Here is a 56,342-nt window from a genome sequence, read left to right on the forward strand (position 1 = left end):
ACCTCACCAACTAGCTAATGCGCCGCGGGCCCATCTGTAAGTGATAGCAAGAAGCCATCTTTCAACTTTCCTTCATGCGAAAGAAAGTATTACCCGGCATTAGCCCCGGTTTCCCGGGGTTATTCCGATCTTACAGGCAGGTTGCCCACGTGTTACTCACCCGTCCGCCGCTCGTTCCACGAGCTTCACCCCGAAGGGATCCACTCGCTTCCCGCGCTCGACTTGCATGTATTAGGCACGCCGCCAGCGTTCGTCCTGAGCCAGGATCAAACTCTCCATAAAAGTTAAGTTTGACTTGCTCATTTGCACACCGAATGTGCTTTGTTTCAAATTTCTTCTATAAAGAAGAAATGTTTTGACGTACTGGTTGGTTCGTTCAGTTTTCAAAGATCAAATGTTTTGTTTGCCGCTTTGTCAGCGACTTTATCAGTTTATCACTTTCGGTTGTTTGTGTCAACAACTTTTTTGTGATATTTTTTTGCTGTCGTTTTGGCGACAAGTAATAATTTATCATGTCTGCCCCGCAGTGTCAACAACTTTTTTTAAATGACATTCGTTCGTTTCCGCTGCGTTGTGTTGCTTTCCGACAACGATTAATAATATATCACAGACTAAAAAAGAAAAGCAATGCTTTTTTAGAAATTCATTAAAAAAATTATTTCAATGAGCAACGATGCATAGGAAAAGCCCTGATCTACATCCAGGGCTTAGTTTTTGACCATTAGCATTATTGATAAGCTGAAATGATTATAGCATTAATTTTGTTTCTTTTTCCTTGGCATATACTGTAGACATTCTTCTCTAGTTGCAAACCTTCGGAAGATCTGAAAAAGAACTTCATACCTTTCTTCCATCGCTCTTTTCAGTCCTTGGTCTATTCTGTGGTCTCCTAGGTCAAACGTGATTTCTTCCATCTCTCTCTTTAACAAGTATTCAATTTCACGACGTTCCTGTTCATTAATCATTAAACCATGCACCTTAAAGGACCTCCCTTGAACAACTCTCTATATTTTTACCCTAAATCTTGTGTTTTTAGCATAGGTTGTCCTTTTTTTCATATGTATAGAACATATTGGAAGGAAGGTGAATCGTGCAATGAGTTTCTACACTTGGAAAGCTGAGCGGATGAAACGCTATGGAGTTGTGGTGGCTTTGGCATTTTTTTGTGCCCTTTTCTTGTGGATCGGACAGTGGAGTCAACTCCCCGTCTTTTCTAATGAAGGTGAGCCCCGTGCTTTGACACAAGGAAGCGATAAAAATTCGAACGTTGCACTGACATTTAATATAAGCTGGGGAACAGAGAAGGTCCACGACGTGTTGAAGCAGTTAGAAGCGAACAAGGCCCAGGCAACTTTTTTCGTTAGTGGGGAATGGGCAGAGCGTCACCCCGATATTATTAAGGCTATTCATGAAGGAAAACACGAAATCGGGATGATGGGATATAAATACGAAAGTTACCTTGAACAAAAGCCCGCACAAGTACAACAAGACTTGAACAAAGCGAAGGAAACTTTTGAAAAATTGGGCTTTGAAGAAATCAAATGGATCCGTCCTCCTCATGGTCATATGGATAAAGAGGTTTTGAAGATGATTGAAGACAAAGGAATGCAAGCTGTGCAATGGAGTATTAATCCAAGGGACTGGGAAAACCCTGGAACGAACTCCATCATAGATACCGTTCTGAATGAGGGGTCTGAAGGAGATATCATCTTGATGCATGCTTCTGACTCGGTAAAACAGACGGCAAAAGCTCTTGAGGTCATCTTGCCCGGTTTGAAACAAAAAGGACTGAAATTCGTAAGCATTACTGAACTAGTCAGCGGCGCAGAATCAGAAACCACTCAAATTGAATAATCGCCTAAAAAAACAACCACCGCTACTCCTATGCGGTGGTTGTTTTTTTAAGCAGCTTTTTCAGATGTTTTCGTTATACGGTGAAGTAAAATAAGTTGATAAGCATTACAGATGAACAAAGGAATAATCATAAGCCATACATAATCACTGCCCTGGGCTCTCAAGGCAGGGACCCACTCTACACTCGTAACGACAATCATAAAAAACAGTGCAGGAATAAAAGCATGCCACTTCGTTTCCTTTGCTTTTATATAAGCAACGATTATGGAGAGACCAAGAAGACCTAAGGCTGTCCATAAAAATGGCCAGATGGATGCGTCCTCTGCTGCTGCCTGGTATCTAAAGTACACGAGGTCAAAAAGCGTAAAAGCGATCAAGAAGAGTTGGACAGGGATCCATAAAGAACGGAAAATCCCCTTTCCAAACTGATTGACTGTCAGATAGGCGAAGAAACCCATTTGACTAATGATGCTGAATATAAATCCAAGACCCGCAAAAAATAACAATAAGCCAAAGAGCTCAAAGAGTTGCAACGGCTTCAGCACTTCAGCATAAGAATCATATTTAAAAATAAAACTGATGATCAACGTCGTCAAACCGCCGATCCATAAGGTCGTTAAAAACAACCTTACCCATTTACGACTATTCACGGAAGTTCCCCCTATTATACAAAAAACTTTTCAACCGTATTTTACCACGAAGCCGAGCTTTTTTCCTCCAGTCTTCGTATAATTTCTGTCGAATCGCAGATAGTAAACGTAAGGAGAACTTAAGAAAGGGGACATGCAAAATGTCCAAACTCCGATTCTTATGTCCCGTCCTACTCCTTGTACTCCTGGCTGCTTGCAGCGGGGCATCAAGTGCAAGTGAACAGACGGATTATGATACAACGAAAAAGATGATCGTTGATATTCTGAAATCGGACGACGGGAAGAAAGCGATGACTGAAGTCCTTTCTGATGAGAAAATGCAGCAACAGATGGCCCTCGAGTCAGAAGTTGTTTCGCAGGCTGTCCAACAGACACTCGTATCTGAAGAAGGAAAAGCTTTTTGGAGTAAAATGTTCTCCGACCCAAAGTTCGTCCAAGAGTTCAGTAAAGTCCTTGAAGATCAACAGAAAAAGTTGATGAAAGGGTTAATGAAAGATGCTGAGTACCAAAAATTGATGATTGAGCTTTATAAAAACCCTGAAATGATGAAGGAAATGGTTACCGTCATGGAAGGGCAGCAATTCCGCTCGCATCTGCAGAAAACGATAGAAGAAACTTTGAACAGCCCTGTTTTCCAAGCGAAAATGAGTGAAACCTTATTGAAAGCAGCGGAGAAAATGCAGAGTGGTGGCGGAGGGAAATCCGAGTCCTCCGATCAAGGCGGGCAAAGCAGCAGTGAAGAACAATCCGGCAACGGGAGCAGCGGTGAAGGAGAAAAAAGTCAGCAAGGCTAACCACAAGCCAAAAAAACACGCACTTCTTTGAGAAGTGCGTGTTTTGATATTAATATTTATCGATTACTTTTGCAGCCATATTACGGTAAATGACACCGATTGGATGATCTGCCTGGTAGACAGATGGCGCGAAAACATCTTCTTCTTCGTAAGGCTGTTGAAGCGGCACATGGCCGAGAACTCCTGTTTGAAGGGTTTCTGCGAGCTTCACGCCGCCTCCTCTACCGAAGACGAACTCTTTGTTCCCTGTCTCTTTACTTTCAAAATAAGCCATGTTTTCAACGACACCAAGAATTTCATGTTCCGTTTTCAGAGCCATTTGACCTGCACGCGCAGCTACGAAAGCGGCCGTCGGGTGCGGAGTCGTAACGATGATTTCTTTAGAAGATGGAAGCATGGAATGTACATCCAATGCCACATCACCGGTTCCCGGCGGCAAATCAAGAAGCAGGTAATCGAGGTCGCCCCATTCCACTTCTTTGAAAAAGCTCGTCAACATTTTGCCGAGCATAGGTCCGCGCCAGATAATCGGAGAATTATCTTCTACAAAGAAACCCATCGATACAAGCTTGACCCCGAACCGTTCTACAGGAATAATCTTCTCTCCGCGAACGACTGGTCGTTCTTCAACACCCATCATATCCGGAACACTGAAACCATAAATATCCGCGTCAATGATCCCAACTTTCTTACCAAGGCGTGTTAAAGCTACGGCAAGGTTAACCGTGACTGTGGATTTCCCTACGCCACCCTTACCACTGGCAATGGAGATGAACTTCGTCCCTGTATTTCCACCTAGAAGAGAGGCTTCCTGCTCCTGCTCCGCTTCAGGTTGGAACCTTTGAATCACTTCATCTGGAAGCTGGTCGAAACGCAAGCCGACCGTTGCCGCTCCACCACTTTTCAGCGCATTGACAATTTTCTGCTGCAATTCCATCTGTTCAGCCGTATTTGTCTTTCCGATCAATATTTTTACGCTGACATGATTTTTTTCTTCCTTGATTTTTATCTCTTCAACTCCACCGGTTTCTTCCAACGTTTTATGTAAAAACGGGTCTTCGATTGAATGGAGGATTTCTAGTACTTTTCCTTCTGTCAACAAGCCGGTTCACCATCCTTAGAAATATGTTTCACTATGGCTAGTATAACATATATGAAACGCTTTCTAAGTGATTTGCTTCAATCAGTCGTCAGAAGGAAGCTCTCTTTCTGTGACATACCGGAGCACACCCTGATAGATGGATGCTGACATTTTCCTTTGGTAATCATTATCCTTTAACAATTCTCGCTCCCCTGGGTTCGACAAAAACCCGGCTTCCACTAAAACACCTGGGGCTTTCGCGTGTTTAAGGATATAAATATTAGACAAACCAAAAGCTCCCCGATCCGTATTCCCTATGTTCTCCTTGATTTCAGATTGAATGAACTTCGCCAAGGTTTTGCTTTCCTCATTTTTTGGATAGTAAAAGGTCTGGGCGCCGCTCCATTTTTCAGATGGAATGGCATTCAAATGTAAACTGATGTATAAATCCGCTTCTTTTTCCTCAATGTACTGAACCCTGTTTCGGACATCTTCCGCTTGCCTGCGCCGCGCTTTTTCCGCTTCATCTGATGCAAGGTCATTGTCATCATCACGGGTGAGGTACACGAGTGCACCCGCTTGCTGCAAATAATCACGAAGGTATTCAGCCATTTGCAAAGTAATGACTTTCTCTTCCGTACCATCTTTGCCAGAAGCACCAGCATCAGGTCCTCCATGTCCTGGATCCAATACAATCACTTTCCCCGATAGAGGGGACGACCATACCGTCCAGGCATCCTTTGCCTCCTGAATCGGATAGGATACGGCGCACACCAGTACAATGATTCCTGATAACCATAAAAATGTTTTCAACCTAGGTTTTCGCATGCCTCACACTCCCTTATACTCCTCCCTTTTTCACTATATGGGACAGGGTGGACAAATATGTGAAGGCATGAGAAAGCTTTTTAATAGTTAGGAACCCTGGGAATCAAATTCACACAAGCAACCGAATACCATTACTTGATGGGTCCATCGTGTAGATAACTCCTTCTTTTTCATCGACAGACGCTCCCATTTGCAGAATTCTATTGATCGCTTCTTTCCTTGAGTGTTCCTGAGGAAAATGAATATCAAACCATTTCAATCCTGCTTCCTGATCTTCTGGAATCGGAGCATCGGCACCCTTCCATGTATTAAGCCCAATATGATGATGGTAATTGGCCGATGAAATAAATAAGGCCTGATCACCGAAACTGCTCACTATATCGAATCCTAGACCGTCACAATAAAATTGCTTCGCTTGTGCAAGATCTGATACATGAAGATGAATATGGCCCATGACCGTACGATCCGGCAGCCCCATCCACCCGGCGTTGGTTTCAAATCGGAATAACTCTTCGAAATCCAACGGGTCGACGGTCATTTTCACCTCATTTCCTGACCATTCCCATAATGAGGAGGGCCGGTCGATATACACTTCTATACCATTTCCATCAGGATCCGAGAAGTAAATGGCTTCACTAACGAGATGATCCGCCGAAGCCACCTGGATGTTGTTCTTAAGCAAATGTTTGACCAAATCGGCAAGGTCCGCCTTTTCTGGTAAAAGGAGTGCAAAATGATACAGCCCTGTTGCTTTTCTGTTTGCTGGTATACCCTCACTAACCTCTTCAAGGACAAGAAGCGGCTTTTCTCCCCCTCCACTTAAGTAAACCGCATGACCGGACCGCTTCCATATTTGAAAACCAATAATGGTTGTGTAAAACTCCAACAATCGCTCTAGGTCCATGACTTTCAAAGTGACCTGAGTGACGTGGGTGTTTTCTTTTTCATGAAAAAGCATGTGAACCCCTCCATACGTATATCTTTTCCCTTAGTATATCGAAATAAGGATTTTACAGATATTCATATGCTTTCAATTATGTCTGGCACCGGTTTTACTTTCATAGGTGCCAGGCACCCGTTTCGTTAAATCCAGTTCCTCGTACCATTTATCAGCCCACGGTGTCTGGCACGACATATAAGATATCACCAACAAAAAAACATAAAAAAAAGACTCCCAACCGAGTCGGTTGAGAGCCTTTTGTATAAGCATCGATTAACGCTTGGAGAATTGTGGAGCGCGACGAGCACCTTTAAGACCGTATTTCTTACGCTCTTTCATACGTGCGTCACGAGTCAATAGACCAGCGCGTTTCAATGGTGTACGGTATTCAGGATCCGCTTGTAACAAAGCACGAGCGATTCCGTGACGGATTGCACCAGCTTGTCCTGTGAATCCACCGCCATCTACGTTTACATATACATCATAGTTACCTTCAGTTTCTGTAACAGCTAGAGGCTGTTTCAGAATCATACGAAGAGTTTCATATGGGAAAAAGTCTTCAGCATCACGTTTGTTTACTACTACACGACCAGTTCCTGGAACAAGACGTACACGAGCTGTTGAGCTCTTACGACGACCAGTACCTGAGTATTGTACTTGTGCCACTAAGATTACCTCCTTTGATTATCCGCGAAGTTCGTAAACTTCTGGTTTTTGTGCTTCATGTTTGTGTTCCGCACCAGCGTAAACATGAAGTTTCTTGCCCATCTTACGTCCAAGACTTCCTTTTGGAAGCATACCTTTAACAGCAAGCTCTAGCATTTGCTCAGGGTATTTCGTACGCATTTCGTTAGCCGTACGGGATTTCAAACCACCTACGTGGTTAGAGTGACGATAATAGATCTTATCGTTGATTTTGTTTCCTGTAAGTTGGATCTCACCAGCATTGATGATGATGACGTGGTCACCTGTGTCAACGTGTGGTGTGTATGTTGGTTTATTTTTACCGCGAAGGATCGCAGCAACTTCGCTCGCTAAACGGCCGAGTGTTTGCCCTGCAGCATCCACAACATACCATTTACGTTCAACGTTGTTTTCATTTGCCATGAAAGTTGTGCGCATATCGGTTTCCCTCCTGAAATGTTTGATTTCTCATAGACTTCGTTACTACTTTATCATTTATCTCAAATACGATTAGTTTTCCGGGGCTAACCGTGGTACAGAAATAAAATGCCATAGAATATAATATAACACCTTGTAACTATATGTCAAGGGCATGCACACCTGGATTCGTTGTTTTTTTAAAAGGAGAGCATCTTTTTCTAGGTCAAATCCTTCTAGTAAAACACTTCCCATAAGAATAATCCTTGTGGTGGTGCCGTTTTCCCTGCTTCGTTACGGTTTTTCGCTTCGATGATCCGCTTTACATCTTCGGGCTTACGTTCGTTTCTGCCGACTTCCAACAAAGTTCCGACAAGAATCCGGACCATATTATAGAGGAAGCCTGAACCCCGGAAGATAAACACAATGTCATTTCCTTCTTTGGTTACTTCCGCTTTATAGATCGTCCGGACCTTGGTCCCTTTAATGTCTGTCTTTGGTGAACAAAATGAGGTGAAATCATGCTCGCCCTCAAGATGGCTGCACGCTTCTTTCATACGAACGATATCGAGTTCTGCCCGGACGTGGTGAGTATAATGACGGCGGAAGAGGTCATGCTCATGAGCATGATGGACATAATAGCGGTACTCTTTTCCCTTCGCATCATATCTTGCATGAAATTCTTCAGAAACCTGATCCGCAGAAACGACTTGAATATCATCCGGAAGAAGCGAGCCCAGTGCTCTTTTCCAATTCGCCATAGGAATGTGAAGGGGTGTCTCAAAATGAATCACCTGACCGACCGCATGAACACGTGCATCCGTCCGTCCAGAAGCGACCACTTTCACCTGTTCCCCTTTATGCATTTTCCTTAATGCTTTCTCAAGCTCTGCCTGGATCGTATTCCCATTCGGCTGAACTTGATAGCCGGCGTAATTCGTTCCATCATAACGGATGACCATTCGAATTCTTATCATAAAAAGTTCCTCCCCATCAGCTTCTCGTCATGAATAGGGCGATGACTAACAGAGCGAACAGGACATACAATGAAATATCAAGTTTTGATATCCTCAGTTCCCTGAGCTTTGTACGCCCTTCCCCTCCTTGATATCCACGCGCTTCCATTGCCATAGCGAGCTCCTCTGCGCGTTTGAATGCACTCACGAACAATGGGACTAGAAGAGGTACAATCGCCTTCACACGGTCCTTTAACGTCCCTGTGCGGAAATCTACACCACGGGAAGCCTGGGCTTTGGAGATTTTCTCTGTCTCCTGCATCAATGTCGGAATGAAGCGGAGGGAGATCGACATCATCAGCGCCAGTTCATGAACAGGGAACTTCACTTTTTTCAAAGGACCCAACAGCTCCTCAATGGCATCTGTAATTTCGATCGGCGTCGTTGTCAACGTAAGCAGCGAAGTCACAAGGATCAGGAGGAAGAACCTTAACGAAATGGCTCCTCCCTGGACGAGACCTTCCCTGTAAACATCCCAGCCAAATATAGAAAAAGCGACGTCCCCTTCCCTCGTGACAAACAAGTGTAGGAGGAACGTAAACACAATGAGGAACCAGACCGGTTTCAAACCTTTCATAATGTAACGGAATGGCACACGGGAAAGCAAGGCACTTCCGACAGCAAAGAGAGCAAGCACCCCGTAGCTCATAACAGAGTTAGCAAAAAATACGATCACAACATAAAAGAAGATGATAGCGATTTTGGAACGAGGGTCAAGGCGGTGGATCACGGAATCTGTCGGGATATACTGACCGATAATTAAAGAACTACTCATGATCGCTGCCCCCTCTCACTTTGCGGGCTAATTCTTTTGCTAACTCAGCTATGGTCTGACCTTTATATTCAAGATTAATCCCATACTCTTTCTCCGCTTTACTTAAGAAGGCGATGACTTCCGGAACATCCAACTGGACTTGCTCAAGGTCTTCCTTCTGCCGGAAAATATCCAATGGTGTCCCTTCTTTGTAAAGTTCCCCATGGTTCATAATCAGAATATAGTCGGCATAGGCAAGGGCATCTTCCATACTATGAGTGACAAGAATGGTCGTTAATCCCTTTTCATGATGAAGGTCATAGAACATGTCCATCACTTCTTTTTGGCCGCTGGGATCAAGTCCTGCAGTTGGTTCATCCAAAACGAGAACCTTAGGATCCATCGCAAGCACCCCTGATATAGCCACACGGCGCATCTGACCACCACTCAAGTCGAATGGTGAACGGTCGAGCAAATCTTCAGGGAGCTTGGTCGCCTTAACCGCAGCTTTCGTGCGTCGTTCGATTTCTTCTTGAGGGACTCCGAAATTTTGCGGACCGAAGGCAATATCTTTCGCGACTGTTTCCTCGAACAATTGATGCTCAGGATATTGGAAAACAACGCCGACGTTTTCACGCAGCTCTCTCAAGTGTTTGTTTTTTACACCGGCTTCAATTGTATAATCACCCAGATGAATTTTCCCTTCGGTTGGTTGCAACAGTCCGTTCAAATGCTGAATCAGTGTCGACTTCCCTGAACCTGTGTGGCCGATGACAGCTACAAAAGAACCAGATTCGATCGAGAAGGTCATATCATTCAGTGCTTTGTGTTCGAATGGACTGTTCGGTTGATAGGTATAGCTTACATGTTCAAACGAGATGTGCATAAGTCCTCCAACAACTCCTGGTGATTGAGTGGCTCACGAGATAGGCTCAAACCTTCTTCTTTGAGGTGATCAGCCATTTTACTTACAAACGGAGTATCCAAGCCAATTTCAGTCAACTGTTCTTTTCTAGAGAATACGTCTCGCGGTGTCCCTTCCATCCAAACTTCGCCACCATTCATGACAATCACTCTTGAAGCCAATGTCACTTCTTGAAGGTCGTGGGTGATCGTCACTAATGACAAGTCTCTTTCCTGCTGGACGTCGCTGACGGTCTTCATGATTTCTTTTCTGCCTTTTGGATCAAGCATGGCGGTTGCTTCATCAAGAATGATGAATTCAGGTGATACAGCAAGGACGCTGGCGATGGCAATCCGCTGTTTTTGACCGCCTGATAACCGGTGGGGTTCATGCCTCTCATATGCTTCCATACGGACAGCTTCCAGGCTTTCTTTGATGCGCTCAACCATAAGTTCGCGAGGCATGCCGTGGTTTTCCATTCCGAACGCAACGTCATCCCTGACGGTGGTCCCTACAAACTGGTTATCCGGATTCTGAAAAACCATCCCTACCTGTTTTCTGACTTCCCACACCGTCTCAGGTGTCACTTTCATTCCATCGACGATAATTTCCCCCTCCTGAGGAAACAAAAGTCCATTCATTAATTTAGCAATCGTCGATTTGCCTGAACCATTATGACCGATGATCGCCACCCACTCATCCGGACCTATGGTGAAGCTCACGTCCTTCAACACCCAGGGCATGTCTTCCTGGTATTTAAAAGACACATGACGAAACTCGACTTGTCTCTCTCCCATCTGTGTTCCTCCTCTGCTCAACTGACTATTTCCCAGGAAATATGACATCATTTCCTATCAACCGAAGGATGGGTCATCTAAAAACCGACCCCATCCAGACGGTATTTTCTTCTATTTGGATATAAAAAAAGGGCTGGATGTAACCTCGCGATGAGATTCAGTCCTGCCCTTTAACCCTCATGGTATTCATTAAACTAGTTCAATGATCGCCATTTTCGCTCCATCACCTTTACGCTCGCCTAGCTTAAGCACGCGAGTGTAACCACCTTGACGGTCTTCATAGCGTGGGCCGATGTCAGAGAATAGCTTTTGCAAAGCTGTTTGCTCCCCTTCTTCATCCGCTTGCGCATTGTAAAGGAATGATTCAGCTTGACGACGGGCATGTAGATCGCCGCGTTTCCCTAGTGTAATCATTTTTTCTACAACAGAACGAAGCTCTTTCGCTTTAGCTTCTGTTGTTTCCAAACGTTCGTGAATGATCAAGTCTGTCGCTAAGTTGCGAAGTAGCGCCATACGCTGATCAGTTGTACGTCCTAGTTTTCTAGCCATTGATAATCCCTCCCTTATCTGAATCTCTTAGATGTGTTCTATCTATTAATCGTCTTTTCTTAAACCTAAGCCCAGTTCGTCCAACTTGTGCTTCACTTCTTCAAGTGACTTGCGACCAAGGTTGCGTACCTTCATCATGTCTTCTTCAGACTTATTCGCAAGTTCCTGCACTGTGTTGATACCAGCGCGCTTCAAGCAGTTGTATGAACGGACAGAAAGGTCAAGTTCTTCGATCGTCATTTCTAGAACTTTTTCTTTTTGGTCCTCTTCTTTTTCAACCATGATTTCAGCTTTTTGAGCTTCATCTGTAAGGCCTACAAAGATATTAAGGTGTTCCATATAGATTTTAGCCCCAAGAGAGATCGCTTCTTCCGGACGAATGCTGCCATCCGTCCATACATCCAACGTCAACTTATCAAAGTTAGATGTTTGACCGATTCTAGTGTTCTCTACTTGATACGTTACACGGGATACCGGCGTAAAAATAGAGTCAACTGGAATGACGCCAATTGGTTGATCCTCATGGTTGTTTCCTTCAGCCGGACGATATCCTCGGCCGCGTTCTGCTGTAATACGTGCACGGAAGCTGGAGTTGCTATCTAATGTTGCGATGTGAAGATCTGGATTAAGAACTTCTACATCACTGTCGTGCGTAATGTCAGCCGCTGTAACTTTTCCTTCACCCTGTACATCAATCTCCAAAGTCTTCTCTTCGTCGGAATAAACCTTCAAAGCTAGTTTCTTTAGATTAAGAATGACTGTGGTTACGTCTTCGACGACACCTTCAATAGTTGAGAACTCATGAAGGACCCCGTCAATTTGAACTGATGTGACAGCAGAGCCGGGAAGTGAGGATAATAGGATACGACGCAAGGAGTTCCCTAGAGTTGTACCATACCCACGCTCAAGCGGTTCTACGACGAACTTACCAAAAGTAGACTCATCGCTGATCTCGACCGTTTCAATCTTTGGCTTTTCAATTTCGATCATTTACACTAAACCCTCCTTCAAAACGTCGAAACCCCGGTTAGACAATAGGTCTAACCGAAATTCCTCAGGTAGGCAGTCCCGATAAAAAGACAACTGCATATTTTCTCTGTCTACGGCGTTGATGATTAAAAGCTATCATAACCCATTATAGACAGGGTGACAAATTCTATTCAGAACTATTATACGCGACGACGTTTTGGTGGGCGGCAACCATTGTGTGGTACTGGAGTTACGTCACGGATTGCCGTGATTTCAAGACCTGCTGCTTGTAGAGAGCGGATTGCTGCTTCACGACCAGCACCAGGGCCTTTAACTGTTACTTCAAGAGTTTTCATACCGTTGTCCATAGCGTCTTTCGCCGCATTTTCAGAAGCCATTTGAGCAGCGAATGGAGTAGATTTACGGGAACCTTTGAAACCAAGGGATCCAGCACTGCTCCACGCGATAACGTTACCTTGAACATCAGTGATCGTTACGATTGTGTTGTTGAAAGTAGAGCGGATGTGTGCCACACCGGTCTCTATATTCTTTTTCACGCGACGCTTACGACTACGAGTGTTTCCTTTACGTGCCATATAGTTAGCTTACCTCCTTTGTGTTGCTTATTATTTACGTTTGTTAGCCACGGTACGACGTGGGCCTTTACGTGTACGAGAGTTGTTTTTCGTCTTCTGTCCGCGAAGTGGAAGTCCACGACGGTGACGGATTCCGCGATAAGAACCGATCTCAATCAAACGCTTGATGTTAAGAGAGTTCTCACGACGAAGGTCACCTTCCGTGTTGTGTTGTTCCACTGCTTTACGGATTTTACCTAGTTCGTCTTCTGTAAGATCGCGAACGCGAGTATTTTCAGAAACGCCAGCTTCAGCTAGTACGTCTTTGGCAAGGGATTTACCGATACCGTAAACGTAAGTTAGGGATACGACTACTCGCTTGTCACGAGGAATATCTACACCTGCAATACGTGCCATAAGTTACGTGCACCTCCTTCAGTTTTAGCCTTGTTTTTGTTTATGCTTAGGGTTTTCACAGATAACCATGACTTTACCTTTACGTTTGATGACTTTGCATTTTTCGCAAATTGGTTTTACAGAAGGCCTTACCTTCATCATCCATACCTCCTTTAAGATCGGAGTTTTATTTATAACGGTACGTAATACGTCCTTTTGTTAAGTCATAAGGGGAAAGTTCTACCGTTACCTTGTCTCCTGGTAAGATTCGAATAAAGTGCATGCGAATTTTACCGGAAACGTGAGCTAAAACGGAGTGACCGTTCTCGAGTTCAACCTTGAACTGTGCGTTCGGTAAGGTTTCAACGACGGTCCCTTCTACTTCAATTACATCGTCTTTCGCCATCGAGTTGATCTCCCTTCTTCAAATCAGTCACTGCTTCATTGACATATTTTGATACGGCAAATCGAAGCTTGCCATTTGTGACACGACCAGTTTCCAGAAGGCTGTCCTGGACTTCCGGAGAGATGAAATCCATAAGCTCAACATGTTGCAAATTCTTTTTCTTTGGTCGATCATACTTACGTTTCTCTCCGTCGGCAAGCAGCACAAAGCGGCCATCCAGTACATCGATCACTACCGCGTACTGTCCTGCCTCACGCCCCTGCACAATACGAACAATTTGACCTATTCGCGGACTCGACTCAGATTCGTTCAAAAACGATCACCTTCATTTAGGATTTTGTAAGGATTTCATATCCTTCATCCGTAATTGCAATGGTGTGCTCAAAGTGAGCGCACCTTTTACCATCTTGAGTGACTACCGTCCAATGGTCGCCAAGCGTCTTCACATAGCAAGACCCTGCGTTCACCATCGGTTCTACAGCCAATACCATACCAGGCTTGAGGCGTGGTCCTTTGTTTGGCGGGCCGTAATGAGGAATTTGAGGATCCTCATGAAGCTCCTGCCCTACTCCGTGTCCCACATACTCTCTTACGATTGAAAAACCTTCAGGCTCAACGAAGCTCTGGATCGCATGGGATATATTTGAAAGGCGTACACCTGGCTTTGCTTCATCAAGTCCTTTAAACAATGATTGCTCAGTAACTCTCAGCAGTTCCATGGTTTCATCATCGACGGCTCCGACCGGATACGTCCAGGCCGAATCTCCGTGATAACCTTTATATTTGGCACCAATATCGATGCTGATGATATCACCTTCGTTCAACACCCTGTCTCCAGGAACGCCATGAACGAGTTCTTCGTTGACAGATGCACAGATACTTCCACGGAATCCATTATAACCTTTAAAAGATGGGATTGCATCCATACTGCGTATGAATTCATCTGCAATCTTATCCAATTCCCCGGTTGTTATACCTGGTTGGATGTTTTGTTCCAACTTTTGGTGCGTCAAGGCGACGATCCGCCCTGCTTCACGCATAATATCTAATTCCCGTGAAGTCTTACAAATAATCATTCAGCTAGTTCTCCCAGCTTTTGATCGATGTCTTGGAATACTTCGTTGATATCTTTGTCACCTTCGAATGATACCAAGTACCCTTTCTCTTGGTAGAAATCAAGCAGAGGTTGTGATTGCTCAACATTGACCTCCAGGCGCTTTCTTACGGTATCAGGCTGATCGTCTTCGCGCTGAATCAACTCAGAGCCATCGTGATCACACTTGCCGTTTTCTTTCGGCGGGTTGAAGACCACGTGATAGGTAGCACCGCATGTCGGGCAGATGCGTCGTCCAGTAAGACGCTCGATGAGTTGCTCCTTAGGAACATCGATATGAAGTACATAGTCCAAAGACTCCTCCATATCAGTCAAGAGGTTCTCAAGGGCTTCTGCTTGGGCGATTGTCCTCGGGAAACCATCTAATAGGAATCCTTTTTGACAATCCGGTTTACTAAGACGCTCGCGAACGATTCCGATGGTCACTTCATCGGGAACCAATTCACCTTTGTCCATATAGGATTTGGCTTCTTTGCCCAGTGCTGTTCCTTCTTTGATAGCTAATCGGAACATATCTCCAGTTGAGATATGAGGGATGTCATATTTTTCGACTATCTTCTCAGCCTGAGTACCTTTACCGGCACCAGGGAGACCCATCAGAATTAAATTCAACGTGTTCCCCTCGCTCTCATTTATTCATTAGCTTTGACACTAATTATTTAATGAATCCTTGATAGTGGCGCTTCACAAGCTGACTTTCCAGCTGCTTCATGATCTGCAGGGCAACCCCTACAACAATCAGCAGGCCGGTACCTCCGATTTGAATGCTTGGCGGCAACTGAGCGGCCGAGCCCAAGATGATCGGTAGGATAGAGACAGCTGCTAGGAAGATGGATCCTACGAATGTCAATCGGTACATCACACGAGTCAAGTACGTTTCCGTATTGGCTCCAGGACGAATTCCTGGGATATACCCGCCTTGCTTCTTCAAGTTTTCAGCCATTTGTTCCGGATTCACCTGAACAAAAGTATAGAAATAAGTGAAGGCAATAATCAACGCAACATAGATAATCATTCCAGGCCAGTTTTGATAATCAAATATATATTGAATGACGGAGGCGACTTCGCTGTTCTCAAAAAGTCCAGCGACGGTTCTTGGTGCGATAATGAAAGATATCGCAAAGATGACCGGGATGACTCCTGCAGCATTCACTTTCAGTGGTAAGTGAGTAGAATGCCCACCTACTGGCGAACGGTTAACCAACCGTTTTGCATATTGAATAGGAATCTTACGAAGGGCTTGTTGGATGAAGATGACTCCCACAACAACCGCAACAATAACAAGTACAATCAGAGCGATGATGACCAAATTAATGAACAATTCATCTCCAGCACCGGAAATGTATTGATCATACAACTGGTTGACACCGGTCGGAATTGCAGCAACAATTCCCGCAAAAATCAGGATGGAAATACCATTTCCAACGCCGTGTTCAGTGATTTGCTCACCAAGCCACATTAGAAACGCTGTACCGCCTGTCAAGACAAGAGCAATGATTAAGAATTTCGTAACTCCTGGATCAGCGATCAATTGACCACCAGCCAGTGCATTAAAACCTATAGACATGCCGATGGCTTGAATGAAAGCGAGCACGATCGTTCCATAGCGGGTAAACTGAGCTAATTTTCGACGGCCGACTTCACCTTGCTTTTTCCATTCCGCAAACTTAGGAACGACGTCCATCTGCAACAATTGCATGATGATGGAGGCTGTAATGTAGGGCATGATCCCCATAGCGAAGATGGAGAAGTTTTGTAATGCCCCGCCTCCGAATGTGTTCAGGAACCCAAACGCATTCTGTTCATCCATGAAATTGATGGCTTCTCTATTCGTAAAAGGAACCGGGATGAATGTTCCCAGGCGAAAAACAATGAGCATCAACAAAGTGAAAATAATCTTCCGTCGAATATCACCCACGCGCATAAAATTGGAGATTGTCCGGAACATTAAATCACCTCAGTTTGACCGCCCGCTGCTTCAATTGCTTCTTTCGCGGAAGCAGAGAACTTGTGAGCTTTCACTGTAAGTTTCTTTTCGATTGAACCTTTAGCTAGTACTTTGATTCCGGCTTTTTGGTTGCTTACCACACCAGACTCCAGCAATAGCTCAGGAGTAACCTCTGTGCCTTCTTCAAAGCGATTCAGTGCATCAAGGTTGATAATCGCAAATTCCTTACGGTGAACGTTAGTGAAACCACGCTTAGGCAGGCGTTGGAAAAGTGGCATTTGACCACCCTCGAAACCTGGGCGAGTTTTGCTTCCTGAACGCTGGCCTTGACCTTTATGACCACGACCGGAAGTTTTACCGTTTCCAGATGCCATACCGCGACCTACGCGGTTACGTTCTTTACGAGTACCTTTAGCAGGTTTTAGTTCATGCAGTTTCATGCGTTGCACCTCCTTATATCTTTTGTAGAATTAAACTTCTTTAACCGAAACTAGGTGAGACACCTTATTAGCCATACCTCGGATCGCTGGGTTATCTTCAAGTACGACAGTTTGACGGATCTTGTTCAGACCTAGCGCCTTGACAGTAGAGCGCTGATCTTGCGGTCTACCAATAACACTGCGCGTGAGGGTAATTTCTAACTGTTTAGCCATTTTATTTCCCTCCTTATCCTACAGTTCTTCTACTGATTTACCACGAAGTTTAGCGACGTCTTCTGCACGCTTAAGCTCGCTAAGTCCAGTGATTGTAGCACGTACCATGTTGATTGGCGTGTTAGAACCAAGTGACTTAGATAGGATGTCTTGAACACCTGCAAGCTCAAGTACCGCACGGACAGGTCCACCAGCGATAACTCCGGTACCTTCTGCTGCTGGTTTCATAAGAATGTTACCTGCACCAAAACGTCCGTTGATTTCGTGTGGAATTGTCGTGTTCTTCACTGGTACTGTGATTAGATTTTTCTTAGCATCATCAATGGCTTTTTTGATCGCTTCAGGTACCTCTTGGGCTTTTCCTGTACCGAATCCGACATGACCATTTTTATCTCCAACTACAACCAATGCAGCAAAACGGAAACGACGTCCACCTTTAACTACCTTAGCTACACGGTTGATGGTAACTACGCGTTCTTCAAGATCAAGTTTGTTAGGGTCGATGTTTGTTGTAATCATTTATGTCCCTCCTTTAACTATTAAAATTCTAGGCCGGCTTCGCGAGCGGCTTCAGCTAGTGCTTTCACACGTCCATGATACAAGTAACCTCCACGGTCGAATACAACAACTTTATAACCGTTGTCGATCGCACGCTTAGCCACTAATTCACCGACTTTTTGAGCAGCCTCGACATTGCCTGTAGCATCAAGGTTGAAGTCATTGTCGACAGTAGACGCACTTGCTACTGTTACTTGGCTTTCATCGTTGATTAGCTGAGCATAAATGTGTTTGTTAGAGCGGTATACGTTCAAGCGTGGGCGTTCAGCGGTGCCAAAGACATTCTTACGAACGCGTGCATGACGCTTTTTACGTACGACATTTTTATCTGCCTTCGTGATCATCAGGGTCACTCCTTTCTATACGTTAGCTATGAGTCTTACTTAGCTGTTTTACCTTCTTTTCTGCGTACATATTCGCCTTCGTAGCGAATTCCTTTACCTTTATAAGGCTCTGGAGGACGGATCGCACGGATCTTCGCAGCTACAGCACCAACAAGTTCTTTGTCGATCCCTTTAACTGTTACTTTCGTGTTGGATGGAACTTCGATTTCGATACCTTCATGGTTATCGACTTCAACAGGGTGAGAGTAACCAGCGTTGATTACAACATTTTGACCCTGTTTCTGCGCACGGTAACCTACACCGATGATTTCAAGACTTTTCTCATAGCCTTTAGAAACACCTTCAACCATGTTACCGATCAGGCTGCGTGTAGTACCGTGAAGAGCACGGTGTTCTTTGTGGTCGCTCGGACGAGCTACAGTAAGAACGTTGTCCTCAACTTTAACTGTGATGTCCTTGTGGAATGTACGAGTCAATTCCCCTTTAGGACCTTTAACTGTAATCGTGTTGTTATCCTGGATGATTTCTACACCTTCAGGAATTTCAAGTGATTTTAAACCTACGCGAGACATATGTTTGCACCTCCTGTCTGATCTGTTTTTTTACCAGATGTAAGCTAGAACTTCGCCACCGATGGCTTGTTCACGAGCTTCTTTATCTGTCAATACACCTTTTGAAGTAGATACAACGGCTACACCTAGACCGTTAAGAACTTTCGGAAGTTCTTCAGCGTTAGCGTAAACACGTAGACCTGGCTTACTGATACGCTTCACACCAGTAATTACACGCTCATTGTTTTGACCGTACTTAAGGAAGATGCGAAGAACTCCTTGCTTGTTGTCTTCAACAAATTCATAGTCACGTACAAAACCTTCACGCTTAAGGATATCAGCGATTTCTTTTTTAACGTTGGAAGCTGGAAGCTCAAGCTTCTCGTGACGCACCATGTTAGCGTTACGAATACGTGTAAGCATATCTGCAATTGGATCTGTCATTGTCATAACTCATTAACCTCCTTCCCTGTTTCGGGTTTACCAGCTGGCTTTTTTGACACCAGGGATTTGACCTTTATATGCAAGTTCACGGAAACAAATACGGCAAAGCTTAAACTTACGAAGTACGGAGTGCGGACGTCCGCAGCGTTCACAACGCGTGTATTCGCGCACTTGGTACTTCTGTTTACGCTGTTGCTTCGCGACCATTGATTTTTTAGCCACTATTTTCCCTCCTTATAGTTAGCTCATTATTTTTGAAACGGCATGCCGAATTGAGCTAGAAGTTCACGTGCTTCTTCGTCAGAGTCAGCTGTAGTGACAATAACGATATCCATACCACGCACTTTGTTTACTTTATCGTAATCGATCTCTGGGAAAATCAATTGCTCTTTAACACCAAGCGTGTAGTTTCCACGACCGTCGAAAGCTTTCTTAGAAATACCACGGAAGTCACGCACACGTGGTAGAGATACGGCGATCAGTTTTTGGAGGAACTGGTACATGCGCTCTCCACGAAGTGTAACCTTCGCACCGATTGGCATACCTTCACGTAGGCGGAATCCTGCAATTGATTTCTTCGCTTTTGTGATAACTGGTTTCTGTCCAGTGATCAATGTTAGTTCTTCTACAGCTGTGTCAAGTGCTTTCGCGTTTTGAACAGCGTCACCTACACCCATGTTGACAACGATTTTCTCAACTTTTGGTGTTTGCATAACGGAATCATATTCAAATTTGTTCATCAAAGATGAGACAACTTCTTCTTGATATTGTTTCTTTAGTTCGTTCATCGTGTGGCCCTCCTTTCTTCTATGGCTTATTTATCTAGTGCTTCACCAGATTTTTTCGCGATACGAACTTTCTTGCCGTCCTCGACTTTGTAACCAACACGTGTCGGCTCACCAGTCTTAGGGTCGATTGGCATTACGTTGGATACGTGGATCGCAGCTTCTTGTGTTAGGATTCCACCTTGTGGATTCTCCTGAGAAGGCTTCGCGTGCTTTTTCACTTCGTTCACACCTTCAACAAGAACACGATCTTTCTTCGGATAAGCTTCAAGGACTGTTCCTTGTTTGCCTTTATCCTTACCAGTAATTACCATTACTTTGTCACCTTTTTTTACGTGCATTCTTCGCGCACCTCCTTAACAAGGCATTTCATTCAGGCTTTTATAATACTTCTGGAGCTAGAGATACAATCTTCATGAATTTAGCATCACGAAGTTCACGAGCTACCGGTCCAAAGATACGAGTACCGCGTGGCCCTTTGTCATCACGCACGATTACTGCTGCGTTTTCATCAAAACGGATGTAAGAACCATCTTTACGGCGAACTCCACTCTTAGAACGTACGATAACAGCTTTTACTACTTCACCTTTTTTAACAACGCCTCCTGGTGTTGCCTGCTTCACAGTAGCAGTGATGATATCACCAATGTTAGCTGTTTTGCGGCCGGATCCACCCAATACTTTAATCGTTTGGATTTCACGAGCACCAGAGTTATCTGCGACTTTCAGACGAGATTCCTGTTGAATCATACAATGTAACCTCCCTTCGGATTAACTCCGAGCGAACTTTATTTAGATAATGACAGACTCTTCAACAACTTCTAGAAGACGGAAACGCTTAGAAGCAGACAATGGACGAGTTTCCATGATGCTTACGATGTCGCCGTTTTTCGCTTGGTTGTTTTCGTCATGTGCTTTGAACTTTTTGGAATACTTTACGCGCTTGCCGTAAAGTTTGTGGAACTTATAAGTTTCTACTAGTACAGTGATGGTTTTATCCATTTTGTCAGAAACGACACGGCCAGTATAAACTTTACGATTATTACGTTCAGTCATGTGAGGGTGACCTCCTCTCATCTATTAGTTATTTACGCCTAGCTCACGTTCACGAGCAACGGTCTTCATACGTGCGATGGACTTGCGAACTTCACGGATACGTGCAGTGTTCTCAAGTTGACCTGTTGCCAATTGGAAGCGTAGGTTGAAAAGTTCTTCTTTAAGAGACTTAACTTTTTGTTCAATTTCGGCAGTGGTTAATTCACGGATCTCATTAGCCTTCATTGATTTCACCACCAATTTCTTCACGTTTTACGAATTTCGTACGGATCGGCAGTTTGTGTGAAGCAAGACGCAACGCTTCGCGTGCAACCTCTTCAGATACACCTGCGATCTCGAACATGATTTTCCCTGGCTTCACGACAGCTACGAAACCTTCTGGAGCACCTTTACCGGAACCCATACGTACTTCTAGGGGTTTAGCAGTATAAGGCTTATCAGGGAAGATTTTAATCCAAACTTTACCGCCACGCTTCATGTAACGAGTCATCGCGATACGCGCTGCCTCGATTTGGCGGGCTGTGATCCATGCTGGATCGATTGCTTGCAAACCATATTCACCGAATGCTACTTCAGTACCGCCTTTTGCACGGCCTTTTAAGCTAGTACGGTGTTGACGACGATATTTAACACGTTTAGGCATTAACATAATGCTTTTCCCCCTTCCTTACTTGTCAGTTTTAGTTGGAAGGACTTCTCCACGATAGATCCACACTTTAACACCAAGCTTACCGTAAGTGGTGTCAGCTTCTGCAGTTCCGTAATCGATATCTGCACGAAGTGTGTGTAGTGGTACTGTTCCTTCACTGTAATATTCAGCACGAGCGATATCCGCGCCACCTAGACGGCCAGATACTTGGGTACGAATACCTTTAGCTCCTGCACGCATAGCGCGTTGGATCGTTTGTTTTTGAGCACGACGGAAAGATACACGGTTTTCCAATTGACGTGCGATATTGTCAGCTACAAGTGTAGCGTCAAGATCTGGCTTTTTCACTTCAACGATGTTGATGTGAACGCGTTTACCAGTTAGTTGGTTTAGAGCTTTACGAAGTGCTTCTACTTCAGAACCGCCTTTACCGATAACCATTCCTGGCTTAGCTGTGTGCACAGTAATGTTTACACGGTTTGCTGCGCGTTCGATTTCTACCGTAGAAAGAGCAGCATCTTTAAGACGATTTTCAACATATTCACGAATCTTAATGTCTTCATGTAACAAGTCTGCATAGTCTTTGCCAGCGTACCACTTGGATTCCCAGTCGCGGATTACGCCGATACGAAGACCTACCGGATTAATTTTTTGACCCACTGATTATCCCTCCTTTTTTTCTGATACGACCACTGTGATGTGGCTTGTGCGTTTGTTGATTTGGCTTGCGCGGCCCATAGCGCGAGGGCGGAAACGTTTAAGAGTTACGCCTTCGTTTACAAACGCTTCGGAAACGTATAGGTTTTCCGGGTCCATTTCATAGTTGTGTTCTGCGTTAGCGATCGCGGAGTTAAGAAGTTTCTCAACTACTGGAGATGCGCCACGTTGTGTTAGACGTAGTGTAGCTAGAGCTTCACCAACATTTTTTCCTCGAATTAAATCAATTACCAAACGAGCTTTACGAGGAGCGATACGAACGGTTTTAGCAACTGCTTTAGCTTGCATTAGAGTGCCTCCTCTCTATATTAACGTTTTGTTTTCTTATCGTCGCCAGAGTGTCCCTTGAACGTACGGGATGGCGCGAATTCACCTAGTTTGTGACCTACCATATCTTCAGTCACATAAACTGGTACGTGCTTACGACCGTCATAAACGGCGATTGTGTGTCCGACGAAGTTAGGGAAGATCGTAGAACGGCGAGACCAAGTCTTTACGACCTGCTGTTTATTATCTTCGTTCAACTTCTCGACTTTTTTCATTAAGTGATCATCTACAAAAGGTCCTTTTTTCAGGCTGCGGCCCATGAATAAACCTCCCTTCGTGATTGAGAGACGGGTGTTATTGCCCGCCCGACAATCCCGTTATTTTTTACCGCGTCTACGTACGATATATTTATCAGACGGCTTGTTGCGTTTTCTCGTTTTGTATCCAAGAGTTGGTTTACCCCATGGAGATACTGGAGATGGCATACCGATTGGCGCGCGTCCTTCACCACCACCGTGTGGGTGATCACTAGGGTTCATTACAGAACCACGTACTGTAGGGCGCTTACCTTTCCAACGAGAACGTCCGGCTTTACCTACGCTGATTAGTTCGTGTTCAAGGTTACCAACTTGACCGATTGTTGCACGGCAAGTGCTTAGTACCAAACGAACTTCACCAGAAGTCAGGCGTACAAGCGTGTATTTTTCTTCACGACCAAGGATTTGTGCAGAAGCACCTGCAGAACGGACAAGCTGTCCTCCGCGTCCTGGCTTAAGTTCTACGTTGTGTACGATTGTACCAACTGGAATGTCTTTCAACTGAAGAGCATTACCTGGTTTGATATCTGCACCTTCACCAGAAAGAATTTCCGTTCCAACCTTCACACCTTTTGGAGCTAGGATGTAACGTTTTTCACCATCAACATAATTGATTAGTGCAATGTTAGCGGAGCGGTTTGGATCATATTCGACTGTAGCAACGCGTCCAGGTATTCCATCTTTGTCACGCTTAAAGTCGATAATACGATACTGACGCTTGTGGCCTCCGCCCTGATGACGAACTGTCAGCTTACCCTGGTTGTTACGTCCACCTTTTTTATGAAGTGGAGTGACAAGGGAGCGTTCAGGTTTGTCAGTTGTGATTTCAGCGAAATCAGATACTGACATGTGTCGACGACCGTTAGTAATTGGTCTGAACTTTTTAATCGCCATCTTTATTTCCCTCCTTCATATTTCAATTCGTGTATTTTATGCTTCGAAGATTTCTAGTTCTTCGCTGTCCTGAGTCAAAGTGATGACTGCTTTCTTACGATCAGAGCGGTAGCCGCCGTAACGACCCATACGCTTGAATTTACCTTTTAGGTTCATTGTGTTGACAGATGCAACTTGAACACCAAAGACTTCTTCAACTGCTTTTTTAATTTCAGTTTTGTTAGCTTTCGGGCTAACTTCAAACGTATATTTCTTTTCTCCCATAAGATCAGCAGAATGTTCAGTAATGACAGGGCGCTTGATAATATCGCGTGGTTCTTTCATTATGAGAGCACCTCCCCTGCTTTTTCAGCTGCTTCCTTAGTAAGGATCAGCTTGTCATGCGTTAGCAAGTCTAACACACTTACTTGCTCTACAGGAAGACTCTTCACTGTAGGGATATTGTTAGATGATAGAGTTACGTTTTCGTCTGCTTCAGCAGTAACGATCAATGCTTTCTCGTTAACATCTAGTGCCTTTAGAATGTTTGCAACTTCTTTTGTTTTTGGAGCATCTAGAGATAGGCTCTCAAGAACAATGATGTTTTCTTCTTTCACTTTAGAAGAGAAAGCAGATTGAAGTGCCAAACGACGTACTTTTCTTGGCATCGTGTAGCTGTAGCTGCGTGGTGTAGGACCGAATACAGTTCCGCCACCTACCCATTGTGGTGAACGGATAGATCCTTGACGCGCACGGCCTGTACCTTTTTGGCGCCATGGTTTGCGTCCGCCGCCACTAACTTCAGAACGTCCTTTTACTTTGTGTGTGCCTTGGCGAAGATTCGCGCGTTGCATCAACACAGTTTCGTGTAATACGTGAGTATTAGGTTCGATTCCAAAAACGGATTCATTCAGTTCGATTTCACCAACATTAGAACCGCTTTGGTTTAATAGTGCTACTTTAGGCATGACATATCCTCCCTTCGTTTATTATTTGCTAGCCTTAATTGCACTTGTAATCTTAACGTAAGATTTTTTCGCGCCTGGTACATTACCTTTGATAAGTAGTAGATTACGCTCAGCGTCCACTTTTACTACTTCAAGGTTTTGTAGAGTTACTGTTTCGCCACCCATTTGTCCTGCAAGACCTTTGCCTTTGAAGACTTTGGATGGGTCAGCACCTTGCCCCATAGAACCGGATCGACGGTGGAAACGGGAACCGTGAGTTTTAGGTCCAGTAGATTGGTTATGGCGCTTGATTGCACCCTGGAAACCTTTACCTTTAGATGTTCCTGTAACGTCAATAGCGTCACCAGCTTCGAAAATATCAACTTTAACCTCTTGACCTAGTTCAAAGTCATCAAGGTTTGTATTACGGAATTCACGAACGTAGCGCTTAGGTGTTGTGCTTGCTTTATCAGCGTGCCCTTGAGCAGCTTTCTTCAAGCGGTTTGACTTTTCATCAGCAAAACCTAGTTGGATCGCTTCATAACCGTCATTTTCTGTTGTTTTCTTTTGAAGAACAACGTTTGGCTCAGCCTGAACAACTGTTACTGGGATCAACTCGCCATTTTCGGAGAAAATTTGAGTCATGCCGACTTTTCGTCCTAAGATTCCTTTCGTCATCCGTTACACCTCCTATTATCTTTACGATTTATTTATAGTTTGATTTCGATATCCACACCAGATGGTAGATCCAAACGCATAAGTGAATCAACTGTCTGTGGTGTTGGATTAACAATGTCGATTAGACGTTTGTGTGTGCGCATTTCGAACTGCTCACGAGAGTCTTTATACTTGTGAGTCGCACGAAGTACAGTATAAACAGAACGCTCTGTTGGAAGCGGGATCGGACCAGATACATTAGCTCCGGAACGCTTCGCAGTGTCTACGATCTTTTCTGCGGACTGATCAAGTACTCTGTGATCATACGCCTTTAAACGAATACGAATTTTCTCTTTTGCCATTATTTTCCCTCCTTCTTCGCCCATTTTTGAAATAGACATTCTCCGCGAAAAAAACTTGACCACCGGCCATGGCAAAGGGGCCGGGTGTGTCAACAACCTTTCGCTTCATCGCCTTTTATGACCAACATTATTCATTATATAGAAGAAATGCGGTCAATGCAAGGATAAATCCATAATTATTTTCATTACGGACACTTAAAATATTATACTAGCGTCCAGGACGTTTTTCAAGGGGAAACCAAGCATCCATGGGGTTTCCGCCGAATTTCTTTGACCGCCTCTTTGAAATCCATTGTCCATTAAAACAAATATACATTAGAATATCAACCACTTCTGTGTAAAGAATAGTTGTCTGAACATTCGAATGCCTTAGTAAAATATAGACACCACGTAATTCATAGTTGATATTGTTTAAAATACATCTTCCTTAACCTTCACACTGGCGATCCCCTCTTCAATGCTCACATCTCCAGTGTAAATAAGTAACACTTTCCCTTGGATAAAAAAACGTACGTGTGTAATATCATTCAATCAATAGATTAATTCAGCTTCTTTTTCCGTGTAATAGTAAGGGAATTAAAAATAAAGCGTATCCACCAGCCCGAATAAGATTCCGTATGTTCTAAAGCCAATATCGTATAGGAGCATACCTTTTAGTTTAGCTGAGGAAGTAGACGTAGAGCCTTATTTTTTCAATAAAAAAGAGCAACAGCCAGAAGCTGTTGCTCTCTATATAGGATAGAACTGAAATTACTTAGTGATTTCAGAAACTACGCCAGAACCTACAGTACGTCCACCTTCACGGATGGAGAAACGAGTTCCGTCCTCGATCGCGATTGGGGAAATAAGTTCTACAGTCATTTCAACGTTGTCCCCAGGCATAACCATTTCTACGCCTTCAGGAAGTTGAATAACACCAGTTACGTCCGTAGTACGGAAGTAGAACTGCGGGCGATAGTTAGAGAAGAATGGAGTGTGACGTCCACCTTCATCTTTAGCTAGTACATAAACTTCAGCTTTGAAGTTTGTGTGTGGTGTGATGGAACCAGGCTTAGCTAGTACTTGACCACGGTTGATGTCTTCACGCTTAACACCACGAAGAAGTGCACCGATGTTGTCTCCAGCTTCAGCGTAATCTAGAAGCTTACGGAACATTTCAACACCAGTTACAGCAGTTTTGCTGGACTCTTCAGCCATACCGATGATTTCAACTTCGTCACCGACTTTAACTGTTCCACGCTCAACACGACCAGTTGCAACTGTACCACGACCAGTGATAGAGAATACGTCCTCAACTGGCATCATGAATGGCTTGTCAGTGTCACGGTCTGGAGTTGGAACATACTCGTCAACTGCGTCCATAAGATCGTAGATTGCTTGCTCATACTTCTCTTCACCTTCAAGAGCTTTAAGAGCAGAACCGCTGATTACTGGTACGTCATCACCATCGAAGTCGTACTCAGAAAGTAGATCGCGAACTTCCATTTCTACTAGTTCAAGAAGCTCTTCGTCGTCTACCATGTCAACTTTGTTCAAGAATACAACGATAGCTGGTACACCTACGTTTTTAGAAAGTAGGATGTGCTCACGAGTTTGTGGCATTGGACCGTCAGCTGCAGATACAACTAGGATCGCGCCGTCCATTTGAGCAGCACCAGTGATCATGTTCTTAACGTAGTCCGCGTGACCTGGGCAGTCAACGTGTGCATAGTGACGAGTTTCTGTTTCGTACTCAACGTGTGCAGTGGAGATTGTGATTCCACGCTCGCGCTCTTCAGGAGCACCGTCGATCATGTCATATGCCATTGCTTCACCAGAACCAGAACGCTTGTGAAGTACAGTCGTGATTGCTGCAGTTAGAGTTGTTTTACCGTGGTCAACGTGTCCAATAGTACCAATGTTAACGTGGGACTTGGACCGGTCAAATTTTTCTTTACCCATTGTATATTTCCTCCTTTAGATAAGTAACAAGTTTGGTTTTTAAAGATTTATGATGCAGCTTAGGAGTAATCGAGAGTCACTCCTAAGCTTACAATACAAGTTATACTTTAACTCGTCTAAAAAATCAATTATTCACCAGCATTTTTCTTGATGATTTCCTCAGAGATGCTCTTCGGAACTTCTTCATAGTGGTCGAAGTGCATTGTGTACGTACCACGGCCTTGAGTGTTGGAACGCAACGCTGTTGCATAACCGAACATCTCAGAAAGTGGAACAAATGCTTTAACCACTTGTGCATTACCACGAGTTTCCATACCTTCTACACGTCCACGACGGGAAGTTACATCACCCATGATATCGCCCATGTATTCCTCAGGAATAACGACTTCTACTTTCATCATTGGTTCAAGTAGAACGGGCTTACACTTGTTTTTCGCCTCTTTAAGTGCCATGGAAGCGGCAACTTTAAAGGCCATTTCGTTGGAGTCGACATCGTGGTAAGAACCATCGTAAAGAGTCGCTTTGATGTCTACCATAGGGTAACCAGCCAATACACCGTTTTCCATAGATTCTTTGATTCCTTGTTCTACGGATGGAATGTATTCACGTGGTACAACACCACCGACGATCTTGTTGACGAATTCGAAACCAGCGCCTTCTTCGTTAGGCTCGAACTCAACCCATACGTGACCGAATTGTCCACGACCACCGGATTGACGTACGAACTTACCTTCCACTTGCGCACTTCCGCGGAATGTTTCGCGGTAGGCAACTTGTGGAGCACCAATGTTCGCTTCAACTTTGAACTCACGCTTCAGACGGTCAACGATGATGTCTAGGTGAAGCTCACCCATACCTGCGATGATCGTTTGACCCGTTTCAACGTTTGTTTCCGTTTGGAACGTTGGATCTTCTTCAGCTAGTTTACCAAGAGCGATGGACATCTTATCTTGGTCAGCTTTAGATTTAGGCTCGATAGCAACAGAGATTACCGGATCAGGGAATTCCATGGACTCAAGAATAACAAGACTCTTTTCGTCACATAGCGTATCACCCGTACCTGTATCTTTAAGGCCTACCGCACCAGCGATATCCCCTGCATACACAGTGGAGATCTCTTCACGAGAGTTTGCGTGCATTTGTAGGATACGACCTACACGTTCACGCTTATCTTTCGTGGAGTTTTTCACGTATGAACCAGCATTCAATGTACCGGAGTAAACGCGGAAGAAAGTAAGTTTACCTACATAAGGGTCTGTAGCGACTTTAAATGCCAAAGCAGAGAATGGCTCGTTGTCGTCAGGCTTACGTACAACTTCTTCTTCTGTTTGTGGTACGTGACCTTCAATTGGAGGTACATCTAGTGGAGATGGTAGATAATCGATAACACCATCAATTAGAAGTTGAACTCCTTTGTTCTTGAAGGCAGAACCACAGAATACTGGGTAGAATTCAACACTTAGAGTCGCTTTACGGATCGCATCCTTAAGCTGGTCGTTTGTGATTTCTTCTCCCTCTAGATACTGCATCATCAAGTCTTCATCAAGTTCTGCAACAGCTTCTACTAGCTTGCCGCGGTACTCTTCAGCTTGTTCTTTATAGTCGTCAGGAATCGGGCGTGCTTCAGCACGTGTTCCCAAGTCGTCCATGTAGTAGTATGCTTCCATCGTTACTAGGTCGATGATTCCTTCGAACTCATCTTCCGCACCGACAGGAAGTTGAACAGCTGCTGCATTCGCTCCTAGGCGGTCTTGCAAAGTGCCTAGGGAGTAGATGAAGTCAGCTCCGATTTTGTCCATTTTGTTAATGAAGACAATACGTGGAACACCGTATGTCGTAGCTTGGCGCCAAACAGTTTCTGTTTGAGGCTCAACACCAGATTGTGCGTCAAGGACAGCTACGGAACCATCAAGTACACGCAGGGAACGCTCAACTTCTACAGTGAAGTCTACGTGTCCTGGAGTATCAATGATGTTGATACGGTGACCTTTCCACTGAGCAGTTGTAGCGGCAGAAGTGATTGTGATTCCGCGCTCTTGTTCCTGCTCCATCCAGTCCATTTGGGAAGCTCCTTCGTGAGTTTCACCAATTTTGTGGATACGTCCTGTGTAGAAAAGAATACGCTCTGTCGCCGTTGTTTTACCAGCGTCGATGTGAGCCATTACCCCGATATTCCGAGTCTTTTCCAAGGAGAACTCTCTAGCCATGCATCTTTCTCCTTCCTGTTTGAACCTTTATTTTTTTGGTGATTACCAGCGATAGTGAGCGAATGCTTTGTTCGCTTCCGCCATCTTGTGCATTTCTTCGCGACGTTTCACGGATGCACCTGTGTTGTTTGAAGCATCAAGAATTTCGTTAGCTAGGCGCTCTTCCATCGTTTTCTCTCCGCGAAGACGCGCATAGTTTACGATGAAACGCAAGCCTAGTGCCTGGCGACGTTCTGGACGAACCTCAACAGGTACCTGATAGTTGGAACCACCTACACGACGAGCGCGCACCTCCAATACAGGCATTACGTTCTTCATTGCTTGATCAAATGCTTCCATAGCGTCATTGCCGCTACGTTCTTGAACAAGTTCAAATGCTTTATAAAGGATTTTCTGTGCTTTACCGCGCTGACCGTTAACCATGATTTGGTTGATCAAGCGAGTAACAAGCTTAGAGTTATACATTGGATCTGGTAACACATCACGTTTAGCTACTGGACCTTTACGTGGCATATGTTCCCCTCCCTTCTTCAGTGTTTTTATTTAAGCGATATTTGCATATCGATTATTTTTTAGCTTTTGGCTTTTTCGTACCGTATTTGGAACGACCTTGCATACGACCATCAACACTTGCTGTGTCAAGAGCGCCACGTACAACGGTGTAACGTACACCTGGCAAGTCTTTAACTTTACCGCCACGGATAAGAACAACACTGTGCTCTTGAAGGTTGTGGCCTTCACCAGGGATATAAGCGTTAACCTCTAGCTGGTTAGTTAGACGAACACGTGCATACTTACGTAGAGCAGAGTTCGGTTTCTTAGGTGTCATTGTTCCAACACGTGTGCAAACACCACGTTTTTGTGGAGAAGAAAGGTCAGTCATACGCTTTTTATAGCTGTTGTAACCTTTGTTCAAAGCTGGAGAGTTAGACTGCTTTGTTTTGCTCACGCGTCCTTTGCGTACCAATTGGTTAATTGTTGGCATGTTTGTATCCTCCCTTCGTACTTTTTTAATACCACACATCCAGGTGGTTCATAAAAAGGCAAAAAACAAAGCTTTCGCGTAGAACGCCAAAACTTTATTGCTTTATCGCCACTGTAGCCGCACCAACATCAATACCACATGCATTCCCGAGCTCCTCCATCGAAGGTACCCGTGTGTGAGGAATGTTCAGTTGTTGGGCTAATTTAGCTACTTTTAGTGTCATCGACTGATCAGCATCGTCAGCCGTTATGACTTCAACCACTTCACCATTTTTCATGGCTTTCAGTGTTTGTTTGGTTCCAATGATTATATCGGATTTAGCCTGTGCTACTTTTTCATAAGACATCTTCATATCCTCCAAAGTAACAAGGATAAATGGAAGCACCTTGATTATATTATCACTCACCCAAATGCATGTCAACTGCATCTGGGTGAGTTTTTTGGTGCTCCCTTTAATTTTACACCTTGTTAACATCTACTTCTTTATTTTAAGAATGTGTGACTTCTTCCGTCACTTCTGGAACCTCTTGCCGTTGTTGCTCGGATTGCGCTTGGATCTTGCGGTAACGAGTCATACCCGTACCTGCAGGAACAAGCTTACCGATAATAACATTCTCTTTCAATCCTAGCAACTCATCGCGCTTACCTTTAATGGCTGCGTCTGTAAGGACACGTGTTGTTTCCTGGAAGGATGCAGCAGATAGGAAGCTGTCTGTTTCAAGAGACGCTTTGGTAATACCAAGGATGACTGGTCGGCCGACTGCCGGCTGGCCACCTTCCATAAGCGCTTTTTGGTTCGCTTCTTTGAATTGGTGGATTTCAAGCAGAGAACCTGGAAGTACATCGGTGTCACCAGAATCAAGGACACGTACTTTACGAAGCATCTGGCGTACCATAACTTCGACGTGCTTATCGGAGATTTCCACCCCTTGCATTCGGTAAACCTTTTGAACTTCTTTGAGAAGGTATTCTTGAACGCCATCAAGGCCTTGAACGGTCAGTAATTCTTTAGGATCGATGGAACCTTCAGTTAGAGGTTCACCTGCTTTGACCTCATCTCCAACTGACACTTTCATACGTGCACCATATGGAGCAGTGTAAGAACGTGATTCTACAGCACCTTGAACGACGATTTCCTGCTTCTCTTTGACTTCATTGATTTCATGGACCGTACCGTCGATTTCTGTGATAACGGCTTGACCTTTCGGATTACGTGCTTCCACGATCTCCTGGATACGCGGAAGACCCTGCGTGATATCGTCTCCGGCTACACCACCTGTGTGGAAGGTACGCATTGTAAGCTGGGTACCCGGCTCACCGATGGATTGAGCAGCGATGATTCCAACTGCTTCACCGACTTCAACTTCATCACCTGTAGCAAGGTTACGGCCATAACACTTCTTACAAACTCCGTGTTTCGTATTACATGTGAATGCCGTACGGATCACGATCTCTTCAATGCCAGCATCAACGATTTGACGTGCGACATCTTCATAAATGACTTCATTTCTTTCTACAAAAATAACGCCGGTTTCAGGATGTTTCACTGTCTGGAATGCTGTACGTCCGATAAGACGGTCGATCAATGGTTCGACCACTTCTGTTCCCTCTGTCAATGCAGCTACAGGGAGACCACGGTCCGTTCCACAGTCATCTTCACGAACAATAACATCTTGCGCTACGTCTACAAGACGACGAGTCAAGTAACCGGAGTCGGCTGTCTTAAGGGCCGTATCGGCAAGTCCCTTACGGGCACCGTGTGTAGAGATGAAGTACTCGAGTACCGTCAGACCTTCACGGAAGCTTGACTTGATCGGAAGTTCGATGATTCGCCCAGCCGGGTTGGCCATCAGACCACGCATACCAGCAAGCTGCGTAAAGTTAGAGGCGTTACCACGGGCTCCGGAATCACTCATCATGAAGATTGGGTTACGCGGGTTCAAGGACTTCATCAGACGGTTCTGAATATCATCTTTAGCCGCAGACCATATTTCGATGACGCGATCGTAACGTTCTTCTTCTGTGATTAGACCACGACGGAACTGTTTCAAGACTTTATCCACTTTCTCCTGTGCTTCATCAAGAATTTCCTGCTTCTCTGGAAGTACGACAACATCGGATACACCGACAGTAATACCGGCCTTCGTGGAGTAAGCAAATCCAAGGTCCTTCATGCGGTCAAGCATCTTAGACGTTTCACTGATGGAGAAACGCTTAAACACTTCTGCGATGATATCACCGAGGATTCCTTTCTTGAATGGAGATACTTCTTCGCGTTTAGAGATCTCTTCACGGATATCTGTACCCTTCTCAATGAAGTAATGATCAGGAGTCTTGATTTCCAAGTTCTCTTTCGTCGGTTCATTGATATATGGGAATGAATTCGGCAGCATTTCGTTGAAAATCAACTTCCCTACTGAAGTCAGTAGAAGCTGCTGATTCTGTTTTTCAGTAAATGTTTCGTTATTTAAGGAGCTAGCCTGAACAGCTACACGAGTGTGCAGGTGGGCATAGCCGTTTTGGTAAGCCATTAAAGCTTCGTTCAAGTCTTTAAAGAACATGCCTTCCCCGATAGCACCTTTTCTCTCAAGAGTCAGGTAGTAGTTACCTAATACCATGTCCTGGGAAGGTGTAACGACCGGCTTACCATCCTTAGGGTTAAGAATGTTCTGAGCAGCAAGCATCAAGATACGCGCTTCCGCCTGAGCTTCTGAGGAGAGTGGCACGTGTACGGCCATTTGGTCTCCATCGAAGTCGGCATTGTATGCGGTACATACAAGCGGGTGCAGACGAATGGCACGACCTTCAACAAGTGTCGGTTCAAAGGCCTGGATACCCAGACGGTGCAATGTTGGTGCACGGTTGAGTAGAACAGGGTGTTCTTTGATAACATCTTCAAGGACATCCCATACTTCGTGGTGCACGCGTTCAATCTTACGCTTCGCTGATTTGATGTTATGAGCAAGACCTCGGGATACGAGTTCTTTCATAACGAATGGTTTGAACAATTCAAGGGCCATTTCTTTAGGAAGACCACACTGGTACATCTTCAAGGATGGTCCGACGACGATAACGGAACGGCCGGAATAGTCGACACGCTTACCTAGCAAGTTCTGACGGAAACGTCCCTGCTTACCTTTCAACATGTGAGAAAGAGATTTAAGCGGTCGGTTCCCTGGTCCTGTTACAGGACGGCCGCGACGACCATTGTCGATTAAGGCATCGACAGCTTCTTGCAGCATACGCTTCTCGTTTTGAACGATGATTGTCGGTGCGCCAAGATCCAACAAACGCTTCAAGCGGTTGTTACGGTTGATCACACGACGATACAAGTCATTCAAATCAGAAGTTGCAAAACGTCCACCGTCAAGCTGGACCATTGGACGAAGTTCCGGCGGGATAACCGGAAGAACGTCAAGAATCATCCATGATGGATCGTTTCCTGAGTTACGGAAGGATTCTAATACTTCAAGACGCTTGATTGCACGTGTACGACGTTGTCCTTGAGCTGTCTTCAGCTCTTCTTTCAACGTATCTACTTCACCATCAAGGTCGATATCGTATAGAAGCTTACGGATCGCTTCCGCACCCATAGCTGCCTGGAATCCTTGTCCGAACTTCTCTCGGTAAGAGCGGTACTCTTTTTCAGAAAGCAATTGCTTTCTCTCAAGAGCCGTCTCTCCTGGGTCCGTTACAATATAAGCTGCGAAATAGATGACTTCCTCCAACGCTCTTGGAGACATATCCAACACAAGGCCCATACGGCTTGGGATTCCCTTGAAGTACCAAATGTGAGAGACAGGGGCAGCTAGCTCAAGGTGCCCCATACGCTCACGGCGAACTTTCGCCTTTGTTACTTCAACGCCACAACGGTCACAAACGACACCTTTATAACGGACGCGCTTATATTTTCCGCAGTGACATTCCCAGTCTTTCTGCGGGCCGAAAATTCGCTCGCAGAAAAGACCGTCTTTTTCTGGTTTCAACGTACGATAGTTGATGGTTTCTGGCTTCTTAACCTCACCGTAGGACCAAGAACGAATCTTATCCGGTGAAGCCAGCCCTATTTTCATATACTCAAAGTTATTTACATCTAGCAAGGGGCCTACCTCCCTTTCAGTATCCAGGTTTTACCCTAAACTTAGAACACGAGCAGCAGCAGTGTTTCTATCTTAGTCGTCTAAGTTCAAATTCTCGGATTCTTTGGTTTGCTCTTCTTCGATATCGCGCATTTCAATCTCTTGTTCATCACCAGAAAGGATCTTCACATCCATACCTAAACTCTGAAGCTCTTTAATCAGAACCTTGAATGATTCAGGGACACCAGGTTCAGGAACGTTGTCACCTTTAACGATGGCTTCGTACGTTTTCACACGTCCGACGACATCATCTGATTTAACAGTCAAGATCTCTTGAAGAGTATAAGCAGCACCATATGCTTCAAGTGCCCATACCTCCATCTCACCGAAACGCTGTCCACCGAATTGCGCTTTACCGCCAAGCGGTTGTTGCGTAACCAATGAATATGGTCCAGTTGAACGGGCGTGCAGTTTATCGTCAACCATGTGCGCCAGTTTAATCATATACATGACACCGACGGATACTCGGTTATCAAATGGGTCACCTGTACGTCCATCGTATAGGATTGTTTTCGCATCACGTGCCATACCGGCTTCTTGCAATGTTTCCCAAACGTCTTCCTCACGTGCACCATCAAATACTGGGGTAGCAATTCTTTCACCCATCAAACGAGCAGCCATACCCATGTGCAGCTCTAGTACCTGACCGATGTTCATACGCGATGGAACACCTAGTGGGTTCAACATGATGTCTACCGGTGTACCATCCGGAAGGAAAGGCATATCTTCTTCTGGAAGTATCTTAGAAATAACACCTTTGTTTCCGTGACGACCGGCCATCTTATCCCCTTCAGAAATCTTACGCTTCTGAACGATATAGACACGGATCAATTGGTTTACACCTGGTGGAAGTTCGTCACCGTCTTCACGGTTGAAAATCTTCACATCAAGGACAATTCCGCCTGCACCGTGTGGCACACGCAAGGAGGTGTCACGGACTTCGCGGGCTTTTTCACCGAAGATCGCATGAAGGAGACGTTCTTCTGCAGATAGTTCCGTTACACCTTTTGGCGTAACTTTACCAACAAGCAGATCTCCATCGCTTACTTCAGCACCTACGCGAATAATTCCTCGATCGTCCAAGTCACGAAGAGCATCTTCACCAACGTTTGGAATGTCACGAGTGATTTCTTCTGGTCCAAGCTTCGTATCGCGGGCTTCAGATTCATATTCTTCAATATGAATGGACGTGTACACGTCATCTTTAACGAGACGTTCACTCATGATGATCGCGTCCTCATAGTTGTAACCGTCCCATGTCATGAAGGCGACAAGAGGGTTTTGCCCCAGTGCCAGCTCACCCATATCCATGGAAGGTCCGTCAGCCAAGATTTCCCCTTGCTTAACGCGATCCCCTTTAGAAACGATCGGGCGCTGGTTGTAACAGCTTCCCTGGTTGGATCGAATGAACTTCTGCAGACGATAACGATCAAGGTCTCCTTCGACCTCTTTGCCATCCACTTCAGAAATGCGGCGGACACGAACTTCTTTCGCTTCTACGCGCTCAACAATTCCTTCGTGTCTACAAATGACAGCAGCCCCTGAGTCTTTACCAGACACATACTCCATACCTGTACCGACAAGCGGCGCATCAGGCTTGAGCAATGGTACAGCTTGACGCTGCATGTTCGCACCCATCAAGGAACGGTTGGAGTCATCGTTCTCAAGGAAAGGAATACATGCGGTCGCAGCAGAGACAACCTGCTTCGGTGATACGTCCATGTAGTCGATACGGTCACGACTGACAACGGTGTTTTCACCACGGAAACGAGCAATAACTTCTTCATCTGTAAAAGCTCCATCATCTTCAAGCTTAGCGTTCGCCTGAGCGACAACGTAATTGTCTTCCTCATCAGCTGTTAGATAATCAATTTGAGCTGTTACTTTATTCGTATCTGGATCAACGCGGCGGTAAGGTGTCTCGATGAAACCAAACTCATTCACTTTCGCATAGGAGGAAAGGGAGTTGATCAAACCGATGTTTGGTCCTTCCGGCGTTTCGATTGGACACATACGACCATAGTGGGAGTAGTGTACGTCACGAACTTCAAATCCTGCACGTTCACGAGTCAGACCACCAGGCCCCAATGCTGAAAGACGACGTTTGTGCGTCAGTTCTGCAAGCGGGTTCGTTTGGTCCATGAACTGAGACAGTTGAGAGCTTCCGAAGAACTCTTTGATTGAAGCAATCACAGGACGAATATTAATCAATTGTTGTGGTGTGATGGAGGACGTATCTTGAATAGACATACGCTCACGAACCACACGCTCCATACGGGAAAGACCGATTCGGAATTGGTTCTGCAGCAATTCACCAACAGAACGCAGACGGCGGTTTCCAAGGTGGTCGATGTCATCTGTTCCACCAACATCGTGCAACAAGTTGAAGAAATAGCTGATGGAAGAAAGGATATCCGCAGGGGTAATGTTCTTCACGTCACGGTCAATGTTTGCATTACCGATGACATTGATGGAACGTTCACCTTCTGGGTCCGTCGGGTCAACAATTTTGACAGACTGAACCTGGATAGGATCTTCAAGGACTCCGTCTACCGGGTCCAGCGATTCTTCACTCAATGTGCCTTCTTCGTCATCAAAGTGAGGGATCAGCTTATTCAATAGGCGACGATCGATCTTGTCCCCTTTTTCAGCGATCACTTCGCCTGTTTCTTCATCCACCAGCGTTTCTGCCAGCGTCTGGTTAAACAAGCGGTCTTTGATGTGAAGCTTTTTATTCATTTTATAACGACCCACACGGGCTAGGTCATAGCGTTTCGGGTCGAAGAAACGGGAAACAAGCAAGCTTTTCGCATTTTCTACCGTCGGCGGCTCGCCAGGGCGTAGACGCTCGTAGATTTCAAGCAACGCTTTCTCTGTGTTTTCCGTATTGTCTTTTTCCAACGTGTTCTTCAAGTATTCGTTGTCACCAATAAGATCGATGATCTCCTGGTCAGTGCCGAATCCTAAAGCACGTAAAAGCACGGTGATCGGCAACTTACGAGTACGATCGATACGGACGTGTACCACGTCTTTTGCATCGGTCTCAAACTCAAGCCACGCTCCGCGGTTTGGGATGACGGTAGCTGTGTAACCTCTCTTACCATTCTTATCAATCTTCTTGTTAAAGTACACGCTAGGAGAACGAACAAGCTGAGAAACGATAACACGCTCTGCACCATTGATTACAAAGGTACCTGTGTCTGTCATAAGCGGGAAGTCACCCATAAATACTTCTTGTTCTTTCACTTCTCCCGTCTCATTATTTAAGAGACGTACTTTCACACGAAGTGGTGCGTTATATGTTACATCGCGATCCTTTGACTCATCGACTGGATACTTTGGTTCGCCAAGGCTGTAGTCCACAAACTCCAGTGACAAATTACCTGTGAAATCTTCGATTGGGGAAATATCCTGGAACATTTCCTTCAAACCTTCTTCTAAGAACCAATCGTAAGAAGCGGTTTGAATTTCAATCAAGTTCGGTAATTCTAATACCTCACTGATGCGTGCATAACTTCTGCGCTGGCGGTGTCGTCCATACTGAACTAGTTGACCTGTCAACTGATTCACCCCTCAAATCAAGCATTTTAATAACGAAAAAAGGGTCCGGCAAGACATGCCGAACAGGCTTGCGGTTGATCTTGCCACAAGCACTATTTAAACATCCGTTTCACAACGAATGGTGATTCTTCATTTCTCTCTAACGTTAGACAAAAAAGAAAAAGGCTTTTCATACATAAAAACCTCATTTACTTTCAGTGTTCGATTTTACCATTCTGACCATCTATCAACTTTTTATACACATTTCTAAAAAAAGACTTGACAGACTTCAGATATATTGGCATTTTTCAATACTAGCACAACTAATAGGGCTAGTCAAACTTTTTAGCTTTAAGGATGTAATACCCTTTCTGCTTTTCCATGACCTCTGCGTTCCCGAACAATTCTTCGAGTTTCTTCTTTGCAGACGGCGCCCCCTGCTTCTTTTGAATCACGACCCACAACTCCCCTTCAACAAGTAGAGCTCCCTTCGCTTCTTCAAACATCGTGTGGACGACTTGTTTACCGGCTCGGATAGGCGGGTTTGTAAGAATAGCTGCAAACTTCTGATCTTCTATTCCCTGTAAACGGTCACTTTCTCGAATCGTAATGTTCACAACTTCATTATCCGCTGCGTTCTTCTCCGCAAGTCCCAAAGCTCTCTCATTAACGTCGACCATGAATACGTGACGACCTTCATGAGCTTTAGCTAGAGACAAACCGATCGGGCCATAGCCACAACCAAGGTCAAGAATGTCCCCTTGAACACCTGGTTCTTGAAAGGTTTCAATCAATAAACGCGATCCGAAATCCACTTCTTTTTTAGAAAAGACGGCATTATCCGTCGTGAATGTGAACACATGACCGAGCAACTCAAAGTTCCACGTTTTTTCTTCACTGCTCGTCGTTGTTTTCTTTGAATAATAATGCTCCGACATAATCCGAACACCTTCTTTTTCATCTATTGAAATGGCAAGGTTTATTCCTGTTTCTAGCAAGTCTAGCAAAACATGTGCACTCTTGCTAAATATCCCTGTTAAGAAAAAGAAAGCCCGCCGATAAATCAGCGAGCTTTACTTTAAACATTCTCTTACTTAACTTCGACAGATGCGCCTGCTTCTTCAAGCTTAGACTTGATCTCTTCAGCTTCTTCTTTAGAAATAGCTTCTTTGATTGTTGCCGGAGCACCATCAACCATTTCTTTCGCGTCTTTAAGACCAGCACCAGTGATTTCACGTACCGCTTTAACTACTTTGATCTTAGAAGATCCAGCAGATTCTAGTACTACATCAAATTCAGTTTGCTCTTCAGCAGCTTCGCCACCTGCAGCAGGCGCGCCAGCAGCAACTGGAGCTGCAGCAGATACACCAAATTCTTCTTCAATTGCTTTAACTAGATCGTTAAGCTCAAGAACAGACATTTCCTTAATCGCTTCGATAATTTGTTCGTTAGACATGAGAAATTTCCTCCTTAGTGTTTGTTGTTATAGTTTAAACGAACGCTAACTTACGCGCTTTCTTCTTCTTTTTGATCCGCGATCGCTTTCGTAGCGTAAGCGAAGTTGCGGATAGGTGCTTGTAGTACGCTTAGGAACATAGATACAAGACCTTCGTAGTTTGGAAGGTTTGCAAGTTCTTTGATTTGCTCAAGAGTTGCAACTTGTCCTTCAACTACCCCACCTTTGATTTCAAGACTATCGTGATCTTTAGCGAAGTTGTTCAATACTTTAGCCGCAGCTACAGCATCGTCTTCATGGAAAGCGACAGCTGTCGGTCCTTGAAGGACTTCGTTAAGTTCAGATAGCTCTACTTCGTCAGCAGCACGACGGACCATTGTGTTTTTATACACTTTGAAATCTACGCCTGCTTCACGAAGCTGGGTACGAAGTTCAGTAACTTCTGCTACATCAAGTCCGCGGTAGTCTACAACGACTGCAGATTTACTGTTGCGGAACTTGTCAGCCAAGTCAGATACAATCTGTTTCTTCTGTTCGATAACACTGCTCATTGTTCCACCTCCTATTGACTTTTCATCATACCGTTCGAAGGTTTTACTCGTAAAAAAACACCTCCACATAGACATGGAGGTGTTTTATAGAGCAGGGCAGATCGCGCTGCTCTATTTATATCACACACCTCGGCAGGACATTAAGCGGAAACCCACACCTGCTGTCTACGGTATAACGTATTTATTTATACAACGCTACCTAGTATATATCGTAGATAACGGAAAGTCAACACTTTTTTATTACTTCGTGTAACCAGAAACGTCTACTTTGATTCCAGGTCCCATCGTAGATGAAACAGCAGCGTTACGCATATAAGTTCCCTTAGATGCTTGTGGCTTCGCTTTAACAAGTGTTTCAGTGATTGCTGCGAAGTTTTCAGCCAACTTGTTCTCATCGAAAGAAGCTTTTCCGATTGGAACATGGATGTTTGCTGCTTTATCAACGCGGTATTCTACTTTACCTGCTTTGATTTCGTTAACAGCTTTTTCTACTTCGAATGTCACTGTACCTGTTTTAGGGTTCGGCATAAGACCTTTTGGTCCTAGTACACGACCTAGCTTACCAACTTCAGCCATCATGTCAGGAGTTGCTACTACGACATCAAACTCGAACCAACCTTGGTTGATCTTGTTGATTAGGTCTTGCTCACCTACGTAGTCAGCACCTGCTGCTTCTGCTTCTTTCGCTTTATCACCTTTAGCGAAAACAAGCACACGCTGAGATTTACCTGTACCGTGCGGAAGCACCATTGCGCCACGGATCTGTTGGTCCGCTTTCTTAGGATCTACACCTAGACGGAATGCTGCTTCGACAGTTTCGTCAAAGTTCGCTTTTGAAGTTTCTTTAACAAGCTTGATTGCTTCTTGCACATCATAAGCTTTTGTACGGTCAACAAGCTTCGCTAGCTCTTGTTGCTTTTTCGTTTTCTTAGCCATTATTAATTTCCTCCTCGTTGTGGTTTTAACGGATTTTCCTCCCACGAATAAAGGTTGCGAAAGAGTCATAAGCTCCATTTCCGCAACCTTTTCCTATCTCCATGTGACGCTGTGGGATTAATCTTCGATCGTAATTCCCATGCTGCGCGCTGTACCTTCAACCATGCGCATTGCAGCTTCAACGTCAGCAGCGTTCAAATCAGGCATTTTCGTTTCTGCGATTTCGCGTACTTGGTCGCGTTTAACAGAAGCTACTTTGTTACGGTTCGGTTCACCGGAACCTGATTCAACTCCTGCCGCTTTCTTAAGAAGAACAGCAGCTGGTGGAGTTTTCGTAACGAATGTAAAGGAACGGTCCTCATAAACCGTAATTTCTACTGGAATGATCGTACCTGCTTGTTCCTGTGTACGAGCGTTAAATTCCTTACAGAATCCCATGATGTTAATACCTGCTTGACCTAGTGCTGGTCCAACTGGCGGTGCTGGGTTCGCTTTACCTGCAGGAATCTGAAGCTTTACAACATTAATAACTTTTTTAGCCACGAGACACACCTCCTTAAAGTCCGTGATGTGGTAATAGGGTTCAACCCCTCCCACTCATTGCGATATCTACGCAATCGCCCTCTTTTGGGGCGCATATAGAACATAAAAATTCTAGCATCTTTATTTCCAATATGCAAGGGGAGAAATGAATTTTATAATTTTTCGATTTGGGTAAAGTCTAACTCTACCGGAGTTTCACGCCCGAACATATTGACGTGGACTTTCACTTTTTGTTTGTCCGTATCAATATATTCAATGGATCCTGTGAAGTTTGCGAAAGGTCCGTCTGTTACTTTAACACTTTCCTTCACCTCGAAGTCAACCTCTGCTTTCGGCTGTTCGTTCATGCCCATACGCTTAAGGACCGTCTCTACTTCTTCAGGCAGGAGAGGGATCGGCTTGGATCCGGAACCGGTGGATCCTACGAAACCAGTCACACCCGGCGTGTTCCTTACAACGTACCAGGAATCATCCGTCATGACCATTTCAGCCAATACATAACCAGGGAATACTTTTTTCTTCGCCACTTTCCTCTTGCCATTTTTGATTTCTGTTTCTTCGTCCTCGGGAACAAGTACGCGGAAGATCTTGTCTTCCATTCCCATTGATTCCACACGCTTCTCCAGGTTTGTTTTTACCTTGTTCTCATAACCTGAATAGGTGTGCACTACATACCATCTTTTTTCCATATTCGCAGGACAAGTGCTTGCCCTTCCCTCCCTTATACTAGAGTTGATGAATATTACTCCAACATGAAAAAACCCGCGGAACGGGTTTTTTGTAAGTCTATCTCCTATTATAGCATAAAATCCACTCTACTATTCTTGAGCGATGAGTTCAAGCACCTGGGAAATCCCAAGATCTACAATAGCGAAGAATACAGCTACGAAAGTGACAGTCAAAATTACCGTAATCGTGTACTTCCACAGTTCCTGACCTTTGGGCCAACTAACCTTCTTCATCTCTCGTGCTACATTCTTGAAGAACTTAAACATGCTGTAATACCCCCAAACTTGCGCCAACTGGCTTCCTTCTCTATTTCGTCTCGCGGTGTAAAGTATGCGTTCCGCACTTTTTACAAAACTTGCGGACTTCAAGACGTTCGGATTGGTTGGATCGATTTATATATGAACTATAATTCCGACTTAAACATTCTGTACAAGCTAAAATGACTTTTTTTCTCATTATCCGTCACCTCAATCTAGAGAGGTTTACACATACTCACTAAATGTAGCACTCTTACCGATTACTGTCAATGCAGCTTTCATAGAGTGATTTCATTGATTTCCAAGTATTTTTCGAGCTTTCTCTTCACACGTTGTAAAGCGTTATCAATAGATTTCACGTGTCGATCGAGCTCGACCGAAATCTCCTGGTAGGAACGTCCGTCCAAGTAGAGGGTCAGCACTTTTTTCTCTAAATCACTTAATAACTCCGACATTTTTTCTTCCATGTCTGAAAACTTCTCTTTATTAACAATCAATTCTTGTGGGTCGATAGCTTTTGAACCAGCGATGACATCCAGTAATGTCCGATCTGATTCCTCATCATAAATAGGCTTGTCCAAAGAAACGTAGGAATTCAACGGGATATGCTTCTGTCTTGTGGCGGTTTTAATTGCGGTGATAATTTGACGGGTGACACATAATTCTGCAAAGGCTTTGAAGGATGACAGCTTACCCTCTCTGTAATCGCGGATGGCTTTGTAAAGACCGATCATCCCCTCCTGGACGATATCCTCCCGGTCTGCGCCAATAAGAAAGTAAGTCCGAGCTTTCGCGCGCACAAAATTCTTGTACTTATTGATCAAGTAATCTAGCGCCTGGACTTGTCCTTGATTAATCCGTTCAACGACTTCTTCGTCATCAAGCTTGCTAAGATCCAAATCGTTGGTGCTTTTCTCCGTTTGTAAGATGCTCACACAGGATCCCTCCGACCGTGCTTCCTCAATATAGCAATATTATACAGTACGAGTCTGAAAAGCGTCAACAAGTTGTCAGAATTATTTATCTCCTCGCCGCCATTTCTCAAAGAGTTCCCTCACCTCTTTATTGATTGGTATTTTAGATTGATAGGGATATTGATTCTGGCTTTCGACATCTTTCTCTATTTGGTTTTCAATATTCTTTACTTCGATATACAGCTCTCTTGCTGATTTCCTGAAAGCTCCCTGCCCGAAGATGGTGCGTTGTTCAGCATAATCGGAAGTAGCTACATAGACTTGAGTACGAACATCATTCAATTCTCCAGCAAGTTTTTCGATCCGTTCATCAGCCGTTTCATTCTCTTTTGTAAAGATGACTTCCACTTTGTAATTTTTTTGTTTTTTTTCAACTCCCCGAACATGATAAGCATCAAAAACAATCATGATCCGGTCCCCGGTATAGGATTGATACTCCGCCATCATCTCTATAAGGAGATCCCGGGCCTGCCCGAGATCTTTCTCCTTTAGATTTTTCAATTCCGGCCAAGCGCCAATCATATTATATCCATCAATGATTAAGACGTTCATGCCTTATTCCCCTAACGGATGACGCTTCCTATAGACTTCGTACATCAAAAGGGAAGCAGCTACAGACGCGTTCAAAGAAGTCACTTCTCCAGCCATCGGCAGGCTGACCGTCCAATCACACTTATCTTTCGTTAATCGGCTCATGCCGCGACCTTCACTTCCAATGACGAGGGCAATTGGCATTTTCCCGTCAAGCTGACGGTAATCCTCCGTACCCACAGCGTCTGTTCCGACCACCCAGACAAACCTTTCTTTCAACTCATCAATCGTCCGGGCAAGGTTCGTTACACGAGCAACTGGTATATACTCAATCGCACCTGTCGATGTTTTCGCAACGGTTGCCGTTAAAGACACAGAACGCCTTTTCGGTATGATGACACCATGAGCACCTGTCGCATCTGCCGTCCGCAGAATGGAGCCGAGGTTGTGAGGATCTTCAATTTCATCACATATAATGAAAAATGGAGGCTCGTCCTTTTCTTCTGCTTTCGCAAATAAATCTTCCAAATCACTGTATTCATACGCAGCCACCGAAGCAATGACCCCCTGGTGATTTCCATCCACGAGCTGATCTATTTTCTTCTTTGGCACTTTTTGGACAATAAGTCCTTGTTCTTTGGCCAACTGCTCAAGCTTTTTATACGCCTGGTGCTGCAGGTGATCCGATACCATCACTTTATTGATTGGTCTGCCGGACCGGATGGCTTCCTGTACCGGGTTCTTTCCGATGATCCATTCTCCACTCATTACGCTTCACTCCTTTCTTCAACGATTTGAATTGCATGTTTTATCAATATTTCCAGCCGCTCCGTTTGTCCGGATAAATACAAAAACCCTAACACTGCTTCGAATGCGGTCGAATAACGATAGGTTTGTACATTGGTGTTTTTAGGGACGGATCCCGATTTAGCGTTCCGCCCTCTCCTAAGCACCCCTTCCTCTTCTTCCGTGAGCGTTCTTTCTTCCTGCCATACACTAACAACATTCGCCTGCGACACAGCCGATACGAACTGGATCGCTGCCTGGTGAAGGTGTTGAGGCTTTACCTCTCCTTTTTCCAGCAGATGCTGTCTGACATAAAGCTCATAAACAGAGTCACCCATATAGGCGAGAGCAAGACTCTTCATTTGTTTCGCATTTGCGATCGCCATTGTCTTACCCTCGCTTCCATCTCGTGCCCTGGGATGTATCTTCAAGGATAATGTTGCGATCTTTCAACTCATCACGAATTTGGTCGGCACGTGCGAAGTCTCGGTTCTTTCTAGCTTGCTTACGCTCCTCAATCAGAGCATCCACTTCCTCATCAAGCAATTCTTCATGTGCCTGCAACTGAATGCCGAGGACACCTGTTAATTCTTCGAACAACTCTTGAAAGGCCGTTAATACCTTTTCATGAGTCTGGTCTTCCTGTAAATATAAGTTCGCCGCTTTAGTTAAATCAAACAGGACAGAAATCGCATTCGCCGTGTTAAAGTCATCATCCATTTCTTTAATGAATTGCTCCTTGAACCCAGCCACTTTATCAAGCCACCTGCCTTGATCATCCTCTAAGCTCATTGTGGATTCTTTCCGATGCTGGATGTTCTCATACGCATTCTTGATGCGGTCAAAGCTGCTTTTCGCCCCTTTCAATAACTCATCACTGAAGTTGATTGGGTGACGGTATTGTACACTCAGCATGAAAAAGCGGATCACTTGGGGGTCATGCTTTTTCACTAGATCATGGGCAAGGATGAAGTTACCGAGGGACTTCGACATTTTTTCATTGTCAATATTAATGTACCCGTTATGCATCCAATAGCGTGCAAAAGATTCCCCATTATGTGCTTCTGATTGCGCGATCTCATTCTCATGGTGTGGGAAGGTCAAATCCTGCCCACCTGCATGGATATCGATCGTTTCGCCAAGGTATTTCTTCGCCATCGCGGAGCACTCGATATGCCAACCCGGGCGGCCGCTCCCCCACGGACTATCCCAAGTGATTTCGCCTTCTTTCGCATCTTTCCAAAGTGTGAAATCAAGCGGATCTTCTTTTTTATCCCCGACTTCAATTCTCGACCCGGACCTTAACTCATCAATGGACTGGTGAGAAAGCTTTCCGTATTGGTCGAAGGATCGCGTACGGAAATACACGTCCCCTCCCGCTTCATAAGCGAAGCCTTTGTCGATCAATCCCTGGATAAAGCTGATAATCTCATCCATGTTTTCGGTCACGCGTGGATGATCCACTGCTTCTTTTACGCCGAGGGCACCTACATCTTCTTTGTAAGCCGTAATGAAGCGATTGGCGATATCTGTGACTCCTTCGCCCATTTCATTCGCTGCTTTAATCAATTTGTCATCGACATCGGTAAAGTTGAGCACATAGTGCACATCGTAGCCTCTGTATTCAAAGTATCTTCTCACTGTATCGAATACGATCGCCGGCCTTGCGTTCCCAATGTGAATGTAGTTATAAACCGTTGGACCGCAAACGTACATTTTCACTTTTCCTTCTTCCAGCGGCTGAAACGGCTCTTTTTTTCTTGTCAGTGTGTTGTATATGTTAATCGCCATGTTGGTTCACTCCTTTGGTTTCCTCCAATTGTTTGCGCAGTTCCGCCATTTCCTTCTCGATCTCATTCAACCGGTCGTACACAGGATCTGGGAGTTTGTGATGGTCCAGGTCCTTCTTTTGGACTTTCTTGCCATCTTGGATGACGACATGACCAGGGATGCCGACGACCGTCGAATTGTTCGGAACATCGTGGAGCACAACAGAACCGGCCCCTACTTTAGAGTTTTCCCCAATCGTGATCGACCCCAGCACTTTCGCTCCTGTGGCGACTAATGAATTATCAAGGAGAGTCGGGTGTCTTTTCCCTTTTTCTTTCCCTGTCCCTCCAAGCGTCACCCCTTGAAAGATCGTCACATTATCTCCAATCTCACACGTTTCCCCAATGACGACCCCCATGCCATGATCGATGAAAAACCGCCGCCCGATTTTCGCTCCGGGATGGATTTCAATGCCTGTCAGGAAGCGGCTCCATTGGGATATGAGCCGGGCCAGGAAGAAAAACTTCCGTTTGTGACAAGCATGGGCCACCCGGTGTGCCCATATCGCATGCAGTCCTGAATAGGTCAGAATCACTTCAATATAAGAACGAGCAGCAGGATCTTGATCGAACACCACATCGACATCTTCTTTAAACATTTTGAACAGCCCCATACTTGCTCCCCTCCTTGTACTGAAACAGAAGCGTTCCCAATAAAAATAAAAAACGCGCCTTTGTGCCAATGGCACAGAGACGCGTTGAACGTGGTTCCACTCTGTTTGGGATCGGCTTTTTTGCCTTTCCCCGCTTCACCCTTGATAACGGAAGGTACCCGCTTCGGCATACTTCGTTCAGCCGAAGACTCCGAGGTGCATTTCAAAGGCTTCTCTACGAATCACTCCCAGCCGTGGTGATTCTCTCTGTAGAAGAGAGGGGCCCTTTACTTCTCCTCATCAACGTTTCGTATAGGTATCTCTACTATATGATATTCTTTCCCACTTGTGAACGAATTAAGCTTGTAACTTGCTTAGTACATCATTCAGACGGACCGTTACCGTTTCCAGCCCAAGCAAGTGAATCGCGTTCGGAAGTTCAGGGCCATGGGTTTGACCTGTTGTGGCGACACGGACAGGCATGAACAGCTTTTTCCCTTTATGGCCGGTTTCTTTTTGAACAGCTTTGATTTGCTTTTTAATGTTTTCAGGTGTGAATTCTTCAAGCTCATGAAGGTTCTTCTTGAACGTTTCCAACACTTCCGGTACTTGTTCACCTTCAAGAACTTCCATTGCAGCTTCATCATACTGAATTTCCTGTTTGAAGAACAATTCGGTAAGCTCGACGATTTCAGCTCCGTAGCTCAGTTGTTCCTGATAAAGGCTGATCAGTTCACGAGCCCACTTGCGATCTTCCTCGCTCATATCTTCAGACAAGCGTCCAGCCTCAACTAAATGAGGAAGGGCAAGTTCGACTACGCGGTCCAAATCAGAGGCTTTGATATACTGGTTGTTCATCCACTTCAGCTTCGCGGGATCGAAGACCGCAGGTGAAGTGGAAAGTCTGTCCGCATCAAAGATTTCAACAAGCTGATCCTGTGTGAAAATTTCTTCTTCCCCAACTGGCGACCAGCCTAGTAAAGTGATGAAGTTGAAGAGAGCTTCTGGAAGGTATCCAAGGTTCTTATATTGTTCAATAAACTGAAGAATGTGCTGATCACGCTTACTCAGTTTCTTGCGCTCTTCGTTGAGGATCAACGTCATATGACCGAACTTCGGAGGTTCCCAATCGAATGCTTCATACACCATCATTTGTTTCGGTGTATTGGAAATATGCTCTTCCCCACGAAGGACGTGTGTAATTTTCATTAAGTAATCATCAATCGCAACAGCGAAATTATACGTTGGTGTTCCGTTCTGCTTAACGATGACCCAATCACCAAAATCACTGGATTCAAAAGTAATGTCGCCACGGACGATATCATTGAACGTGTACGTATGGTTTTCAGGGACACGGATACGAATACTAGGCTTACGGCCCTCCGCTTCAAATGCTGCGATTTGTTCCTCTGTAAGGTCGCGGTGCGCCCCAGAGTATTTCGGAGCTTCGCCTCGTGCCATTTGCGCTTCACGTTCTGCTTCAAGCTCTTCTGAAGTCATATAACATTTATAAGCAAGACCGCGTTCCATCAATTCGTCCACATATTTCTTATAAATATCGAGACGTTCCATCTGACGGTAAGGACCATATTCGCCGCCTTTCTCTGAACTCTCGTCCCATTCAATTCCCAACCACTTCAAGTAGTCGAGCTGGCTTTTTTCTCCGCCCTCGACGTTTCGTTTTTCATCCGTATCCTCAATACGAATGACTACCTTTCCACCTGCATTTTTCGCATAAAGGTAGTTGAATAAAGCAGTCCTTGCATTACCAATGTGAAGATGCCCTGTCGGACTTGGTGCATAGCGCACCCGTACTTCGTTAGACATAATTGTTCTCCTTTCCTATTCCGGTCTATATCCTTGACTTATTTTATCATTTTTTGTCTAGGAATGCTGATTATTTTGCAAAAGGACAACCGCTTGAGCAGCAATTCCTTCTTTCCGGCCCGTAAAGCCGAGTTTTTCTGTCGTCGTTGCTTTCACGTTGATCCGTCCAGGTTCAACCCTAAGGAGGGAAGCGATGTTTTCACGGATTTGTTCAATGTAGGGGGCCATTTTTGGTGCCTGGGCAATGACCGTACAATCCATATTCCCAAGTTCATATCCCTGCTCTGTCACGATATCCCACACATGCTGAAGCAATTTGCCGGAGTCGGCGTCTTTAAAAGCAGGATCCGTGTCTGGAAAATGTTTACCGATATCCCCTTCGCCAATCGCTCCAAGACATGCATCTGCAATGGTGTGAAGCAGAACATCTGCATCTGAATGGCCGAGCAGCCCCTTTTCATAAGGGATTTCAATTCCTCCGATGATACACGGGCGTCCTTCCGTCAATTGGTGTACATCAAATCCTTGGCCGACACGAAACATAGGGCCATCCCCCACCTTTCCATTTCTTTGATTACTCAAGTAAGCTTGGGCTTTATGTAAGTCTTCCGGAGTCGTAAGCTTGATATTGTCATAGCTTCCCTTCACGATTGCAACTTCTTTGTCCAACCGCTCCACGAGGGAAGCGTCATCTGTGCCGTAGTATCTGCTTTTCCTCGCTCGTTCATGCGCTTCATAAATTAAATCATAAGAGAAGGCTTGAGGTGTCTGAGCCGCCCATAACGTACTTCTATCCAGTGTATCCAAACCATGATTTGACTTCTGCTTGATTGTATCCGTCACAGGTACGGCAAGAAGTGCGGCCTTTTTTTCGTATGCCGTCACAGACAGTTCGTGTAAGAGCTCTTGGGGTACAAACGGGCGCGCGCCGTCATGAATAAAAACAGGAAGTTCTCTGTTTCGAACAGCTTCCAGCCCTGCAAATACACTATCCTGCCGTTCTGCTCCCCCATCAACAAGATGAACCGATTGTCGGAGCGGATATTCTTTTAGAAGTTCTTCCATCTGAGACCGTTCGCGTTCATTGGTTACTAAGATCAACTCTTCACACCACTCATCTTGATCAAAGACGGAAAGGGTGTGACAGATCAGTGGCTGGTCACCGATTTTCAAAAACTGCTTATTACGACCGGCGAGCATCCGTTTACCCTGTCCTGCCGCAAGTATAATGGCTGTATATTTTTTCATGCGTATCCATCCTACGTTTGTTTAGACGTTCATAAAACAACAAAAGCGATAACACGCATGTTATCACTTTTGTCATTCTCTATTTGTTTATACCGTTTTTACAAGGCTTTTTCAAGTGATTTCGGCTTTGCAAAGATCATACGGCCGGCTGATGTCTGCAACACGCTTGTGACTACGACTTCAATCGTCTTTCCGATAAAGTCTTTTCCTTCTTCGACTACGATCATTGTGCCGTCATCCAAATAGGCGACCCCTTGATTCTGCTCTTTCCCGTCTTTGATGACTTGAATCGTCATCTCTTCTCCTGGAAGCACGACCGGTTTAACAGCATTCGCAAGATCATTAATGTTCAAGACTTGGACATTTTGAAACTCACAAACTTTATTCAAGTTGAAATCGTTCGTTACAACAATTCCGTTCATTACCTTCGCAAGCTTCACAAGCTTACTGTCCACTTCCTGAATGTCTTCGAAATCCCCTTCGTAAATTTCAACATTCACCGGGAGGTCTTTTTGAAGACGGTTCAAGACATCCAACCCACGACGACCACGATTTCTTTTCAGACCATCGGATGAATCAGCGATGTGCTGCAATTCTTCCAATACGAATTGCGGAATCACAATCGTTCCTTCAAGGAAATGTGTATCACAAATATCCGCGATGCGGCCATCAATGATGACACTTGTATCCAAAATTTTTCGTTTCGGAATCAGAGCAGGATCCGCAGTTGAATCTCCCTGACGCTCTTCCTCTGGCTTCCTGTCTTTCTTTGAAACCAAGTTCAAGAATTCATCCTTACGCTTAAAACCGACCTGAAAACCGAAGTAGCCTAATAAGAATGTTAAAAAGATCGGGACGACCTGGTTAACCACTTGAATCTGGATATCTTGTACAGGGATGTTGATCAAGTAGGCGATGATCAGCCCGACAATCAAACCGAGACTACCGAACAGCAGATCCGCTACCGGCGCCCGGACGAGGGTATCCTCGACCCACCTTAAAAAATCGACAATATAATCCACAATCCAAAAAGTAAATAAAAATAATATAAGTGCTCCTAGTACGGCCCCTAAGACAGATTGAATCCAATTCTGCCAAGTCAGACCCATGGTTGTAAACAGCTCTGGGAAATAGAGGTAACCGATAGTTCCGCCGGTTATGACAATAAACAACTGTACGATACGTTTAAGCACTTGTATTCACCTCCTCAAACACAGTATGACCAAACCTAACAACCATTAACCATATAAAAAAGGAATGATGGTTTTTAACTTAGCACAACTTCCAAATTAAGTCAATGAGTAAACAAATTATCATATCACATTGTTCACAAATAAGTCAATGTTCTTATATATGTCGGTCTACGAACAATTGTTCCTGTATGCGGTCAAGACCATCTCTAATTTTCATCGCACGAATCTCACCGACACCATCGACTTTAACAAGCTCTTTCGGAGAAGCCTGGATCAATTCTTCCAACGTACCGAATCTTTCGACCAAGTGTTCAATAATGAGCACGGGAAGTCTAGGGATCCGGCTTAAAATCCGGTAACCTCTTGGTACGATAGGGTCTGCCAACTTCGTATTCGGTGAATACCCCAAGAGTTTCAATACTTGCTCATCTGAGAGAAGTTCCGTATTGGTGATTTCCTGCATTTTTCTCAAAATATAATATGGTTCATAATCAGGACGCTTACTGTAATCGCGCAAAAGCAAGGTTGCTTCATCTTCGATATTCGAAACTAATTCTGTCAATTGCAGCTGAATCAAACGTCCCTCTGTTCCAAGCTCATTCACATAGTTCAAAATCTCTGTTTTCGTCCGTAGCACCATTTCAATCCGGTGGACGACCTGAACGACTTCGGAAAAGGAAACCATGTTTTCAAACTCCATCGCACCAAGATTCGTTACGCTTTGGTCGAGGACATTTTTATACTTTTCCAACGTTTGAATCGCCTGATTGGCCTTCGTCAAAATGACACCAATATCTTTCAGTGAGTAACGGAGAGAGCCTTTATACAACGTGATCACGTTTCGGCGTTGAGATATAGCAATGACGAGTGCGCCCGTTTGTTTAGCCACACGCTCTGCCGTCCGGTGCCTCATCCCCGTTTCCGTGGATAGGATGTCCGGGTCCGGCATCAACTGCGCATTAGCATAAAGAATCCGCGTCCCTTCATCATTCAAAATTAATGCCCCATCCATTTTCGCCAGTTCGTAAAGGTGGGCGGGGGTGAAATCAGACTGGATATGGAAACCACCATCGACAAGTTCCCGCATGTGGTCGCCATATCCGAGCACAATCAACCCGCCTGTCTTTGCACGCAAGACATTATCAATCCCGTCTCTTAAAGGGGTCCCAGGTGCCACCAGCTGAAGAATTTCTCCGATTCCATTTTCTTTGATTTCATGCCATTCCATTTATGAATCCCCCAGTGTAACCTTCATCGCCTCCTGAACGGTACTGACACCGATCACTTCGATTTGAGAAGGAGGCGTCCAGCCATCCATGTTCTTCTTCGGAATGATGACCCTTTTAAAGCCTAACTTCGCCGCTTCCTGGACTCTTTGCTCAATTCTGGCCACTCTTCGTATCTCACCCGTTAAGCCAACTTCCCCAACGACGACATCATCTCCATTCGAAGACTGATCCCTGAAACTTGAGGCAATGCTGATCGCAACCGCTAAGTCAATCGCCGGCTCATCCAATTTCACTCCACCAGCGACTTTTACGTAAGCATCCTGGTTCTGAAGCAGGAGCCCTGCTCTCTTTTCCAAGACCGCCATTAAAAGCGGTACCCGGCTGTTATCAAGGCCTGTAGCCATCCGTCTCGGGTTGCCGTAAGCTGTAGGTGAAATCAGGGCTTGAATTTCTACAAGTACCGGCCTTGTCCCTTCCATGGAAGCCACTACGATCGAACCTGCAGCCCCTTGCGAGCGTTCTTCGAGGAAAATCTCTGAAGGGTTCAGAACCTCTTCCAGACCTTTCTCCTTCATTTCGAAGATTCCCATTTCATGAGTGCTTCCGAAACGGTTCTTCACACTTCTTAGAATTCTAAATGTATGATGCCGCTCCCCTTCAAAATAAAGAACTGCATCGACCATATGTTCAAGCAGACGTGGGCCGGCAATCGAACCTTCTTTAGTAACATGCCCAACGATGAAAATAGGAATACCTTTGCTTTTAGCAATTCTCATCAAATGACTCGTACACTCACGAACTTGAGAAACACTCCCTGGAGCAGAGGTGACGTCTTCTTTGAAAATCGTCTGGATCGAGTCTATGACCACAAACCTTGGTTCAATGTTTTCAATTTGGTTGATGACATCCTGTAAGTTCGTTTCCGATAGAACATAGAGTTCATCGGATGTAATATCTAAACGTTCGGCTCGAAGCTTCGTTTGTCTCGATGACTCCTCTCCGGATATGTAGAGGACAGGAAAATCTTTTTTGGCGATCTGCGCAGAGACTTGGAGTAAAAGAGTGGATTTACCGATTCCCGGATCTCCGCCGATCAAAACTAAAGACCCCGCCACGATTCCTCCACCTAAAACCCGGTTGAATTCAGGCATATCCGTCGGCATACGCGGTTCTTTTTGTGATTTGATTTGTGTGATTTTTTCTGGTTTCGTTGTTGCGGAAGTGGAGCTTGTCTGAAACACATGTCTGGAATTCGCCGGAGCAGCCGTCATTTCTTCGACCAGCGTGTTCCATTGATTACACCCCGGACACTTTCCCATCCATTTAGGTGTCTCATACCCACATTCCTGGCAAACAAACTTCGTTTTCCTTTTTGCCAAGATCATCTCGCTCCTTATTCTTATTATTCTATACGTAAAAGATTGTGAATGAGTTTCACAATCTTATCAATTGTATTAAATCATTCTTAGTAAAATCATAGCGGAAGAAGAAAAAAATCGGAAGGCAAACCCTTCCGATTTTTCTTAGGCCCTGTTCACTTTATGATGGACTTCTATGAAATAGAAGAAAGGGAGCAGCCCTTTCTTCGCGTTCCTTCAATCATCTGTAGTCAAGCCTTTATAACTTCTATACATCTATTTAATTTGTAGACTCTTGCTGCGTGGAGACGACAAAGTTCTTATCGTCATCGAGATCAATTTTCACACTTTGCCCTTTTGCAATGTTCTCTTTCAAGAGTTCTTCTGAAAGCAGATCCTCAACGTTCTTCTGAATGGAGCGGCGCAATGGACGGGCCCCGTATTCAGGATCGAACCCTGATTCTGCAATATGCTGAATAGCGTCATCGGACAAGACAAAGTCGATCTCTTGTTCTTTCAGACGTTTACGCAGTTCTTCGACCATCAATGTTACGATATCTTTCATGTGCTTTCTCTCTAGGGAGTGGAACACGATCGTTTCATCGATACGGTTCAGGAATTCTGGACGGAACGCTTTCTTCAAGGCATCCGTAACTTTAGACTTCATGTCTTTGTAATCCTGATCCGCATCGCCCATGGAGAAACCGACATATTTGTTTTGCTTCAATTCTTGAGCTCCAACGTTTGATGTCATAATCAACACGGTGTTACGGAAATCCACCACACGTCCTTTGGAATCAGTCAGACGACCATCTTCAAGCACTTGGAGTAGAATGTTGAATACTTCCGGGTGCGCCTTTTCAATTTCATCAAGGAGGACAACAGAGTAAGGCTTATTGCGTACTTTCTCTGTTAATTGCCCGCCTTCATCATAGCCGACGTAACCTGGAGGTGACCCGACAAGTCGAGACGTACTGTGTTTTTCCATATACTCGGACATGTCGATTCGAATCATCGCATCTTCTTCTCCGAACATGCTCTCTGCTAAGGCACGGGCCAGTTCTGTTTTACCGACACCTGTTGGTCCCAGGAAGATGAACGAACCGATTGGACGTTTCGGATCTTTAAGTCCGGCACGAGCACGGCGGATTGCTTTGGAAATCGCTTTGACTGCTTCTTCCTGTCCGATGACCCGGTTGTGAAGCGTATCTTCAAGATGAAGGAGACGTTCACTCTCATCTTTGGTCATCTTGGATACAGGCACTCCCGTCCAAGTGGATACGACAGAAGCAATGTCTTCCACTGTAACTTCGGAATCCTCCTGCCCTTGCTTTTCTTTCCACTCATCTTTCGTTTGTTCCAACTCATCTCTCAAGCGCTGTTCACTGTCTCTTAAGGAGGCAGCTTTTTCAAATTCCTGACTCTGTACAGCAGCATCCTTCTCTTTTCGCACTTCCTCAAGCTTTTGCTCTAACTCTTTCAAGTTCGGTGGAGCTGTGTAGGAGCGCAGTCGGACTTTGGATGCAGCTTCATCAATTAAGTCAATCGCTTTATCCGGTAGGAAGCGGTCTGTGATGTAACGATCAGAGAAACGGACCGCAGATTCAATGGAATCATCCGTAATCGTCACACGG

Annotated in this window: 71 protein-coding genes, 1 rRNA gene and 2 other annotated features (1 of these 74 running past the window's edge); of the genes, 2 read left to right on the top strand and 70 right to left on the bottom strand. The window is 44.8% G+C overall.

Annotated features, from left to right (window positions below):
- Nucleotides 1-282: ribosomal RNA gene (locus tag BLS23_RS17810) — 16S ribosomal RNA — on the bottom strand; the annotation flags it as partial.
- Nucleotides 283-755: 473 nt separating this feature from the next.
- Complete coding sequence (locus tag BLS23_RS17815; RefSeq protein ID WP_089654407.1) at nt 756-977, bottom strand: hypothetical protein; 222 nt, start codon at nt 975-977, stop codon at nt 756-758.
- A 118-nt stretch (nt 978-1,095) separates the two neighbouring features.
- Here BLS23_RS17815 and pdaB point away from each other — a divergent pair, with 118 nt between their 5' ends.
- Complete coding sequence (pdaB, locus tag BLS23_RS17820) at nt 1,096-1,854, top strand: polysaccharide deacetylase family sporulation protein PdaB (protein ID WP_089654408.1); 759 nt, start codon at nt 1,096-1,098, stop codon at nt 1,852-1,854.
- Between the two features lie 47 nt (nt 1,855-1,901).
- Here the strand turns inward: pdaB and BLS23_RS17825 are convergent, their stop codons facing one another.
- Nucleotides 1,902-2,504, bottom strand: coding sequence for a KinB-signaling pathway activation protein (locus BLS23_RS17825; protein ID WP_089654409.1), 603 nt, complete (start codon nt 2,502-2,504; stop codon nt 1,902-1,904).
- A 140-nt stretch (nt 2,505-2,644) separates the two neighbouring features.
- Between BLS23_RS17825 and gerD the strand changes: the two genes are divergently transcribed.
- Complete coding sequence (gene gerD, locus BLS23_RS17830; RefSeq protein ID WP_089654410.1) at nt 2,645-3,298, top strand: spore germination lipoprotein GerD; 654 nt, start codon at nt 2,645-2,647, stop codon at nt 3,296-3,298.
- 49 nt (nt 3,299-3,347) lie between these two features.
- Here gerD and BLS23_RS17835 read toward each other — a convergent pair whose 3' ends face one another.
- The 67 genes from BLS23_RS17835 to clpC form a co-directional block, all read right to left on the bottom strand.
- Nucleotides 3,348-4,400 carry an Mrp/NBP35 family ATP-binding protein gene (locus BLS23_RS17835; RefSeq protein WP_089654411.1) on the bottom strand — a complete coding sequence of 351 codons (1,053 nt, stop codon included), beginning with the start codon at nt 4,398-4,400 and terminating at the stop codon, nt 3,348-3,350.
- 81 nt (nt 4,401-4,481) lie between these two features.
- The gene (gene cwlD / locus BLS23_RS17840) at nt 4,482-5,207 is read right to left on the bottom strand and encodes an N-acetylmuramoyl-L-alanine amidase CwlD (protein ID WP_089654412.1); all 726 of its coding nucleotides are present in this window, start codon (nt 5,205-5,207) and stop codon (nt 4,482-4,484) included.
- A 109-nt stretch (nt 5,208-5,316) separates the two neighbouring features.
- The gene (locus BLS23_RS17845) at nt 5,317-6,165 is read right to left on the bottom strand and encodes a VOC family protein (RefSeq protein ID WP_089654413.1); all 849 of its coding nucleotides are present in this window, start codon (nt 6,163-6,165) and stop codon (nt 5,317-5,319) included.
- Nucleotides 6,166-6,420: 255 nt separating this feature from the next.
- A complete protein-coding gene (rpsI, locus tag BLS23_RS17850) occupies nt 6,421-6,813 on the bottom strand; it encodes a 30S ribosomal protein S9 (protein WP_075038155.1) in 393 nt (130 codons plus the stop codon).
- Between the two features lie 18 nt (nt 6,814-6,831).
- Entirely contained in the window at nt 6,832-7,269 is a 438-nt protein-coding gene (rplM, locus tag BLS23_RS17855; protein WP_075038156.1) for a 50S ribosomal protein L13, read from the bottom strand.
- A 215-nt stretch (nt 7,270-7,484) separates the two neighbouring features.
- The gene (truA, locus tag BLS23_RS17860; protein ID WP_089654414.1) at nt 7,485-8,225 is read right to left on the bottom strand and encodes a tRNA pseudouridine(38-40) synthase TruA; all 741 of its coding nucleotides are present in this window, start codon (nt 8,223-8,225) and stop codon (nt 7,485-7,487) included.
- 16 nt (nt 8,226-8,241) lie between these two features.
- Nucleotides 8,242-9,039 (bottom strand): energy-coupling factor transporter transmembrane component T family protein, encoded by a 798-nt coding sequence (locus BLS23_RS17865; protein WP_089654415.1) that lies wholly within the window; start codon nt 9,037-9,039, stop codon nt 8,242-8,244.
- The gene (locus BLS23_RS17870; RefSeq protein WP_089654416.1) at nt 9,032-9,904 is read right to left on the bottom strand and encodes an energy-coupling factor ABC transporter ATP-binding protein; all 873 of its coding nucleotides are present in this window, start codon (nt 9,902-9,904) and stop codon (nt 9,032-9,034) included. The genes BLS23_RS17865 and BLS23_RS17870 overlap by 8 nt, the downstream gene beginning before the upstream one ends.
- On the bottom strand, nt 9,880-10,719 hold the full coding sequence (locus BLS23_RS17875; RefSeq protein WP_089654417.1) for an energy-coupling factor ABC transporter ATP-binding protein: 840 nt from the start codon (nt 10,717-10,719) through the stop codon (nt 9,880-9,882). The genes BLS23_RS17870 and BLS23_RS17875 overlap by 25 nt, the downstream gene beginning before the upstream one ends.
- Before the next feature lie 189 nt (nt 10,720-10,908).
- Nucleotides 10,909-11,268, bottom strand: a complete 360-nt coding sequence (gene rplQ, locus BLS23_RS17880) for a 50S ribosomal protein L17 (protein ID WP_089654418.1) — start codon at nt 11,266-11,268, stop codon at nt 10,909-10,911.
- A 45-nt stretch (nt 11,269-11,313) separates the two neighbouring features.
- Complete coding sequence (locus tag BLS23_RS17885) at nt 11,314-12,258, bottom strand: DNA-directed RNA polymerase subunit alpha (RefSeq protein WP_089654419.1); 945 nt, start codon at nt 12,256-12,258, stop codon at nt 11,314-11,316.
- Between the two features lie 179 nt (nt 12,259-12,437).
- Complete coding sequence (rpsK, locus tag BLS23_RS17890) at nt 12,438-12,833, bottom strand: 30S ribosomal protein S11 (RefSeq protein ID WP_089654420.1); 396 nt, start codon at nt 12,831-12,833, stop codon at nt 12,438-12,440.
- A 30-nt stretch (nt 12,834-12,863) separates the two neighbouring features.
- Nucleotides 12,864-13,229, bottom strand: coding sequence for a 30S ribosomal protein S13 (gene rpsM, locus BLS23_RS17895; protein WP_089654421.1), 366 nt, complete (start codon nt 13,227-13,229; stop codon nt 12,864-12,866).
- Nucleotides 13,230-13,253: 24 nt separating this feature from the next.
- Nucleotides 13,254-13,367, bottom strand: a complete 114-nt coding sequence (gene rpmJ / locus BLS23_RS17900) for a 50S ribosomal protein L36 (RefSeq protein ID WP_002509257.1) — start codon at nt 13,365-13,367, stop codon at nt 13,254-13,256.
- Between the two features lie 28 nt (nt 13,368-13,395).
- Nucleotides 13,396-13,614, bottom strand: a complete 219-nt coding sequence (infA, locus tag BLS23_RS17905) for a translation initiation factor IF-1 (protein ID WP_008636026.1) — start codon at nt 13,612-13,614, stop codon at nt 13,396-13,398.
- On the bottom strand, nt 13,592-13,927 hold the full coding sequence (locus tag BLS23_RS17910; RefSeq protein ID WP_035511657.1) for a KOW domain-containing RNA-binding protein: 336 nt from the start codon (nt 13,925-13,927) through the stop codon (nt 13,592-13,594). Before BLS23_RS17910 ends, infA begins: the two co-directional genes overlap by 23 nt.
- A 16-nt stretch (nt 13,928-13,943) precedes the next feature.
- The gene (map, locus tag BLS23_RS17915) at nt 13,944-14,690 is read right to left on the bottom strand and encodes a type I methionyl aminopeptidase (protein WP_089654422.1); all 747 of its coding nucleotides are present in this window, start codon (nt 14,688-14,690) and stop codon (nt 13,944-13,946) included.
- Nucleotides 14,687-15,340: an adenylate kinase gene (locus BLS23_RS17920; RefSeq protein ID WP_089654423.1), complete on the bottom strand. Its 654-nt coding sequence runs from the start codon at nt 15,338-15,340 to the stop codon at nt 14,687-14,689. Before BLS23_RS17920 ends, map begins: the two co-directional genes overlap by 4 nt.
- A 43-nt stretch (nt 15,341-15,383) precedes the next feature.
- Nucleotides 15,384-16,676, bottom strand: a complete 1,293-nt coding sequence (secY, locus tag BLS23_RS17925; RefSeq protein WP_089654424.1) for a preprotein translocase subunit SecY — start codon at nt 16,674-16,676, stop codon at nt 15,384-15,386.
- Nucleotides 16,676-17,116: a 50S ribosomal protein L15 gene (gene rplO, locus BLS23_RS17930; RefSeq protein ID WP_089654425.1), complete on the bottom strand. Its 441-nt coding sequence runs from the start codon at nt 17,114-17,116 to the stop codon at nt 16,676-16,678. Before rplO ends, secY begins: the two co-directional genes overlap by 1 nt.
- Before the next feature lie 30 nt (nt 17,117-17,146).
- Nucleotides 17,147-17,329, bottom strand: a complete 183-nt coding sequence (gene rpmD / locus BLS23_RS17935; protein WP_089654426.1) for a 50S ribosomal protein L30 — start codon at nt 17,327-17,329, stop codon at nt 17,147-17,149.
- A gap of 18 nt (nt 17,330-17,347) precedes the next feature.
- Nucleotides 17,348-17,848, bottom strand: coding sequence for a 30S ribosomal protein S5 (gene rpsE / locus BLS23_RS17940; RefSeq protein ID WP_089654427.1), 501 nt, complete (start codon nt 17,846-17,848; stop codon nt 17,348-17,350).
- A 20-nt stretch (nt 17,849-17,868) separates the two neighbouring features.
- A complete protein-coding gene (rplR, locus tag BLS23_RS17945) occupies nt 17,869-18,231 on the bottom strand; it encodes a 50S ribosomal protein L18 (protein WP_074736217.1) in 363 nt (120 codons plus the stop codon).
- 35 nt (nt 18,232-18,266) lie between these two features.
- Nucleotides 18,267-18,803, bottom strand: coding sequence for a 50S ribosomal protein L6 (rplF, locus tag BLS23_RS17950; RefSeq protein WP_089654428.1), 537 nt, complete (start codon nt 18,801-18,803; stop codon nt 18,267-18,269).
- Between the two features lie 30 nt (nt 18,804-18,833).
- Nucleotides 18,834-19,232 (bottom strand): 30S ribosomal protein S8, encoded by a 399-nt coding sequence (gene rpsH, locus BLS23_RS17955; protein WP_089654429.1) that lies wholly within the window; start codon nt 19,230-19,232, stop codon nt 18,834-18,836.
- Nucleotides 19,233-19,262: 30 nt separating this feature from the next.
- Nucleotides 19,263-19,448, bottom strand: coding sequence for a type Z 30S ribosomal protein S14 (locus BLS23_RS17960; protein WP_035511674.1), 186 nt, complete (start codon nt 19,446-19,448; stop codon nt 19,263-19,265).
- Nucleotides 19,449-19,474: 26 nt separating this feature from the next.
- The gene (gene rplE / locus BLS23_RS17965) at nt 19,475-20,014 is read right to left on the bottom strand and encodes a 50S ribosomal protein L5 (RefSeq protein ID WP_089654430.1); all 540 of its coding nucleotides are present in this window, start codon (nt 20,012-20,014) and stop codon (nt 19,475-19,477) included.
- 26 nt (nt 20,015-20,040) lie between these two features.
- On the bottom strand, nt 20,041-20,352 hold the full coding sequence (gene rplX, locus BLS23_RS17970; protein WP_075038175.1) for a 50S ribosomal protein L24: 312 nt from the start codon (nt 20,350-20,352) through the stop codon (nt 20,041-20,043).
- Nucleotides 20,353-20,392: 40 nt separating this feature from the next.
- Entirely contained in the window at nt 20,393-20,761 is a 369-nt protein-coding gene (gene rplN, locus BLS23_RS17975) for a 50S ribosomal protein L14 (protein ID WP_035511677.1), read from the bottom strand.
- A gap of 42 nt (nt 20,762-20,803) precedes the next feature.
- Nucleotides 20,804-21,067, bottom strand: a complete 264-nt coding sequence (rpsQ, locus tag BLS23_RS17980) for a 30S ribosomal protein S17 (protein WP_035511679.1) — start codon at nt 21,065-21,067, stop codon at nt 20,804-20,806.
- 24 nt (nt 21,068-21,091) lie between these two features.
- Nucleotides 21,092-21,292: a 50S ribosomal protein L29 gene (gene rpmC / locus BLS23_RS17985; RefSeq protein WP_008636054.1), complete on the bottom strand. Its 201-nt coding sequence runs from the start codon at nt 21,290-21,292 to the stop codon at nt 21,092-21,094.
- Nucleotides 21,282-21,716, bottom strand: a complete 435-nt coding sequence (rplP, locus tag BLS23_RS17990) for a 50S ribosomal protein L16 (RefSeq protein ID WP_027953416.1) — start codon at nt 21,714-21,716, stop codon at nt 21,282-21,284. The genes rpmC and rplP overlap by 11 nt, the downstream gene beginning before the upstream one ends.
- 18 nt (nt 21,717-21,734) lie before the next feature.
- Nucleotides 21,735-22,376, bottom strand: a complete 642-nt coding sequence (gene rpsC / locus BLS23_RS17995; protein WP_035511682.1) for a 30S ribosomal protein S3 — start codon at nt 22,374-22,376, stop codon at nt 21,735-21,737.
- Between the two features lie 3 nt (nt 22,377-22,379).
- Nucleotides 22,380-22,721, bottom strand: a complete 342-nt coding sequence (rplV, locus tag BLS23_RS18000) for a 50S ribosomal protein L22 (protein ID WP_035511684.1) — start codon at nt 22,719-22,721, stop codon at nt 22,380-22,382.
- 20 nt (nt 22,722-22,741) lie between these two features.
- A complete protein-coding gene (rpsS, locus tag BLS23_RS18005) occupies nt 22,742-23,020 on the bottom strand; it encodes a 30S ribosomal protein S19 (protein ID WP_035511685.1) in 279 nt (92 codons plus the stop codon).
- A 57-nt stretch (nt 23,021-23,077) separates the two neighbouring features.
- Complete coding sequence (rplB, locus tag BLS23_RS18010; protein WP_089654431.1) at nt 23,078-23,911, bottom strand: 50S ribosomal protein L2; 834 nt, start codon at nt 23,909-23,911, stop codon at nt 23,078-23,080.
- Between the two features lie 36 nt (nt 23,912-23,947).
- Nucleotides 23,948-24,235 (bottom strand): 50S ribosomal protein L23, encoded by a 288-nt coding sequence (rplW, locus tag BLS23_RS18015; protein ID WP_089654432.1) that lies wholly within the window; start codon nt 24,233-24,235, stop codon nt 23,948-23,950.
- Nucleotides 24,235-24,858: a 50S ribosomal protein L4 gene (rplD, locus tag BLS23_RS18020; RefSeq protein ID WP_089654433.1), complete on the bottom strand. Its 624-nt coding sequence runs from the start codon at nt 24,856-24,858 to the stop codon at nt 24,235-24,237. Before rplD ends, rplW begins: the two co-directional genes overlap by 1 nt.
- Before the next feature lie 21 nt (nt 24,859-24,879).
- Entirely contained in the window at nt 24,880-25,515 is a 636-nt protein-coding gene (rplC, locus tag BLS23_RS18025) for a 50S ribosomal protein L3 (protein WP_089654434.1), read from the bottom strand.
- A gap of 32 nt (nt 25,516-25,547) precedes the next feature.
- The gene (rpsJ, locus tag BLS23_RS18030; RefSeq protein WP_089654435.1) at nt 25,548-25,856 is read right to left on the bottom strand and encodes a 30S ribosomal protein S10; all 309 of its coding nucleotides are present in this window, start codon (nt 25,854-25,856) and stop codon (nt 25,548-25,550) included.
- 750 nt (nt 25,857-26,606) lie between these two features.
- Nucleotides 26,607-27,797, bottom strand: coding sequence for an elongation factor Tu (tuf, locus tag BLS23_RS18040; protein ID WP_089654436.1), 1,191 nt, complete (start codon nt 27,795-27,797; stop codon nt 26,607-26,609).
- A gap of 128 nt (nt 27,798-27,925) precedes the next feature.
- Nucleotides 27,926-30,004 (bottom strand): elongation factor G, encoded by a 2,079-nt coding sequence (gene fusA, locus BLS23_RS18045; RefSeq protein WP_089654437.1) that lies wholly within the window; start codon nt 30,002-30,004, stop codon nt 27,926-27,928.
- A gap of 42 nt (nt 30,005-30,046) precedes the next feature.
- Entirely contained in the window at nt 30,047-30,517 is a 471-nt protein-coding gene (gene rpsG / locus BLS23_RS18050) for a 30S ribosomal protein S7 (RefSeq protein ID WP_089654438.1), read from the bottom strand.
- Nucleotides 30,518-30,569: 52 nt separating this feature from the next.
- Nucleotides 30,570-30,989 (bottom strand): 30S ribosomal protein S12, encoded by a 420-nt coding sequence (gene rpsL, locus BLS23_RS18055; protein WP_089654439.1) that lies wholly within the window; start codon nt 30,987-30,989, stop codon nt 30,570-30,572.
- Between the two features lie 94 nt (nt 30,990-31,083).
- Nucleotides 31,084-31,335, bottom strand: coding sequence for a 50S ribosomal protein L7ae-like protein (locus tag BLS23_RS18060; protein WP_089654440.1), 252 nt, complete (start codon nt 31,333-31,335; stop codon nt 31,084-31,086).
- 142 nt (nt 31,336-31,477) lie between these two features.
- Entirely contained in the window at nt 31,478-35,089 is a 3,612-nt protein-coding gene (gene rpoC, locus BLS23_RS18065) for a DNA-directed RNA polymerase subunit beta' (RefSeq protein ID WP_089654441.1), read from the bottom strand.
- A 72-nt stretch (nt 35,090-35,161) separates the two neighbouring features.
- Nucleotides 35,162-38,689, bottom strand: a complete 3,528-nt coding sequence (gene rpoB, locus BLS23_RS18070) for a DNA-directed RNA polymerase subunit beta (protein ID WP_089654442.1) — start codon at nt 38,687-38,689, stop codon at nt 35,162-35,164.
- A gap of 311 nt (nt 38,690-39,000) precedes the next feature.
- Nucleotides 39,001-39,675 (bottom strand): class I SAM-dependent methyltransferase, encoded by a 675-nt coding sequence (locus BLS23_RS18075; protein WP_425250625.1) that lies wholly within the window; start codon nt 39,673-39,675, stop codon nt 39,001-39,003.
- Nucleotides 39,676-39,758: 83 nt separating this feature from the next.
- Nucleotides 39,759-40,124, bottom strand: a complete 366-nt coding sequence (gene rplL, locus BLS23_RS18080; protein ID WP_089654443.1) for a 50S ribosomal protein L7/L12 — start codon at nt 40,122-40,124, stop codon at nt 39,759-39,761.
- A 50-nt stretch (nt 40,125-40,174) separates the two neighbouring features.
- On the bottom strand, nt 40,175-40,675 hold the full coding sequence (rplJ, locus tag BLS23_RS18085) for a 50S ribosomal protein L10 (RefSeq protein WP_089654444.1): 501 nt from the start codon (nt 40,673-40,675) through the stop codon (nt 40,175-40,177).
- 42 nt (nt 40,676-40,717) lie between these two features.
- Nucleotides 40,718-40,864 (bottom strand) — a sequence feature (ribosomal protein L10 leader region).
- Between the two features lie 51 nt (nt 40,865-40,915).
- Nucleotides 40,916-41,611 (bottom strand): 50S ribosomal protein L1, encoded by a 696-nt coding sequence (gene rplA / locus BLS23_RS18090; protein ID WP_089654445.1) that lies wholly within the window; start codon nt 41,609-41,611, stop codon nt 40,916-40,918.
- A 117-nt stretch (nt 41,612-41,728) separates the two neighbouring features.
- On the bottom strand, nt 41,729-42,154 hold the full coding sequence (rplK, locus tag BLS23_RS18095) for a 50S ribosomal protein L11 (protein ID WP_035511717.1): 426 nt from the start codon (nt 42,152-42,154) through the stop codon (nt 41,729-41,731).
- 152 nt (nt 42,155-42,306) lie between these two features.
- Complete coding sequence (gene nusG / locus BLS23_RS18100; protein WP_089654446.1) at nt 42,307-42,843, bottom strand: transcription termination/antitermination protein NusG; 537 nt, start codon at nt 42,841-42,843, stop codon at nt 42,307-42,309.
- Between the two features lie 129 nt (nt 42,844-42,972).
- Nucleotides 42,973-43,149 carry a preprotein translocase subunit SecE gene (secE, locus tag BLS23_RS18105; RefSeq protein WP_089654447.1) on the bottom strand — a complete coding sequence of 59 codons (177 nt, stop codon included), beginning with the start codon at nt 43,147-43,149 and terminating at the stop codon, nt 42,973-42,975.
- A gap of 40 nt (nt 43,150-43,189) precedes the next feature.
- Nucleotides 43,190-43,339, bottom strand: a complete 150-nt coding sequence (rpmG, locus tag BLS23_RS18110) for a 50S ribosomal protein L33 (protein WP_074736204.1) — start codon at nt 43,337-43,339, stop codon at nt 43,190-43,192.
- Between the two features lie 79 nt (nt 43,340-43,418).
- Entirely contained in the window at nt 43,419-44,075 is a 657-nt protein-coding gene (gene sigH / locus BLS23_RS18115; protein WP_089654448.1) for an RNA polymerase sporulation sigma factor SigH, read from the bottom strand.
- Nucleotides 44,076-44,156: 81 nt separating this feature from the next.
- Nucleotides 44,157-44,666: an NYN domain-containing protein gene (locus BLS23_RS18120; RefSeq protein WP_089654449.1), complete on the bottom strand. Its 510-nt coding sequence runs from the start codon at nt 44,664-44,666 to the stop codon at nt 44,157-44,159.
- 3 nt (nt 44,667-44,669) lie between these two features.
- Complete coding sequence (rlmB, locus tag BLS23_RS18125) at nt 44,670-45,413, bottom strand: 23S rRNA (guanosine(2251)-2'-O)-methyltransferase RlmB (protein WP_089654450.1); 744 nt, start codon at nt 45,411-45,413, stop codon at nt 44,670-44,672.
- Nucleotides 45,413-45,817: a Mini-ribonuclease 3 gene (locus BLS23_RS18130; RefSeq protein ID WP_089654451.1), complete on the bottom strand. Its 405-nt coding sequence runs from the start codon at nt 45,815-45,817 to the stop codon at nt 45,413-45,415. The genes rlmB and BLS23_RS18130 overlap by 1 nt, the downstream gene beginning before the upstream one ends.
- A gap of 4 nt (nt 45,818-45,821) precedes the next feature.
- Nucleotides 45,822-47,222, bottom strand: coding sequence for a cysteine--tRNA ligase (gene cysS, locus BLS23_RS18135; RefSeq protein WP_089654452.1), 1,401 nt, complete (start codon nt 47,220-47,222; stop codon nt 45,822-45,824).
- Nucleotides 47,212-47,868, bottom strand: coding sequence for a serine O-acetyltransferase (gene cysE, locus BLS23_RS18140; RefSeq protein WP_089654464.1), 657 nt, complete (start codon nt 47,866-47,868; stop codon nt 47,212-47,214). The genes cysS and cysE overlap by 11 nt, the downstream gene beginning before the upstream one ends.
- Nucleotides 47,869-47,946: 78 nt before the next feature.
- Nucleotides 47,947-48,166: a binding site (T-box leader), on the bottom strand.
- A 44-nt stretch (nt 48,167-48,210) separates the two neighbouring features.
- Nucleotides 48,211-49,680, bottom strand: a complete 1,470-nt coding sequence (gene gltX / locus BLS23_RS18145; RefSeq protein WP_089654453.1) for a glutamate--tRNA ligase — start codon at nt 49,678-49,680, stop codon at nt 48,211-48,213.
- A 57-nt stretch (nt 49,681-49,737) separates the two neighbouring features.
- Entirely contained in the window at nt 49,738-50,928 is a 1,191-nt protein-coding gene (locus tag BLS23_RS18150; protein ID WP_089654454.1) for a bifunctional 2-C-methyl-D-erythritol 4-phosphate cytidylyltransferase/2-C-methyl-D-erythritol 2,4-cyclodiphosphate synthase, read from the bottom strand.
- A 98-nt stretch (nt 50,929-51,026) separates the two neighbouring features.
- Nucleotides 51,027-52,121, bottom strand: coding sequence for a PIN/TRAM domain-containing protein (locus BLS23_RS18155; protein WP_089654455.1), 1,095 nt, complete (start codon nt 52,119-52,121; stop codon nt 51,027-51,029).
- Nucleotides 52,122-52,275: 154 nt separating this feature from the next.
- Nucleotides 52,276-53,349 carry a DNA integrity scanning diadenylate cyclase DisA gene (gene disA, locus BLS23_RS18160; RefSeq protein WP_089654456.1) on the bottom strand — a complete coding sequence of 358 codons (1,074 nt, stop codon included), beginning with the start codon at nt 53,347-53,349 and terminating at the stop codon, nt 52,276-52,278.
- On the bottom strand, nt 53,350-54,729 hold the full coding sequence (gene radA, locus BLS23_RS18165) for a DNA repair protein RadA (RefSeq protein WP_089654457.1): 1,380 nt from the start codon (nt 54,727-54,729) through the stop codon (nt 53,350-53,352).
- Between the two features lie 259 nt (nt 54,730-54,988).
- On the bottom strand, nt 54,989-56,342 hold the 3' portion of the coding sequence (gene clpC, locus BLS23_RS18170) for an ATP-dependent protease ATP-binding subunit ClpC (RefSeq protein ID WP_089654458.1). The gene runs 1,106 nt beyond the window's last position; 1,354 of the gene's 2,460 nt are visible here — the last part of the coding sequence; its start codon lies off the right edge, out of view; its stop codon occupies nt 54,989-54,991.

The organism is Halobacillus aidingensis, assembly GCF_900104185.1.
GTDB lineage: Bacteria > Bacillota > Bacilli > Bacillales > Halobacillaceae > Halobacillus > Halobacillus aidingensis.

Bases quoted from the DNA above. Each gene is read 5' to 3' on its own strand.
- pdaB (WP_089654408.1), top strand. From the start codon at position 1,096: ATGAGTTTCTACACTTGGAAAGCTGAGCGGATGAAACGCTATGGAGTT.
- gerD (WP_089654410.1), top strand. From the start codon at position 2,645: ATGTCCAAACTCCGATTCTTATGTCCCGTCCTACTCCTTGTACTCCTG.
- cwlD (WP_089654412.1), bottom strand. From the start codon at position 5,207: ATGCGAAAACCTAGGTTGAAAACATTTTTATGGTTATCAGGAATCATT.
- BLS23_RS17845 (WP_089654413.1), bottom strand. From the start codon at position 6,165: ATGCTTTTTCATGAAAAAGAAAACACCCACGTCACTCAGGTCACTTTG.
- rplM (WP_075038156.1), bottom strand. From the start codon at position 7,269: ATGCGCACAACTTTCATGGCAAATGAAAACAACGTTGAACGTAAATGG.
- truA (WP_089654414.1), bottom strand. From the start codon at position 8,225: ATGATAAGAATTCGAATGGTCATCCGTTATGATGGAACGAATTACGCC.
- BLS23_RS17865 (WP_089654415.1), bottom strand. From the start codon at position 9,039: ATGAGTAGTTCTTTAATTATCGGTCAGTATATCCCGACAGATTCCGTG.
- BLS23_RS17870 (WP_089654416.1), bottom strand. From the start codon at position 9,904: ATGCACATCTCGTTTGAACATGTAAGCTATACCTATCAACCGAACAGT.
- BLS23_RS17875 (WP_089654417.1), bottom strand. From the start codon at position 10,719: ATGGGAGAGAGACAAGTCGAGTTTCGTCATGTGTCTTTTAAATACCAG.
- rplQ (WP_089654418.1), bottom strand. From the start codon at position 11,268: ATGGCTAGAAAACTAGGACGTACAACTGATCAGCGTATGGCGCTACTT.
- BLS23_RS17885 (WP_089654419.1), bottom strand. From the start codon at position 12,258: ATGATCGAAATTGAAAAGCCAAAGATTGAAACGGTCGAGATCAGCGAT.
- rpsK (WP_089654420.1), bottom strand. From the start codon at position 12,833: ATGGCACGTAAAGGAAACACTCGTAGTCGTAAGCGTCGCGTGAAAAAG.
- rpsM (WP_089654421.1), bottom strand. From the start codon at position 13,229: ATGGCACGTATTGCAGGTGTAGATATTCCTCGTGACAAGCGAGTAGTC.
- rpmJ (WP_002509257.1), bottom strand. From the start codon at position 13,367: ATGAAGGTAAGGCCTTCTGTAAAACCAATTTGCGAAAAATGCAAAGTC.
- infA (WP_008636026.1), bottom strand. From the start codon at position 13,614: ATGGCGAAAGACGATGTAATTGAAGTAGAAGGGACCGTCGTTGAAACC.
- map (WP_089654422.1), bottom strand. From the start codon at position 14,690: ATGATTATTTGTAAGACTTCACGGGAATTAGATATTATGCGTGAAGCA.
- secY (WP_089654424.1), bottom strand. From the start codon at position 16,676: ATGTTCCGGACAATCTCCAATTTTATGCGCGTGGGTGATATTCGACGG.
- rplO (WP_089654425.1), bottom strand. From the start codon at position 17,116: ATGAAACTGCATGAACTAAAACCTGCTAAAGGTACTCGTAAAGAACGT.
- rpmD (WP_089654426.1), bottom strand. From the start codon at position 17,329: ATGGCTAAACAGTTAGAAATTACCCTCACGCGCAGTGTTATTGGTAGA.
- rpsE (WP_089654427.1), bottom strand. From the start codon at position 17,848: ATGATTACAACAAACATCGACCCTAACAAACTTGATCTTGAAGAACGC.
- rplR (WP_074736217.1), bottom strand. From the start codon at position 18,231: ATGATCACGAAGGCAGATAAAAATGTCGTACGTAAAAAGCGTCATGCA.
- rplF (WP_089654428.1), bottom strand. From the start codon at position 18,803: ATGTCTCGCGTAGGTTTAAAATCACTTGAAATTCCTGAAGGTGTAGAA.
- rpsH (WP_089654429.1), bottom strand. From the start codon at position 19,232: ATGACAATGACAGATCCAATTGCAGATATGCTTACACGTATTCGTAAC.
- rplE (WP_089654430.1), bottom strand. From the start codon at position 20,014: ATGAACGAACTAAAGAAACAATATCAAGAAGAAGTTGTCTCATCTTTG.
- rplX (WP_075038175.1), bottom strand. From the start codon at position 20,352: ATGCACGTAAAAAAAGGTGACAAAGTAATGGTAATTACTGGTAAGGAT.
- rplN (WP_035511677.1), bottom strand. From the start codon at position 20,761: ATGATTCAACAGGAATCTCGTCTGAAAGTCGCAGATAACTCTGGTGCT.
- rpsQ (WP_035511679.1), bottom strand. From the start codon at position 21,067: ATGACTGAACGTAATAATCGTAAAGTTTATACTGGCCGTGTCGTTTCT.
- rpmC (WP_008636054.1), bottom strand. From the start codon at position 21,292: ATGAAGGCTAATGAGATCCGTGAATTAACCACTGCCGAAATTGAACAA.
- rplP (WP_027953416.1), bottom strand. From the start codon at position 21,716: ATGTTAATGCCTAAACGTGTTAAATATCGTCGTCAACACCGTACTAGC.
- rplV (WP_035511684.1), bottom strand. From the start codon at position 22,721: ATGCAAGCTAAAGCAGTTGCTAAAACCGTTCGTATCGCTCCTCGTAAA.
- rpsS (WP_035511685.1), bottom strand. From the start codon at position 23,020: ATGGGCCGCAGCCTGAAAAAAGGACCTTTTGTAGATGATCACTTAATG.
- rplB (WP_089654431.1), bottom strand. From the start codon at position 23,911: ATGGCGATTAAAAAGTTCAGACCAATTACTAACGGTCGTCGACACATG.
- rplW (WP_089654432.1), bottom strand. From the start codon at position 24,235: ATGAAAGAACCACGCGATATTATCAAGCGCCCTGTCATTACTGAACAT.
- rplD (WP_089654433.1), bottom strand. From the start codon at position 24,858: ATGCCTAAAGTAGCACTATTAAACCAAAGCGGTTCTAATGTTGGTGAA.
- rplC (WP_089654434.1), bottom strand. From the start codon at position 25,515: ATGACGAAAGGAATCTTAGGACGAAAAGTCGGCATGACTCAAATTTTC.
- rpsJ (WP_089654435.1), bottom strand. From the start codon at position 25,856: ATGGCAAAAGAGAAAATTCGTATTCGTTTAAAGGCGTATGATCACAGA.
- tuf (WP_089654436.1), bottom strand. From the start codon at position 27,797: ATGGGTAAAGAAAAATTTGACCGGTCCAAGTCCCACGTTAACATTGGT.
- fusA (WP_089654437.1), bottom strand. From the start codon at position 30,004: ATGGCTAGAGAGTTCTCCTTGGAAAAGACTCGGAATATCGGGGTAATG.
- rpsG (WP_089654438.1), bottom strand. From the start codon at position 30,517: ATGCCACGTAAAGGTCCAGTAGCTAAACGTGATGTGTTACCAGATCCA.
- rpsL (WP_089654439.1), bottom strand. From the start codon at position 30,989: ATGCCAACAATTAACCAATTGGTACGCAAAGGACGCGTGAGCAAAACA.
- BLS23_RS18060 (WP_089654440.1), bottom strand. From the start codon at position 31,335: ATGTCTTATGAAAAAGTAGCACAGGCTAAATCCGATATAATCATTGGA.
- rplL (WP_089654443.1), bottom strand. From the start codon at position 40,124: ATGTCTAACGAACAAATTATCGAAGCGATTAAGGAAATGTCTGTTCTT.
- rplJ (WP_089654444.1), bottom strand. From the start codon at position 40,675: ATGAGCAGTGTTATCGAACAGAAGAAACAGATTGTATCTGACTTGGCT.
- rplA (WP_089654445.1), bottom strand. From the start codon at position 41,611: ATGGCTAAGAAAACGAAAAAGCAACAAGAGCTAGCGAAGCTTGTTGAC.
- nusG (WP_089654446.1), bottom strand. From the start codon at position 42,843: ATGGAAAAAAGATGGTATGTAGTGCACACCTATTCAGGTTATGAGAAC.
- secE (WP_089654447.1), bottom strand. From the start codon at position 43,149: ATGTTTAAGTTCTTCAAGAATGTAGCACGAGAGATGAAGAAGGTTAGT.
- rpmG (WP_074736204.1), bottom strand. From the start codon at position 43,339: ATGAGAAAAAAAGTCATTTTAGCTTGTACAGAATGTTTAAGTCGGAAT.
- BLS23_RS18120 (WP_089654449.1), bottom strand. From the start codon at position 44,666: ATGAACGTCTTAATCATTGATGGATATAATATGATTGGCGCTTGGCCG.
- rlmB (WP_089654450.1), bottom strand. From the start codon at position 45,413: ATGAGTGGAGAATGGATCATCGGAAAGAACCCGGTACAGGAAGCCATC.
- BLS23_RS18130 (WP_089654451.1), bottom strand. From the start codon at position 45,817: ATGGCGATCGCAAATGCGAAACAAATGAAGAGTCTTGCTCTCGCCTAT.
- cysS (WP_089654452.1), bottom strand. From the start codon at position 47,222: ATGGCGATTAACATATACAACACACTGACAAGAAAAAAAGAGCCGTTT.
- gltX (WP_089654453.1), bottom strand. From the start codon at position 49,680: ATGTCTAACGAAGTACGGGTGCGCTATGCACCAAGTCCGACAGGGCAT.
- BLS23_RS18150 (WP_089654454.1), bottom strand. From the start codon at position 50,928: ATGAAAAAATATACAGCCATTATACTTGCGGCAGGACAGGGTAAACGG.
- disA (WP_089654456.1), bottom strand. From the start codon at position 53,349: ATGGAATGGCATGAAATCAAAGAAAATGGAATCGGAGAAATTCTTCAG.